Raw genomic sequence first — 57,671 nt, 5'->3', positions numbered from 1 at the left:
GGTTTCACCGATAAAGCCAAATTTTCACTTATGTGTTACCACACAAGGCGACTACTAACTAATCGAACCCACGTCCAGAAACATCGCCACTTAAGCGTCTACGAGCGTAGTCGATATATTCGCAAGTTCGCTACAGCTTCTGCCTATCGACGGGCGTCCGTGTAGCTAGTCTGATTGATCTCTTCCTTTGTCCTCAGACGGTGGACTCCGGCGTAGCCTACTAAGAGTGAGTCCCTTACCCTACCACATAGGCGATGGAGGGAGGAACAGCTAAAGTGCTATTACGCAGCTAAAGCTAAGTTATTGTTAGTTTTGCCAGTTATATTGGCTTTGACGTTTTAACGTAGACGATCCCTACGGCTCGCGACCTAAGCTCGAACTATCCCTGTCGAATCCGTAACGTCCCCATGATAGAAAGGGAAGAACGGGAAAGAATAAGTTCAGCGTGTAAGTCACTTATTCAATTGTTCTTACAGCCGCAATATCCTTGCGACATCTATTAGTATAACAAATCCTGAGATAATTGCAAATGCCATATTCCGGAAATCGGTAGTATCACATTCCTTTTTGACGCTGAGCCAATTCTCTTTGAATTGATCGGTTCGCTTCTTTCCGCTTCAAATCTTCACGTTTATCATACTTCTTCTTACCACGTGCCAGCCCGATCAGAAGTTTTGCCACACCATTTTTGATATATAACTTTAAAGGAACGATTGAATAACCCGCTTCTTTGGAATCACCGATCAGTTTATTGATTTGCTTCTTGTGAAGTAGTAACTTACGCGTCCTAAGCGGTTCATGATTAAATCGATTCCCCTGCTCATATGGACTGATATGCATATTGTGTATAAAGATTTCCCCATTCTGAACACGTGCAAAGGAATCCTTCAAGTTCACGCGGCCTCCGCGAATCGCTTTGATTTCTGTCCCTTGCAGCACAAGCCCCGCTTCATATGTTTCTTCTACGGCATAGTCATGCCTCGCCTTTTTATTTTGGGCAATAAGCTTGCCTTCTCCCTTTGGCATTAGAATCCCCCTAGTCATTTCCAATGGTTTACTCACTATTATCTCATATTCCATAGAAAAATTGTATTGTTATACTTGGAAAAGAAAAGGAGCAAAGGATATCCCATTGCTCCTCGCCTCTTACTTCTTCTTTTTACGCTTGCTCCGGGGAGCATTTTCAAAGTGTTTCTTATTCGATTTTTTCTTCTTGTTGTTTTTCTGTGGGCGGGTCGACCATTCTCCATCCTTTTTACCGGATGAAGATCGGTTCGATTTCCCACGTTCCGATTTTCCTTTATCAGAACGTATGGAGCGGACACGGTCTTCCCGTTCCTTACGGTTATTCTTCATGCCCACGATTTCAAAATCGATGGCACGCTCATCTTTATTGACGCTAACGACACGTACCGTGATTTCATCACCAATTCTAAATACATTCGCAGTTCTTTCACCAATCATGGCAAGATGACGTTCATCAAATCGGTAGTAGTCATCTGTCATATAACTCACATGGACCAGACCTTCGATGGTATTCGGCAATTCGACAAACAGTCCGAAATTCGTAACGGAGCTGATGATACCGTCGTATTCTTCTCCCACCTTGTCTTCCATGTACTCTGCTTTTTTCAGCTCATCGGTTTCACGCTCTGCATCCACTGCCCTGCGCTCGCGGCTTGATGTATGTTCAGCGATGTGGCCCATTTGAGCCCCCCATTTTTCACGGGTTGCCTGATCAAGTTTCCCTTCAATCAGATAGGTTCTGATCAAACGATGGACGATCAAGTCAGGATAACGACGGATTGGTGACGTAAAGTGTGTATAGTACTCTGTCGCCAGGCCGAAGTGACCAAGGCTTTCAGGATCATATTTCGCCTGTTGCATGGAACGGAGCATCATTGTTGAAACGACCATCTCCTCCGGTTCCCCCTGAACGTCTTCGACAATTTCCTGAAGGGCACGAGGATGGATGGAATTAGCCGTTCCTTTTACGATCAGACCAAAGTTAGTGATAAACTCAAAAAAGCGCTGAAGCTTATCTTCTTTCGGATCTTCATGGATACGATAAATGAATGGTACTTCCATCCAGTGGAAATGCTCAGCCACTGTTTCATTTGCGACAAGCATGAACTCTTCTATCAACTTTTCCGCTACAGAACGTTCACGGAGCACCACTTCAGTCGGTGTACCTTCTTCATCGACAAGTACTTTCGCCTCTTTGAAGTCAAAATCGATGGCTCCTCGTTTCATCCGTTTGGTACGCAGAACCTGTGCCAGGTCTTCCATTTCTTCAAACATCGGCACCAAGGGCTCATATTTCTTGCGAAGTTCTTCGTCTTTATCTACCAGAATCTTGTTCACATCCGAATAGGTCATTCGTTCTGTTGTCTTAATGACACTTTGGAAAATTTCGTGTTTCACGACATCGCCATCTGGTGAAATTTCCATATCACATGATAACGTTAAACGATCCACCTTTGGATTAAGTGAACAAATTCCGTTGGATAAACGATGCGGGATCATCGGAATAACCCGGTCTACAAGATATACTGACGTTCCTCTGTCAAAAGCTTCCTGATCGATCGGGGAGCTCTCTTTTACATAGTACGTGACGTCTGCAATATGTACTCCAAGCCTGTAATTTCCATTGTCCAGTTTTGTCACCGTTACGGCATCATCCAGATCCTTTGCGTCAGCACCGTCAATTGTGACGATGGTCTGGTCACGAAGGTCTTTCCGGTTCGGAATTTCCGATTCGTCGATTTCACTTGGCACGTTATTCGCCTGATCCATAACCTCTTCAGGAAATTCAACATCAATCCCATGCTTGTGGATAATTGAAAGAATATCCACTCCCGGATCATTTTTATGACCGAGAATTTCAATGACTTCCCCTTCAGCACTCTTACGTCCCTCAGGATAAGAGGTCAGTTTCACGACGACCTTATGGCCTTCGGCTGCCCCCATTTGAGCAGACTTCGGGATGAAGATATCACTTGCAAACTTCTTATCATCCGGGATGACAAATCCGAAATGTTTGCTTTCCGTAAACGTCCCAACCATTTGATCGACACCGCGTTCAACGATTCGGACGACGGTCCCTTCTCTTCGTGAACCTGAAGAAGAGGTTGAAACCCTTACTAATACAATGTCGCCATGCATAGCGTTATTCGTTTCATTAGGAGGGATGAAGATATCATCCATTCCGGATTCTTCCGGTATCACAAACGCAAATCCTTTTGCATGAGCGGCTATTTTCCCTCTTACCAGATTCATTTTTTCAGGCAGACCGTAGCGATTACTCCTGGTGCGCACGACCAGCCCTTTCTCTTCCATTACGACAAGTGCTTTTACAAACTCCTTGAAGTTCGTGGATCCTTCAATTCCGAATGCTTCTTCAAGCTCCTGTACCGTTAATGGCTTGTATGCTTCTTCCTTCATATAGGAAAGGAGCCTATCCACATGCACTTTAATATTTTCGTCCATGACAATCCCTCCTGATCATCGAATTCATCTTCATCAAACCGTCCAATCCAATTTCTCCAAGAAATCGTAGACGTCTTCATGAAGCTGTTCTTTTTCTTTATCTAATGTAATGACATGACCGGACTCTTCGTACCACTTGATCGCTTTCTCATCTGACTCCACGTTGTCATAGATGATGTTCGCAGAATCTGTATTGATCATATGATCATGTCTTGCCTGTACCACAAACGTCGGTGAATAGATCATATCCACATTTTCCCGCACGTCTGCAATCAATTCCTGCAGGGCCTTTAATGTATTCATCGGTGTCTTCTTAAACTCTTCTATTTCTTTTTCAATTTGGTCTTCCGGTTTTCCTTCAAATTTCTTAAATTCACGGGCGTAATCCACTACCCCTTGATACATCACTTCTTCACTTTTTATATACATCGGCGCACACATAGGGACAATACCCTTTACAGGTACAGTGTAACCTAATTTAAGAGAAAATACCCCTCCGAGGGAAAGGCCGGCAACTGCAATCTCTTCATATCCCTTGCTCTTTAAATGCTCATAGCCTTCCATGACATCCTGCCACCAATCAACCGGTCCGGTGTGGACCAATTCTTCAGGTGGAACGCCATGTCCTTTATAGTGAGGTGCATGTGATGAATAGCCTTTCTTTTCTAAGAAGCGTCCAAGCATTCGAACGTCAGCCGAGTTCCCTGTAAATCCGTGAAGCAGCAAAACTGCACGAGAACCTGCTTCGAATGTAAATGGTTTTGGTAATACAGTTTTCATCTTTAGTGACTCCTTTTATCTCATTTTAAACAAACGTTTGATTAACAGGCAGAAACCTTGTTTTAACAAGCTCTATCCTATTAAACAGTTGTTTAAATCATTTTCGTATGTAATCAGATTTTTAGTGGTTTTTTTAAAAACAAACGTTCGATTAAACAATCGTTTAGTCCACTCTTCTTCTCTATTTTTAGCAAACATTGGTCGGACAATCCAATATTTCGTATTAAAAATAAGTGTAATTTTTGTTTCAAAGCTCTGTTTGTAAGTTTGCCGTTGATAAAGCGAGTGCTGGTTGGTTGATTTCCGCTCCAGGTGCTCGCTTTCCGCGGGGCGTGAGTTGAGCGCCTTCCGCTCCAATCAACTTTCAAGGATATGAAAATATATATTAGAACTGAGTAGTATATTGATTTAAAAATCAATCCTAATTTAATTCTTATCTTCTTAAGAATTTTATCTGTTTAAATAAAAAAACCTGACCTTAATGATCAGGTTTTCAGTCCGTATTAGATAGCTACGATGGCAATGGTTAGTACGAAGAATAGTACCGATAATACGATTGTGATTCTGTGCAGTACTAAATCGATACCACGAGCTTTTTGTTTTCCGAAAAGTTGTTCTGCACCACCAGAGATGGCCCCTGAAAGTCCAGCACTTTTACCTGATTGAAGTAATACAAGAGCAATAAGTGCAATTGATACAATAATAAGTAAAGTGACGAGTATTGTGTGCATGAGTCCCACCTCCTGATACGAACATAACATTACTTTTAGTTTACCATAGGAAAGATGGAGTGGACAAGGTAATATTATTTGAATTGTGGAAAGAGTTGGTACAGGATACGATTGCTCCTCTGGATTGGGGTGGGGTGACCGTTTCGATTTTGTGGTTAAATGACAATCAGCTGGATGCTGTGTTGTTCTGAAGTGGCATTTTGTGATTTTCCTTGTAACCAGCCGGATTCTCGTGACGGGATTTCCCCTGTCCTGCAAACCAGAAAACAGCCCCGTCTAAAGACGGGGCTGCCTCTCTTCAATCTCTTCTATTAGCGATTGACGTTATAGAATGTTTTCGCTCCAAGATATTGTGCTGTGTGAGCCAATTGATCTTCGATGCGAAGAAGTTGGTTGTATTTCGCTACACGGTCTGTGCGTGATGGAGCACCTGTTTTGATTTGACCAGCGTTCGTTGCTACAGCGATGTCAGCGATTGTGCTGTCTTCTGTTTCACCAGAACGGTGAGAGATGACTGCTGTGTAACCAGCGCGTTTCGCCATTTCGATGGCGTCGAAGGTTTCAGTCAGTGTACCGATTTGGTTCACTTTGATCAGGATCGAGTTACCGATACCCTGTTCGATTCCTTGTGAAAGCTTCGTTGTGTTTGTAACAAATAAGTCATCCCCTACTAATTGAACCTTTTTACCGATGCGGTCAGTCAGTAGTTTGAAGCCATCCCAGTCGTTTTCGTCAAGACCGTCTTCGATTGAGATGATTGGGTATTTGTTGCACATTTCTTCGTACCAATCAACCATTTCAGCAGAAGTACGAACTACGCCTTCTCCTGAAAGATGGTATTTACCGTCTTCTTTGTTATAAATTTCAGAAGCTGCTACATCCATTGCAAGAAGAACTTCTTCTCCAGGCTTGTATCCAGCTTTTTCGATTGCTTCAATGATTGTTGAAAGTGCTTCTTCATTGGACTTAAGATTTGGAGCGAATCCACCTTCATCACCAACTGCCGTGTTATAGCCTTTTGATTTAAGAACTGATTTCAGGCTGTGGAAAATTTCAGCACCCATACGAAGACCTTCTTTGAATGTAGGAGCTCCTACAGGCATTACCATGAATTCCTGGATGTCTACGTTGTTGTCAGCGTGCTCTCCACCGTTCACAATGTTCATCATAGGTACTGGAAGCTGCTTCGCGTTGAATCCACCAAGGTATTGGTATAATTCCACTCCGAAGAAGTCAGCAGCAGCACGGGCAACAGCCATGGATACACCAAGGATTGCGTTGGCACCTAATTTCCCTTTGTTCTCTGTACCGTCAAGAGCAATCATCGCTTGGTCGATGGCTACTTGTTCCGTGATGTCATAACCGATAAGTTCTTCAGCGATTTCGTTGTTAACGTTATCGACTGCTTGTTGTACCCCTTTACCGAGGTAGCGGTCTTTTTCTCCGTCACGAAGTTCAACGGCTTCGTATTCACCAGTTGAAGCTCCTGATGGAACTAGAGCGCGTCCGAACGCACCTGATTGTGTGTAAACTTCTACTTCGATTGTTGGGTTACCGCGTGAATCCAATACTTCACGTGCATATACGTCTGTAATAAATGGCATTTAGAATCTCTCCTTATTTTTTAATTAATGATGTTCCAGTCATTTCGTCTGGTTGGTTTACATTTAATAGATCTAACATTGTTGGGGCAAGGTCTCCAAGGATTCCACCGTCACGAAGCTCTACTCCTTCTTTTGTCACGATGACAGGAACCGGATTCGTTGTATGTGCCGTCATTGGCTTGCCTTCTTCTGTCAGTACTTCATCTGCATTCCCATGGTCTGCTGTGATGATGGCTGTACCGCCTTTTTCAGTAATGAGATCGATGATCTTACCTAGACATTCATCCACTGTTTCAATCGCTTTTATCGTCGGTTCAAGCATGCCGGAATGGCCAACCATATCCGGATTGGCAAAATTCAGGATGATCGCATCCTGACGATCTTCGCGAATCTCTTCGAGTAAGGCATCTGTAACTTCATACGCGCTCATCTCAGGCTTCAAGTCATACGTTGCCACTTTGGGAGAATCGATCAGGATTCGTTTCTCTCCCGGGAACTCATCTTCACGTCCACCACTCATAAAGAACGTGACATGAGGATATTTCTCAGTTTCCGCAATTCGTAATTGTTTCAGTCCGTTTTGTGAAAGAATTTCACCCAGTGTGTTATCAAGGTTTGTCGGTTTGAATGCAACAAATCCATTAACGGTTTCACTGAACTTGGTTAAGCAGACAAAGTGAAGGCCTTTCGGGGATTTGTCCCCTCGTTCAAATGATCGGAAATCTGCATTGGCAAATGTATTCGAGATTTGGATGGCACGGTCCGGACGGAAGTTGTAGAAGATAACAGCATCTTGGTCTTTAATCGTTGCAACCGGCTCTCCATCTTCTTTCGTGATCACAGAAGGAAGCACGAATTCGTCGTAGATTCCATTTTCATATGAATCGTTTACAAGTTCAATGGGATCATGATAGCTTGGGCCTTCACCATACACCATGGCACGGTAGGATTTCTCTACACGTTCCCAACGCTTATCCCGGTCCATTGAATAGTAACGACCTGATATCGTTGCAAATTGTCCTACGCCAATTTCTTTCATTTTCGCTTGTGCATCTTCAATATACTTCTTCGCCGTTTGAGGGCCGACGTCTCGACCATCAAGGAAGGCGTGGACATAGACATCTTTCATACCTTCTCTGGCCGCTAAACCAAGAAGGGCATAAAGATGCTCGATATGACTGTGCACTCCGCCATCCGAAAGTAGTCCAAAGATATGAAGATTCGTTCCTTTTTCCTTCGCGTGATTGATAGCATCGAGGAAAGTGGTATTCTGTTCGAATTCACCTTCCCGGATGGCTAAATTCACACGGGTCAAACTTTGGTACACGATACGTCCTGCACCGATATTCAAGTGACCAACTTCAGAGTTCCCCATCTGACCTTCAGGAAGCCCCACCGCTTCGCCACTAGCTGTCAGTTGATTATGAGGGTACTGGTTCCACAGGCGGTCAAAGTTCGGTTTGTTCGCCTGTGCGACAGCGTTCCCTTCTTTCGTGTTACGGCAAGCAAAACCATCTAAGATGATCAATGCTACTGGTGACTTACTCATTGTTACTTGCACCTTCTAACAATTGCAGGAAGCTTTGTGGTTCAAGGCTCGCTCCACCTACAAGGGCACCATCGATATCGGATTGAGCCATGTATTCCTTGATGTTGGCCGGCTTTACACTACCGCCGTATTGAATTCTCACTGCGTCTGCTGCGCCTTGAGAAAATTCTCCTGCAACAACTTGACGGATATGAGCACATACTTCGTTGGCATCTTCAGCCGTGGACGATTTACCTGTGCCGATTGCCCAGATTGGTTCGTACGCAATAACCGTTTGGTTCACTTGATCTTCTGAAAGTCCAGCAAGGGCTTTTTTCACTTGATTTCCTACAAGGTCTTTTGTTTCGTTATTTTCACGTTGCTCCAGTGTTTCACCTACACAAACAATCGGTGTTAATCCGTGTTTGAAAGCAGCAAGCGTCTTTTGGTTCACTGACTCGTCTGTTTCATTGAACATTTCACGACGTTCAGAGTGTCCAAGGATGACATATTGTACACCTAAGTCAGCAAGGGCGACAGGACTAACCTCTCCTGTGAACGCTCCGTTCTCTTCAAAGTGCATGTTTTGAGCACCAATTGCCACTTTTGTATCCTTTGTTAAGTTCACCAGGCTTTCTAAGAATAGGGCTGGTGAACAAATAACAGAATCAACCACTTCTTGATCAGGCACAAGTCCTTTTACTTCCTCAGTAAAGGATTTAGCTTCTCCAAGCGTTTTATTCATTTTCCAGTTACCTGCAATAATCGGTTTACGCATTGTACTCATCCTTTCTGTTTTTCAAATCGTTTCAGCAAAATTGTTGGTCTTTGATGAAGAGATTATTTATCGTTAAGAGCTACTACTCCAGGAAGTTCTTTTCCTTCCATGAATTCGAGTGATGCTCCACCACCTGTAGAAATATGACTCATCTTGTCAGCATAACCGAATTTCTCAACGGCTGCTGCAGAGTCACCGCCACCGATAACAGAATATGTATCTGTTGCATCAGCTAACGCCTCCGCTACGGCTTTCGTTCCATTTGCAAATGTTTCTAATTCGAATACTCCCATCGGTCCGTTCCAGATGACAAGCTTAGAGCTTTTAATCGTGTCCTGGAATAACGCTCTGGTTTTTGGCCCGATATCAAGTGCTTCCCAATCAGAAGGAATCGAATCGATACCCACTTCCTTCGTATTTGCATCATTTGAGAAGTCATCAGCAACGACTACATCAACAGGCATAAGAAATTTAACACCTTTATCTTCTGCTTTTTTCATGAATTGCTTAGCCAAATCAATTTTGTCTTCTTCAAGAAGGGATTTCCCTACCTCATGACCTTGGGCTTTCACAAATGTGTAAGCAAGTCCTCCGCCGATGATCAGGTTATCCACTTTATCTAATAGGTTGTCAATGACACCAATTTTGTCTTTTACTTTTGCTCCACCCACGATTGCTGTAAATGGGCGTTCAGGGTTTGATAGAGCTTTTCCTAATACGTCAAGCTCTTTCTCCATCAGAAGGCCTGCAACAGCTGGAAGATGCTTGGCAACTCCTTCAGTAGAAGCATGCGCACGGTGAGCAGCACCAAATGCATCGTTCACATAAAGGTCTGCAAGAGCTGCAAATTCTTTCGCAAGCTCAGGGTCATTCTTTGTTTCCCCTGGATAGAAGCGAACGTTTTCCAGCACAAGGACATCACCTTCAGACATGTTGCTGATCTTCGATTGAACAGCTTCACCATAAGCTTTATCTGCTTTGGCTACATCTTTCCCGAGAAGCTCGGAAAGTCTTTCAGCCACAGGCGTTAATCGCAGTTCTTCCACCACTTCACCTTTCGGACGGCCTAAGTGACTAGCCAGAATGACTTTCGCTCCGCCATCCACTAAGTATTTAATAGTAGGAAGAGCAGCTTGAATGCGGGTTTCATCTGTGATCTTGCCTTCAGACATCGGTACGTTGAAGTCTACACGGCAAAATACGCGTTTCCCTCTTACATCGACATCTTTAATCGACTTTTTGTTCATCGTAAAGGCCTCCTTCAGTTTTCAATTTCTACATCTTTTTCAAAAAAATAGAAACAACAATAAGAAAAGGGAGAGGGGAATCTTCCCCGCTCCCCTTTATCTCATCTTCATTATAGATGGTGGGACAAAATTTATCCATCAATCACCATGCAAATGATGTCAATTTACAAAACTTTATGAATTAAAGTCCTTTAGAAGCGATATAACCAGCAAGATCTACTACACGGTTAGAGTATCCGCTCTCGTTGTCATACCAAGAAATGACTTTCACCATGTTGTCTTCCAGAACCATCGTAGAAAGGGCATCGATTGTAGAAGAAGCCGGGCTGCCGTTGTAGTCAGTTGATACTAAAGGCTCTTCGCTGTAAGCAAGAATTCCTTTAAGATCGCCTTCAGCCGCTTCTTTAAGAGCTGCATTTACATCTTCAGCCGTTACGTTCTTATCAAGTTCAGCAACTAAATCTACTAGAGAAACGTTTGGAGTCGGAACACGAACAGCTCCACCGTTCAGTTTCCCTTTAAGCTCAGGAAGAACAAGAGATACAGCTTTCGCAGCACCTGTCGTTGTTGGAATCATGTTCTCAGCAGCTGCACGTGCACGACGGTAATCTTTATGCGGTAAGTCTAAGATTTGTTGGTCGTTTGTGTAAGAGTGGATAGTAGTCATCATTCCACGTTTGATTCCGAATTTATCGTTAAGAACTTTAGCGAATGGCGCTAAGCAGTTTGTAGTACAAGATGCGTTAGAGATAACATCGTGGCTAGCCGCGTCATATTTGTCTTCGTTAACACCCATAACCACTGTGATGTCTTCATCAGATGCAGGAGCAGAAATGATGACTTTCTTCGCACCAGCTTCAATGTGTTTCGCTGCGTCTGCACGCTTCGTGAAGCGTCCGGTAGATTCAACAACGATATCTACACCAAGATCTCCCCAAGCAAGTTGAGCAGGATCGCGCTCAGCTAATACTTTTACTTTTTTACCGCCGACTACAAGGTAGTCACCGTCAACAGTTACTTTCTCTTGAAGAGTTCCGTGAACTGTATCATATTGTAAAAGGTGCGCAAGCATGTTTGCATCAGTTAAGTCATTAACCGCTACTACCTCTACGTCGTTATTTTTAAGTGCTGCACGGAATACATTACGTCCGATACGTCCAAATCCGTTAATACCAATTTTTGTTACCATGAATAATTTCCTCCTTTAGATAGTTAAGGATGATTTTTTTATATTTCAAAAGGGCTTACCCTTTTAAAAGCTCTCTCGCAGCTCCTTCATCCGTGATGAGCACGGTTTTCGGTGGAGCACTCTTCATATACGCCCGGATCGCTTTCGCCTTCGAGCTGCCGCCTGCGACGGCGATGACATTTTCGATGTGACTTAAATCTTCTAACTGCAGGCCGATCGTCGGCACCTTATGTACCACTTCACCCGCTTCGTCGAAATAATATCCAAACGCTTCCCCGACAGCATGACCACCTGTAATTTTCTCAAAATCCTCATCAGTGGTCTTTCGTCTTTCAGCCATTGTGATAGCATCTCCAATTCCATGGAGAACCATGTTAGCGGATTTGATCAGATTCAGAACCTCTTTGATCATCGGTTCTTTCATAAAGGATTTGTATACTTCTTTACTAACCTGATCAGGCACATATAAAACACGATGACGCGTTCCGGTATGCTCAGCCATCTTGGCACATATAGTGTTGGCCTGGTTCTTAACATCTTCCCCGATTCCACCTCGAGCAGGAACAAACAAGGTTTCATCAGAGAAAGCAGGTGTCAGCCTTTCTGCTACGGCTGCCATCGTCGAACCTCCAGTCACAGCGATGATAGTATTTCCCTTAAGTCGGCGTTTCATACTAGAAGCTGACGCACGCCCTAATTCTTCTTTTACCCAAGGAGACTCATCACTATTCCCAGGAACAATTACAATTTCATGAAGATTAAGTAACGATTTTAATTCCTGTTCCATTACGTTGATTCCGGATATCTCCCTCATCATTCTTTCAAGGTTCTCTAAAAGCTGAATACCTTCCTCTGTCATGATCATGCCAGAGGTTTTGATATCAATAAGATCTTGATTATTCAGGAACTCCACTTCACTTCTCAGTACGCGTTCTGTCAGGCCCATATTCTGGGCCAGGCTTCTGCGTCCGACAGGCTGCATGAACCGGATGGAACGTAGAATTTGATGCCTCTTTTGCATAACTTCAAGCAGGTCAGGTAATAATCGCTTTTGTATGTCAATTAAAGATTCCATAGATAAAAGCTCCTTCAAATGAAGTTTGTGGATATGTTGGACCTTAAAAGTCCCATATAGACATATTATGTCCCACTACCTCCAAAAAAAATTCATCCCTGCTTTCAAGATTTATTTTATCAGGGTATGAATCGTAATTCAACTAGAAACTATCGGGTTTTTTCATGTAAACGCTTGCTTAGCGTAAAATAATCAATTTGCCCATACTGAAGGATTTCCCCGTCCAGTTCTACGACCGGGATCATGAGTCCAAAACGTTCTGTCAGATCATCACTTTCATCGATGTCGATTTCGTTTATATTGAATTCCAATTCTTCCTGGAGAAGCTTTAAGGTGATTTTTGCATCTTCGCATAATCCGCATTGGGTTCGTGTATAGAATGTGACAGGGTTCATGTACGTACCTCACTTTATACTAGGTTGGTTTGGGTCCGGTGCCAGGCACTTTTTCGCTGCCTGGTACCAGGCACCGGACTCACTGTTGGTGCCTGGCACCAGCCGAATCGAGCTATTCATACCTTTTCCTCATCGTAGAAGATGTGATGCCCATTTGATCGCGGTATTTGGCAATGGTCCTTCGGGAAACCTCATACCCTTTATCCAATAGTAGATTCACAATTTTCTGGTCTGAGAGAGGCTTTTTCTTATCTTCTTCCTCAATCAGCTTTTGGAGCTCATTTTTCACCGTTCTGGCAGAAGCTGCCTCTGAATCCTCGAGTCTGACCGATTTAATCGCCGAGGTAAAGAAGTACTTCAATTCGAAGATCCCATAAGGGGTTTGCATATATTTACCCTTAACGGCACGGCTGATGGTCGATTCATGAACATCGATTTCATCGGCCACCTGCTTTAATGTCAGTGGCTGAATCGCTGATGGACCTTTTAAGAAGAATGCTTTTTGCTTCTCAGCAAGCATCCTCCCCACTTTCAGGATCGTTTGCTTTCGCTGGCGTAAGCTTTGGAGCAGCCACTGGAAATCCTGCTCCTTTTCCTGAAGGTAGGACTGAACTTCTTTATCGGGGTGAGCTTTTTGGAAATCTGTGTATTCTTCATTATAAGTGACGTTAACGGTTGTCCCATCATATAACGACACGGCCACGGTATGCCCGTCGACCACGTTCACCACCAGCTCAGGAATAATGTATTCAGCGATATGCTGTGAATATTCCGATCCGGGTCTTGGATTGCAATGCCGGATAAAATCCGCTGCCTTCTGAATGTCTTTTAGCTCAACAGCAAGTTCCTTGGCGATTGCCTTCCACTTCTTTTCAGCAAAAGCTTGAAAATGGTTCTCTATAATCATTGTAGCGAGAAGGGGAACATCTTCTTTCCTCTGAAGCTGAAGGGATAGACACTCCTTCAGGGATCTCGCTCCTATGCCAGCTGGTTCCAATTCCTGAATCCTATTAATATAGTTTTCTAGTTGCTCCAATTCCAAACCATGTTTTTCAGTGAAGGATTCTTCGTCTACTCTCAAATACCCATTGTCATCCAAGCTGTATATCAATTCTTCCATAACTTTTTTATCTAAAGAAGTAAGCGATTTCAAATTCAATTGAACAGATAATACATCCATAAGAGTTCTCTTGGGTACGGACACATACTCATACCAATCCACCGTATTTTCTTGATTGCCGGCCTGTCGTTTATACGTAAAAGGTTCTCGTTGATGGAGGGGGTCTTTTTTTGGCGGTTCTATTTGTATAAGGGGGTTCTCTAATTGCTTGGCTTCAAGATAAGCATTCAGTTCCATCGTAGAATATTGGAGGATGGTGATCGCTTGAGAAAGCTGTTGCGTCATTTGAAGTTTCAGTTGTTGATTTTGAAATAATCCTGCTTTCAAATTCATGATTACTAACCTCCCATTTCTTTATTCTACATTAAAATGGGTGGTTCGTTAATGGGAATTTACTGGTTAACATAGGATCTATTAGTGACTCGTTTGGGGAATTCTGTCATCACAATGGCTGTTTTAGGTTATAATTGCATACTTCCTTTATTGCCTCCACAAGTAATGGAAAAAGAGGATTATTCTAAATAAAGTCTGGATCATTTATATTATTATTGTTAATGACAACATCCGCATGCAATTGAGGTACATGTTCCTCTAAATAGAGCTTTGAAGCTGCATGATACCTTTTAACGAACATTCTTTCAGCTTCTTCATAGCTTCCAAAAATTCCTTCTTCCCGTTTAGCACCTCTTTGTTTCGCTAATTCAAAGTCAGTATGAACGAAGATTTTAAAATCATACAGGTTACTTAAGTCCTTCTTGAATAGAAAGGTTCCATCTACAATTAAAACCATATCCTTGGTTGCTACTTTTATTTCTGTATTAACATACTCATCTTTCACTAAATCCAAAGACATGGTTTGGCATTGAAGATTTCCATTCGGTCCCAGAGGAATTAAAAGCCTTTTCTTAAAAGACTCGTAATCATGGGCATCCTCATAATAGCCAATCGCTGATTCCTTCCCCTTTCTGTATCGGATGTTTCTTGGGTTATGAAAATTATCTATACTTGTTCTAATAACCTTCTTTTTTCTGCAGAGAAGTTCCTTCTCAAGCTCATTTGCAAAAGTTGTTTTTCCAGATGCTGTTACTCCACTAACTCCAACACGGATGGGATGATTTATTTTTAAACTCAATATCCTATTTGCTACATCAGCAATGAGATTACTCCTTAACATATATGCTCCTCCCAATGTTCCTCTTTTTTTCAGCTATATATAAGTTCCTTATTCATGGTATAACAAAGATTGTGGTTATGATTACATATTCCCTATTTGCTCATGCTCTGACATGGAGTGTTTGCTGCAGGGTGAGGGGAACGGCTCCGCTTTCCACGGACGTTCGGCCGAGCCTCCTCAGCTTTGCTTCCAGGGTCCCGGAACGCCCGTTTTCAGTAGGATTCTACGCAGTTCCCCTCACCCTTTAAAGAAGCAATTGGGAGTCAGAGCTAAACGGTTCATATTTACTATTATCCAAGTAAGCAATCCTGACATATTTTTGTTCACTTATCTATTGTGCTGACCAAACACCAGGTCATACCCAACTTGGAATAAATGTTTACTCCTTTTAGAATGATAAATAACTCCTAACCTTCGGGAAATGGATCGTTGTCCTTGTGAATACATCCTTCTCCGATTCAATTGATAGGTCATGACCCAATTTATTGGCCAATCTCCGGGCAAGATAAAGTCCCATTCCAGTTGACTTAGTGTAGTTTCTGCCGGTTTCTCCTGTAAAGCCCTTTTCAAATATGCGGTGCATGTCTTCGGCATTAATTCCAATTCCGTTATCTTCAATAAGAATTCTCTTTTCCTTGGAATCTTCCTCGAAACGAATAGAAATTATGCCGGTAGCATCAGTATATTTTAATGAGTTCGCTATGATTTGATCGATGACAAAACCGAGCCATTTACTGTCACTTTGAACGTTTTGCTCTGCATCCTCCATGTTTAAACGGATCCCTTTATTAATAAAGAGTTTTGCATATTTTTTTATGCTGTTTTTAATGATTTTATTAACCTGAACTTCCCTAATAAAATAGTCCTTTGAAAATGAATCAATACGTGAATAAAAAAGTGCCTGCTCAACATAATCATCAATCTTATTCAGTTCATCTTCAAATTTATCTGCCAAATACTCCATGGATTTCCCTTCGCTATTTTCTATAAGAAGCCTGCTTGCTGCAATCGGAAGCTTCACTTCATGAATCCATGACATGATGAATTCTTGTTGCTCCCTCTTTTCTTCATATTGATTCTGAAGCTGCTTTTGATAATTAACGAGGATCTTTTGAAACAAATTCAAAAATAGTCTTTGCTCCAGCTTTTGTGCATCGGGCAAAATGGCCAGCACTTCTTCATGGTTACTTTCTACCAAAATTTTAAATTCACTGTGAAACTTTTTTCTATAAAAGAATCCTACAATGATATAAAGCAGGAGAAGAAGGAAATTGCTGATGTTGATATACAGCATCAATGAAAAACCTGAAACCTGATCATTGTGGAAGACGAGCACAAGAGAAATGAATACCATCACACAAAGATAAAACGTAAAGAAATACCGCTTATCTTTTAAATAATCTAAAAAACTCATTGGACGATATACCCTTCACCTTTTTTGGTTTTAATGAAATGATCTTTACCTAAATCGGCCAGCTTTTTCCTCAAACGAGTAATATTCACCGTCAATGTGTTGTCATCAACAAAGCTTTCATCTTTCCATAGAGTCCTCATCAGCTTCGTCCTGCTAACGACGGATCCTTTATTCTGTAAGAGCATTTTTAAAATGGTGAATTCTGTTTTGGTCAATTCGCTTTCATTGCCGTCAAAAGAAAGCTCCCAATCCTTCATATTCAAAACTACACCAGAATGCTCCAGAATGTTTGGTTCTATATTTATATAGGAATACGAACGGCGCAGTAGAGCATTGACTTTAGCCATTAAAACATCTGTATCAAAAGGCTTTTGAATATAATCATCCCCGCCCATGTTCATGGCCATAATCATGTCTATAGTGGTGCTTCGGGAAGAGATGAATATGATAGGTACACTTGAAATTTCTCTAATTTTATGGCACCAGTAGAATCCATCAAAGGCAGGCAGGTTAATATCCAATAGTAGCAATTGTGGATTTTCGTTAGCAAATTGCTGAAACACATGATGGAAGTCTTCAGTTTTGATTACATCAAATCCCCACTTCAAGATTGTTTCTTCCAGCAGATCTCTAATTGTTTTCTCATCTTCTACTATCATGATTTTCAATATGTCTTCCTCCAAAATCTAAAATGATCAATTGATAATTGCTTATTCTCTTTCCTATACTATATAAAATGATGGCCAGGTATATAATCATGACAAAAATGTAAGGTTAAAACACCGATCTGTAAGGTAGAAGTCTATTGATATCTCATACAATGAAAACTATAAGAAATCATTAAAGCTTCAAATGGAGGAAAATATATGAGTACAATTTTACAAGCCATTCAATTGAAAAAAATATACGGTGCAAAAGGTAATTTATTTACTGCGTTAGAAGAAATTGACCTGGAGGTATCAAAAGGTGAATTCGTCGGCATCATGGGGCCTTCCGGAGCAGGGAAATCCACACTTTTAAATATACTGGCAACCATCGACCAGCCAACTTCCGGCGACATATTCATTGATGGGGAAAGCATTCTTAATATGCAGGAAGATGCAGAATCCTCCTTCCGAAGAGATAAGCTTGGCTTTATCTTTCAGGATTATAACCTATTAGATTCCCTTACGGTGAAGGAAAATATTTTGCTGCCTTTGGCCCTGGCAAAACTAAATATAAATGATTTGGAGTCTAGAGTTCAACAAGTAACAGGAAAGTTTGGTATTCAGTCCATATTAGAAAAATATCCCTATCAAATTTCAGGTGGTCAAAAGCAACGGACAGCAGCTGCTCGTGCAATTGTGACCAATCCCAGCCTGGTTTTAGCCGATGAGCCTACAGGTGCTTTGGATTCTAAATCTGCAACGGATTTATTGGAAGCCTTAAGAGAATTGAGTGAGCAAGATGAAGCCACCATCTTAATGGTAACGCACGATGCTTTTGCAGCAAGTTACTGCAAGCGTGTTCTGTTTATCAAAGACGGCAAGCTTTTCACAGAACTGGTGAGGGGAAAAGGTTCCAGAAAAGAATTCTTTAATAAGATATTGGATGTATTGTCTGCCATTGGGGGTGGAATACGTGACTCTATTTAGTTTAGCAAAAAAGAACATAAAAGGAAATTTCAGCAGTTATCTCGTTTACTTTATTTCTCTTGTCTTCAGTATGGTCATTTACTTTACTTTTGTTTCCCTTCAGTACAGCGAGAAAATACAGGAAAATATTTTGCTCTCCGATACAATGAACTTTATGTTCATGGCAGCCTCATTTGTCTTAATCGTTTTTGCTGCTGTCTTCATTCTCTACTCCAACTCTTTCTTTATGAGAAAGCGGAAGAAAGAAGTCGGACTCTATTCTATGTTGGGGCTAAAAAAGAAGACCATAGGAAGACTGTTGTTTTATGAAAATTTAATTATGGGAATCCTTGCTCTAGCTGTAGGAATACTTTTTGGAACCATTTTATCAAAATTATTTTCAATGATCTTGATTCATCTTATGGGATCCACATCTGAGATAGATTTCGGAATGTCAATCGAAGCGATCGCTCAGACAGCCATTGTATTCATGGTGATTATCCTGTTTACTTCTATTCAGGGATATCGCTTGATTTACCGATTCAAGTTAATAGAGTTATTCAACGCAGCTAAAAAAGGAGAGCAAATTCCAAAATCCTCTCTTCTTTCAAGTACTATCGGCATCCTTTTGCTTGTGATCAGTTACTGGCTGATTTTGAGACCTTTTCCAGAAGAATTGACCAACGAATATATACAATTAAATTACGGTACGGCTTTGATCATTCTTATCCTTGGAACTCACTTATTCTTCCGCTTCGTGACCGTTTCATTATTAAAAATGACGCAAAAAAATAAAAGCTACTACTATAAAGGTACAAATTTGATAGAAACAGCTCAATTAATTTTCCGTCTTAAAGGAAATGCACGCACGTTTACACTCATTGCGATTTTGAGCGCGGCAACCATCAGCTTCTTCGGAGCTACTTACGGAGGGTACTATGGCAATGAACGGCAAGCAAAAGAAGATGTTCCATTTAGTTATTCCCATCTCTCCCACGGGGACACTTTTGATAAAAAGGTTGAAGCAATCGTTAAAGAAGATCGAAACCATCCAGTTGTTGCCCAACTGACCATTCCTGTGGTGGAAGCGAAAGGTAAACTTTCCTTCAACCTGGATTACCTCACAGATCCCATGAAAATCATTTCAGAAGAAACGTTTAATTCTGTATCATCAGCACTAGATCGCAAAGATACTGTTTCACTTAGTGGAAATGAAGCGGCTGTGATTAAACCACGTTTAACGAAGTTTACGGATCATGATTTTCAGGGTGAAACAATTGCTCTGGAGCCTGATTTCGGCGGAATGCTAAAAATGGTCGACATGGTTGAAGGCCATGTTCTCCCCTTTGAATTTCCTGATTTTTTCATAGTGGTAAGCAATGGGAAATTTAAACAATTATCCAGTGTATCAACTCCCCTTGTCTATAAAGCATATGAAGTGGTGGATGAACAAACCACGGCTAAAACGTCGAAGGAATTAAGTATCTTGGTTGGCGAAGATTTTCAGGTATCACCAACCTATTACGTTGAGTATAAAGAGGGAAAAGAAGGAAATGCCCTCAACCTATTTATCATGGGATTTTTAGGATTGGTATTCCTTGCTGCGACAGGAAGTATCATCTATTTCAAACAGCTGACCGAAGCCAATGAAGTAAAATCCGAGTACGAAATATTGCGAAAGATTGGTGTTGGCAAAAAAGAACTCTCAAAATCGATACAAAAACAAACACTGTTCATCTTTGGCTTACCTCTATTAGTTGGATTAGTACACGGAGCAGCAATCCTACATTTTACAAGCAACTTTCTGTCAAACCTGATAGGAGCTAAAATGTTTGTCCCGATGCTGACCGCTACGCTTGCTTTTATCGGTATTTATTTCCTTTATTATGTTTTGACCGTAAAAACATATAACAGCATTGTGAATAAATAATAAAATTCATCTCCACCTTTTGGAGGTGTTTTTTATTATTGTTTTTGTGAAAATCTAACAGTGTGAGAACGACAGAAGGATTCAAAAGTTACTATATGATTAACACCAGGGCACACCTGTCAATGAAAAAACAAGTACAATCTGGTAAGTACATAGTGAACAGCTAAATTTCTAGAATTCTATGAATAAACCATTGAACCAGTTTGGCGTTGCATGGTTGAAACAATTAAAAAGCAATCAAACAACATAAAAAAGACCCTATGCCCGTTGATAAACTCAACAAACACAAGGTCTTTGGTACGCCCTCGGAGGGAATCGAACCCCCATTTTAAGAACCGGAATCTTACGTGCTATCCGTTGCACCACGAGGGCACGAAATAAATAACCGTCACGAATATATATTATAAGCCAGATATCTCTTGTTTGCAATAGATATTATGGTTTATGTCTATTTTGATCACCTATTAATATCTTTTAAAGGGTGCGGAGAATATTTCTATGCATGTTAATTCTATCAGGGGTTACTTTACTCATTATCTATCCATATACAGAACCACAGAGTGGATTGAAGCGGAAGGCACTTGACTCCTGCGGGAAAAGCGGGAAAGTTGAGACCCCACAGGGCAAAAGCCCGAGGAGGCTCAACTCACGCCCCGCGGAAAGCAAGTGCCTGCAGTGGAAAGGAACGATCTTGTTTTCACACTTCACCCATCTTAAGATCGTTCACTATTTTTAGTGGATTAATCTCCTACTGAATCCATAAACTTTACAAACACCCTCCCGTTTAAAAAAGGAATCAATGGGTATCATGTAGAAAGGATTTATATACAGGGTGATAAAGGAAGCGTTTAGTTTGACCTTTATTGACCATGGGTGTATGATTACAGTACAAAGTGAATAAGAAACTCTAAAAAATAAAAAAGATTTTCTAAGGAGGAACGAGGATGAATTTAATTCCTACAGTAATTGAACAAACAAACCGCGGTGAACGTGCGTATGACATTTATTCACGTTTATTGAAAGACCGTGTCATCATGCTTGGAAGCGGGATCGACGACAACGTGGCGAACTCCATTGTCGCACAGCTTCTTTTCCTTGAATCGGAAAACCCGGAGAAAGATATTTCGATCTACATAAACTCTCCCGGCGGAAGCATCACGGCAGGTATGGCGATCTACGATACGATTCAATACATTAAACCTGATGTGCAAACGATCTGTATCGGTATGGCTGCTTCAATGGGTGCGTTCCTTCTTGCAGCAGGTGCAAAAGGTAAGCGCTTAGCCCTTCCAAACGCTGAAGTGATGATCCATCAGCCACTTGGTGGAGCACAAGGTCAGGCAACGGAAATCGAAATCGCAGCTAAGCGTATTCTATTCCTTCGTGAAAAACTGAATCAAATCCTGGCTGATCGCACTGGTCAACCTCTTGAAGTGATTTCAAAAGACACGGATCGCGATAACTTCATGACAGCTGAAAGAGCCCTTGAATATGGATTGATCGATCGCATCATCACTCGCAACGATATGAATAATAAGTAATACGACAGAAACCCCCTCACGGAATGGACCGTTAAGGGGGTTTTTATTTTAGTCTGTCACCCGTTTTTCCTCAACCGGAACTAAGATTTCACCGTCCACCCCTTTTTTCAACAACAGATGTAAAATGGTTTTGGACAGCTTACTGGGGTGATATGGTTTAACTAAATAATCATTGGCTCCAAGCGTTAGTCCTTTTTCTTTTTCATCTAACGCTGAAGAAATGATGATTGGTATTTGCGCAAGTTGTTGGTCCGATTTAATTTTCTCAAGGACATCCCACCCCGACATACTTCCTTCAAGCATAATATCCAGAACGACAGCATCGGGTTTCTCTTCCTGCATTTTGGTTAAAGCTTCCCTTCCCGACGGGGTATGCTGCACCTTGAAACCACTGTCGGAAAGCTCGGCTTTGAGTAAAGATGCAAGATTAATATCATCTTCAATGACGATAATATTCATCCCTTCCCCGCAATGTTCATCCTCTTTATAGGTTTCGATGGTCACCATCGGCAAACAGATGGTAAACACACTTCCTTTACCTTCTTCAGATGAAACACTGATCTCCCCATCATGGGTTTCAATGATTTCCTTCACGATGGTCAGACCCAATCCGGTACCTCCGATTCTTCTCTGATCCGTATTATCGACCCGATAAAATTTGGTGAACAGGTTTGGAATCGCGTCCTGTGGTATGCCAAGACCTTCATCACGGATATCGATGAGAATGCTTTCTTCTCCTTCACGGAATAGGATGGTGATGGTACCCCCATCGGGAGAATATTTGATGGCATTGCTGATCAGATTGGTGAATGCCTGTGACAATTTATCTCGATCCCCAAGGACGATCGTACAATCCGTCTCCCTTGCGATATTGAAAGAGTGATAGGGCGCGTTGACCTTTTGGGTATCGATCACCTGCTGAATGACCGGGACGACATCCTCAAATTTCCTCTCGAAGGTTTGCCGTCCAGACTCCATGCGTTGGACGTCAAGGAAATCGTTGATAAGGGATGTTAACCGCTTTGCTTCTTGATAAATTGTCGTTAAGTATTTCTTTGTTCTTTCCGGCTTTAACTCCTTGGTCAGCATCAGCTCCGTAAAACCAAGCACACTAGAAAGAGGGGTGCGAAGTTCATGACTGACGGTGCTGACAAACTCCGATTTCATTTGATCGACTTCGAATTCTTTCGTGATATTCCGGTGCACAAAGATCGTGCCTATCTGCTCTTCTCCACGATAGAGAGATTCAGAATACACCTGAAATACTTCTTTGCTATCCACCAGGTGATAGGTAAGAAGATGTTTGCCTGTCTTCCCATCCTTCACAATGGTTTCATAATACTCATCCAGTTTTTCTTTATTTTCGACCCGATCCATCAGTGCCTGTTTCCATGTTTGATAGCATGTCTGTTGAAGCTCGTCAATCTCACCCTCGATCAAAGCGGATAATTTCGTATTCATTAATAAGTTGTTGCCATCCATATCAATGAGTTGTATCCCCTCTTGAATGTTATTTAAAATGTCCTGTGTTAATTGACGGTTGGTCTCGGACTCTTCAAAAATGGTGATTTTCTGCAAGGAGATGGAGATTTGTTTCCCCAAGCCCATATATTCTTCCCGTTCCTGTTTGGTGAAATCCTGCCCGAATCGGCTGAATACCATGATGGCCTCCACCTGTTGATCAACGGAAAGGATCGGCAGGAACAAATCATACGAATATAAGGTCTCTTCATAGTACCCTTTTTCTGAAGGGGTCATTTCCCGTTTAAGGGAAAATGGTTCTCTAGAATCAAACAACCTTTGATGGATCCCATTATTAATATACGTTAAGAACTGCATCACCCCTTTTTCGGATATACCGAAGGAGGCACTCGACTTTTGATCATTCATAAGGACAATCATACCGCGGGTGGCGTCCATTACATGACTCATACTTTTAACAATGCTTTCTAAAACTTCCTGTTTGTTTAAGGAACTCGATATCCCGCGAATGAATTCATTTCTGCGCTCCAGCTGTGATTCACGATTCTTCGTGATGCTAAGCAGATGCTCAAGCTCCGATTGCTGGGATTCCAACTCATCCTGCTGGGCGACCAACTCCTCATTCTGGGCAAGTAGATGCTCTTCTTTCTCCTGGATTTTATAAATCATCTTTTCAAATGCCCTGGACATCTTACCAATTTCATCTTTACGTTTGTTTTCAAAAGACCATTGCTGGTATGATTCGTTTTCTGCAATCTGTTCTGCAGCTGATGCCACCTGATTGAGGGGCTGGCCGATTTGTTTTGCTATCATTCGCATCATTCGCATCAGCACAAGGAGCATGAGAAAAATAAAGATGACAAAGGCTGTTTGACTTAAAGACTCTTTCCGTTTCAACTCATCATAAGCATTTCGCTTACTCTGTTCAATGGAGTCCACATACATATTGAGTTGTGTTTGAAAGGTTTCAATTGTAGCTGTTGCACCATCAGCCGATACATCTTTCACGGCCTCGCTATCCCCTTTTTCGAAATAGCTGATGACATTCGGGACCATTTCCTTAAAATAAAGAGTCGAAAATTCCTCAACGTCTCTTAGGAAAAGTTGATCTTCAGATTCTGTTTGTAATTCCCTTAACTTCGTCACCGTGTCAGCGACTTTTTTCTCTTGATCAAAAATACTTTCTTTGAATTCCTGCCTTCCAAATGCAAGATATCCCCTCGCATCAAAGAATGCCTTTTGAAAGTCTCTATCTAATTGTTCGGCAACGTCTTCTTTTCGATTCAGTTGATCCCTTTGTACCTGATACTCATTTGTAAGAGATTGATCATATACGAGCAAACAAGCTGCCCCAATGAAAAAGATGACAATAAAGCCGCTCATCAAGCCGATGAATTGATTGCGTAAACTCGTTTGAAAAAATTCATTCATTCTCTTCATTCAATATATCCTCAATCCTTTGTACGAGTTCTGCAGGACTGTACGGTTTAGCGATGAAATAATCGGCTCCTGATTTCAATACGAGGTCCTTATCCGTCTGCTGGCTCTTTGCAGACACCATCATAATTTTCACCGTACTCTTATCAGGAGATTTCCTTACTTTCTCAATCACTTCTAGTCCTGTGTATAAAGGCATCATGTAGTCGAGGAGAATGAGATCATAGTCATTCTCCATTATGTGCTCGATCGCTTCCTTCCCGTCGGCTGCCTCGTCAAGCTCATGTCCCTCGTCTTCAAGTGTATCCACCATCAACATCCGGAGCACTTCTTCATCTTCCGCAATTAATATTTTCGCCATGTTTTATTCCCCTTCTTTCTCAAAAGCTTCTTTCATTTCATAGTAAGACTGCTTCAATCGTTCATGAGCATTCCAGATGAAAATGGGGATAACCTTTCTTCCGACTTTCTTATCCGTAGGCTGTGCCATGGAACCTATCGATCAATGGTTTGCCATCCTCCACTGCAATGTCTATTAATATGTCAATAACCTGGTCGATCAAGCCTTCATATAGAAACCTATATTCGCATACACCATTCAGATCGGTTATGTAGACTGCACTATACTTGTCAGTGGATGAAGGGATAGTCCTTAACATCACCCATTACCATCATCAGCTGACCAGCACAACAGTAAAATAATAAAGCTCCCGGGAGTACAATTTATCTCATCCTCTTTAGCATTTGACCTAAACGGGCCTCGAGCTCAAGTAATTTAAACGGTTTCGTCATATAGTCATCCGCTCCGAGCTGCAGGGATCGTGAAATGTCCCGCTCACTTTTCCGGGAGGTAAGCATGAGCACTTTGTAACGATCGGAATCACTCCTTGAGCGAAGCTGCTCCAGTACTTCCAGGCCGTCCATCTTCGGCATCACCCCGTCTAAAATCACCAGACAAGGATTTTCCTCATGCCAATCCGATCCAATAAAAGCAGCCCCATCTTTAAAGGTGTGAATATCATACTGAGTATGCTGCTCACTTGGCAGCTTCGACACGATATCCCTCATCACCGTCCGAATGATCGGATCATCATCGACAATGGCAATCTTCAACATTTTATGCGGAGTATGCTCCCTTGCCTTTCCATCTAACTTCACGAGGTTTCTGCCACTGCTTTTTGCCTCATAAAGGGCATGATCAGCAAGCGTTAGCCACGTATTAAATGGCTTCGTCGGATCAGCGATTTCTGCAACTCCTGCAGAGAAAGTACATGAAAAGTCCGGATCTGCCTGAAACACCAGTTGACTGAATCTTTTACGTATATCATCGACCAACGTACACGCTTCTTTTATAGATGTATGAGGGAACAGGATGATAAACTCTTCCCCTCCAAAGCGAAAGACCGTGTCCTGAATCCTCGTTTCGGATTTCAGATGGGAAGCAAATTCTTTCAGCACCCGATCTCCCATCAAATGCCCGTATCGGTCGTTCACTCCTTTGAAATGGTCCAGATCAAGGACGGCCACACAATACGAATCCCCTCTGCGTGTCCAGTCGCTTTGTACTTGGGCATATGCCTGACTCAAGTATTTACGGTTATAAACCCGTGTCAATTCATCGATTAATACAAGCTCTTCCATTTGCTTCTTTCGTTCCATCTGTCGTTTCACCCGTACAATGAACTCATCAAGTTCAAAGGGCTTGGCGATAAAATCATCCGCCCCCATCTGATAACTCTTCATCCGGACTTTCTTACTATTCTCCACGCTCACCATAATTGTGGGAATGAACTGCTGTTTCAGCTTCTTCTTAAAAAAATCCAGAACCTCAAATCCATTCGTCCCGTCCATATATATATCGATAATGGCACAATCCGGCTTCACATCATAGTACGACATGACGGCCTTATCGGGATTGGCGATCGGAACGACGTACCATCCGATCTTCTCCAACTCCTCCTTCATATACATAAGGAAAGATGTGTCATCATCAATGAGCAACACAACGGGTTCTTCCCCATCCCTGCTTTGCTTGCCGGGAAACAGCTCAGATGATTCCTCCTCATAATAGTGATAACAGTACTGGATGATATCAAACAGTTCTTCCTTTACTTCTGAAATCGTCCACGTCCGCTCGTCTTTTTCTTTATGCTTATCCATCAACTCACGAGCCCTGTTACCGATTTTATGTAAACCCAGTACCGAGGCTGACCCCGCCATGGAATGGATGAAACGGTAAACCTCTTCATGAGGGATAGAGGCGGCTGCCTCCCACTCTTCTAATTTTTTTCGAATATTATTAAAGAAATGCTTTGTGTATTTTTCCATTCGGCATCGTCTTCCTTTATCGTAAACTTCTCTTAATATTATAGAAATGCTTCCATTACATTTTTATGTAATGTATTTTTTTCAAACTCATTTTATTATACTCTCGTATTCTCTTGTTTAATAGGTGAGGGATGGAAATGATATGTGTCTTTTTCTCCATTTTCTGTGAACTTCCCGAAAAGTACAATGTAACAAAAAATCGGGAATACATCCATTTTAGATGTGAATTAAATGGAAAAAAGTTCAAAAGACTTGGGGCCTCGAGGGGCTGTCCGTTATAGCTCGAAAGTTGAGATCTCCTAGGCTAACCGCCTGCACAGAAAAAAGCCAGCATCCAGTCTACTACTTTTTTATTCTAACGAAAGCAAAAAAACCTGCGAAAACAGCTTTTTTAAACTAAAGGTCAACCAACTAAAAAAACCGATGACCACTCCCTGGTCATCGGTTTTTTGTAAAGTTCATGTTATGCTTCTTTTTGAACGAATCCTTCGAGGGCGACAAGGGCTTCTTCTTCATCGCTTCCGTCTGCTACCAATGTGATGGCAGAGCCGGTGGAGATGGCTAAGCTCATTAGGCCCATAATACTTTTTGCGTTGACCTTTTTCCCATCCTTTTCCAAGAAGATTTCAGATGAGAAACGGTTTGCCTCCTGAACGAATAATGCCGCTGGTCGCGCTTGCAGACCTGTCTTTAATTTCACTTCTACTTGTTTTTCCACCATAATCATTTCTCTCCCCTTTGTCTTTAATTAGGTATTCAGCTTTTCTCCCGCTCTTAACTTGTCTGCCAGCTGATCAATTTTCCGTAAGCGGTGATTAATCCCTGATTTACTAATGGTGCCGCCAGACACCATTTCCCCAAGTTCTTTCAAAGTGACATCTTGATAGCTCACTCGCAGCTCGGCTATTTCTCTTAATTTATCGGGTAAAACCTGTAATCCTACATGCTTTTCGATGAATTTGATGTTTTCAACCTGTCTCAGGGCTGCACCGATGGTTTTATTCAAATTAGCCGTCTCGCAGTTCACAAGACGATTAACGGAATTCCTCATATCCCGGACAATGCGCACATCTTCAAATCGAAGCAGTGCGTTATGAGCCCCTATGATATTCAGGAACTCCGTGATTTTTTCCGCTTCCTTTAAATACGTTATGAAGCCTTTCTTCCTTTCAAGGGTTTTACTGTTTAACCCGAAGGAATTCATCAGCTCCGACAACGCCTCGTTGTGTTCAGAATATAGAGAAAAGATTTCCAGATGATACGATGATGTTTCCGGATTATTAACCGAACCACCTGCCAGGAACGCCCCCCGTAAATACGAGCGTCTGCAGCATTTTTTCTTAATCAGATCTTCCGATATATTATGGATAAAGGTGAAATGTTCACCCAGAATTCTCAAATCCTCGAGGATCATCTTTGTATCTTCTTTGATTCGTACAATGTAGACATTGTTTTTCTTAAGCCGCATCTTCTTTCTCACCAGAAGCTCTACCGGGGTGTCGTACCCTTTTTTGATCAAAGTATATATTCTTCTGGCAATGGCGGCATTTTCGGTTTGAATATTGACGACGAGCATTTGATTCGAGAAGGATAATGAACCATTCATTCGAATCAATGCGGACAACTCTGCATTTGCACAGCAATCTTTCACTTCAATATTGGTTAGTTCTTTTTTCGTTTCGGACGCAAACGACATCCCCATCACCTCCTAGCAAGCGCTTGCACAACCTTTCACACAAGAAATTTTTGCTGTTGTATCAGTTGCTTGTTTCTTTCAGATAAGAATATATAATATCTGCGACCTTTTCTGTGTTATGACGGACGAGATGATTGTCATAGGAAAGTATCTCTTCTGCGATCACTTCCAAGCCCATGGACTTTAATTTATCCACATCGAAATGAACGGGGCTCGCCTGCTCTTCATTATATCGTTCCTGCACCTCTTTTGGCACCTGTTTCTTGTTCACCAGGATATAATCAATGCTTGGAGTTTCTAAATGATCGTATAACGCCTTAACGTGGTCGCTTGCTGAATAATCCAGGGTTTCCCCTGCCTGGGTCATGATATTGCAGATATACATCTTCTTGGCTTCAGCCCTGCATACGGCTTCTCCAATACCAGGAACTAGAAGATTCGGTAATATACTAGTATATAGGCTTCCCGGCCCCATCACAATCAAATCGGCTTCCTTAATAGCACGCAGGGTTTCGCTTAACGCTTTGGTGCTGTCGGGCTTAAGGAAGACACGCTTGATCTTCTTCCCTGCTTTCGGAATGGCAGATTCACCCGTAACAATCGTTCCATCCTCCATTTCAGCCTTCAGGATGACACTTTGATTCGCAGATGGAAGCACCTTGCCCTTCACATTCAACACCCTGCTCATTTCCTGTATGGCATGGACAAAGTCCCCTGTAATAGAGGCGAGGGCCGCGATGATCAGGTTTCCCAAGGCATGACCGGAAAGCTCATTCGTCGTTTCAAAGCGGTGCTGAAACATTTGTTCAACCAGTGGCTCTACTTCTGAAAGAGCAGCCAGGACATTCCGTATATCCCCGGGGGGAGGTATATCCAGGCTGTCCCGCAAACGACCGGAACTGCCGCCGTCATCTGCAACGGTGACAATGGCCGATATATCAATCGGGTGTCGTTTCAATCCACGGAGAAGGACCGGCAGGCCGGTTCCTCCTCCGATCACGACGACCTTGGGTGTATGTGTCATGTTGTTAGACCCTTTCTCTTCTGAATGTCCCGATGAGAAATTTTTGTTTGATAGTCTTTTTCAAAATGATGTCCAAGATACTCTGCTAACGCAACCGAACGATGCTGTCCGCCTGTACATCCAATCGCGACGACGAGCTGACTCTTTCCTTCCCGCTTGTATTGGGGAAGCATGAACGCAAGTAAATCGGTCACTTTTTCGATGAATTTATTCGTTTCATTCCATTTTAATACGTAGGTTGATACCTCTTCATCCAATCCCGTTTTCGGTCTCATATGATCGATATAATGGGGATTGGGGAGAAAGCGTACATCAAACACCAGATCGGCATCGATGGGAATCCCGTGCTTAAAACCGAATGATACGACATTCACTGTAAAGATGGTCTTTTTGTTCACCGAGAATTCCGTTAGAATCTTTTCTCGAAGCTCTCTTGGCTTCATGGTTGACGTCGTATAAATTAACTGCGCTCGCCCCTTCAATTCTTCCAGGAGCTCCCTTTCCTGACGTATCCCCTCAAGAGGCAAACCTGAAGGCGCCAACGGGTGGGAACGACGTGTTTCCTTATATCGTCTGACCAGGGATGAATCATCTGCATCGAGATAGAGAATCTGTGGTGATACCCATGAGGTTTCCGCCAGTTCGTCTAATGCTTTGAAAAGATGATCGAAGAATTCTCTTCCCCTGAGGTCCATTACTAAGGCGACCTTATTCATTTTATTACCGGACTCTTTCATCAGTTCCAAAAATTTTGGCAGAAGAGTGGGCGGCAGATTGTCCACACAGAAAAACCCTAAATCCTCAAAGCTCTGAATGGCAACGGTTTTGCCAGCCCCGGACATCCCTGTAATGATTACCAATTGAACATCGTTTGTCGAACCTGTACTCATACTCTTCCCCCACTTTTATCGTAATGTTCTATATTAAAAAGTTCGTTGTTTAACTCGGATCCAGTCGATAAGATAATAATTTAAAATCAGGAGTATAGGTAAACGTCCCATAAATCGTATTCTTCCCGTGTAATAGGTAGTCCAGAATATGATAATCTCCTTCAGCCATCGGCAAATTCTTGATGTCTTCAATCGGATGCCATTTGATCTTTCCTTCTTCTGATTCCTGAAGATTGACCCCATCCGCCTCTGTTGCAAAGAAGGAGAACATCATCCACTCCGATACGATTTGATCGCCATCTTTAATGATAAATGTAAAGACGCCTTTCAGATCAGGATTTTTCAAGTAAATACCCGTTTCCTCACGATACTCGCGGATGACCGCATCCCTGATCGATTCTCCGGACTCCATCTTTCCACCCGGGGCGACCCACCAGTTCCGTCTTGGCTTTTGGAGAAGGAGCACCTTGTCTCCATCCAGATATAAACAATTTGTGACACGTTGCACTGCCTTCACCTCAATCTTGATGTTTGGGAGCGATGTATGTACCAGTCCCACAGTCAATCTCATTCCTTATATTATACTATGATTGCAGACAAGCTACAATGTCTTGGCATTCGTCTTGAAGTTGTCGATTGAAATCGAAAGATAATGGGACAGGTTTAGACATGTGTAAGGGGGTATTCAGAATAGGTACAGGCACATCGGAGTCACTATAACAGGAAAGAATGCAAAAAAATAGACACAGGCGATTCCTGTGTCATCTACGGGATTTATTACTTAAAAGGGGGTCAATTTCTTATTATCTATATTACCCGAAAATTGTTTCACTAGTGTTACAACAGATTTAAAACGGTATTACGGAATTGTTAAGGTTTTGAAGGTGGTTGGGAAATCCCCTCGAATCTTCTCGATTCATGTCAAAGTCCATGTTAAAAGTCATAGTTCTTCACAATTTGGTCTGCGATTAATTCATACCCTTTCCCATTAGGATGAAGGGAATCATGAAAATAGTTTTCCTTTGACTTCCCTTTGAATAATGGATTTATTGATACGTATTTCACATTGTCATGTTTATTTGCTTCTTTCATCATCGACTTATTCCAATCGTCCACGTACGCTTCGATTTTATCGCTGTCTTTGTCCGGATATGGATTATATAAACCCAACACAATGATATCCGCTTCTTTGTTCGCTGTTCCGACAATATTCAGGATCTTATCCAGATGGTCGAGGTAGTCCTTTTTCGCATCCATGATTTCATCATGATGTAAAGGGAACAGGTCTCCACCATTGTTCTTGATTAAATCATTGGTTCCAATGTTGATGATATATATATCTGCTTCACTTAAGTCCCCTGCTACTTCGGGCTTTACAATTTGACTTAGTAACTGATCCGATTGCTGCCCGGGTACTCCGAGGTTCTGGAAGTGATACGACGTCTTTGGATGTTCTTGATTTACTTTCTCTTCTAAACGACCGATATACCCAGCTTCCTTTTTATCCCCGTAACCATAGGTAAGGGAATCCCCTAATGCCATGACGCGCTTTTTTGAAGAAGATTCTGTTCCATCAGCAATAAAGCTGAAGTAGACAATAGGAATAAGGGCAAATAGTACGATGACCGCTGCTAGTTTTAACTTTTTCATTGTTGATCCGACCTTCCAAAATAACTGAGATGACTTTCATAATAGTCGTTATTCCCTCTTGGAAAGGTTATAATCCTGTTTTTTTTTGGAAGTGATCTGAAGGTCGAATCAATGTTCATTCTTTGTGGAAGTGCGTAAATGTTTAAGGATAGGAGATTGTGGATGAGCACTATACATCCATTCTACCTTTTTTCATCAAAAAGGATAAATACCTTAAGTATTCTTTTGCCCATTCACAGTATCCCGTCCAAAATGACATATCCTACAGAGGTCCGTCCCCCATTTATTTCTTCTGAATGCCAAATCGTGCATTCAGCTGACCTTTAATCATTTTCTGTTTTGCTTCTTTTCTCTCTTTTCTGGTGAGTTCATGTTTGATTTCTTTTGTTGTGACCCCTTCTTCACGCTGATCGGCGATGTCCATTAAACGTTCCACATCGGAAAAGGAGTACTTCCGATAACCCCGGTTGGAGCGCTGGGGGAATATCAGATTCTTCTCTTCATAGTAACGAATTTTCCTTTCGGTCAAACCGGTTAATTCACTCACGACTCCGATCGATATCACTTTTTTATCCTTATAGGAAGGTTCGTTGTCCACTATGTCCTCATCCTCCTAAACAGGGAATACCTTGATTATACAGGTCTTCTTTCATTCTTTGGACTATTATGTCAGAAAACCTGACAAAGAATTCTAAATTGATAGAAAACTTAACAAGGTAGATGATTTTCTGTGGAGATCCCCTTATACTACCCTTAAGAATCTAAAAGGAGTGAACACACATGCCCTTTTTACGTGAAGCCGTTGAACGACAGAGGCAGCAGTTTATTCGTCGGTTAGTAGAAGCTGGTGTTTACAAACCATGTGATGAAGGATTGAAGAAGTTGACGTTGTCAGAATTAGTGTATGTGTTTAATAAGCATAAGAAGAATTGACTTCAATTATTTCAGAACCATCGATTCCTTGTTTATAGGCACCCATCAGCTCTGTCCATAAACAAAAAAGCCTTACGAAAGAATCTATTCGCAAGGCCTTTTTTTCATTATCCGTTCTTGACTTTTTCTTTCAGCTCTTCGATATAGTGTTGAGCTGTTTGAGCAGCGATACTGCCGTCTCCGGTTGCTGTTACGATTTGGCGAAGTTGTTTTTCACGAACATCCCCGGCAGCAAAGATTCCGGGAACCTTTGTTTCCATTTGTTCATTCGTTTCAATGTACCCTTCAGAGTTCAGGATTCCAAGGTTTGCAAATGGCTTGGTTAATGGAAGCATTCCGATATAGATGAAGACACCATCCGCCTGGAAGTTGGCTTCTTCTCCGTTTTCAGTGGATACAAGGGTCACACTGCCGACCTTACCATCTTTGTCATTGATTTCTTTCACTGTATGGTTCCAGATGAAATCAACTTTCTCATTATCAAATGCACGTTCCTGCAGGATCTTTTGAGCACGAAGCTCGTCACGTCGGTGAACGATCGTCACTTTGTTCGCAAATCTTGTAAGATAGACCCCTTCTTCTACGGCAGAGTCTCCTCCACCGACAACAACAAGATCTTTTCCTTTAAAGAATGCCCCGTCACATACGGCACAATAAGATACTCCCCGGCCACCGAGTTCCTTTTCCCCAGGAACACCGATTTTCTTGTATTCTGCACCTGTTGTGATGATCACAGCACGGGCCTTGAACTCTTTTGATCCGGTTTTGACGATTTTGAAATCGTCCCCGTCCACGATTTCCTTGATGTCTCCGTATGCGTATTCCGCACCGAATTTCTTGGCATGGTCGAACATTTTATTAGAAAGGTCAGGTCCAAGAATATGGTCGAAGCCAGGATAGTTCTCCACTTCTTCCGTATTCGCCATTTGTCCGCCCGGCACTCCTCTTTCAAGCATAAGCGTTGAAAGGCTTGCACGTGACGTATAAACAGCTGCAGTCATTCCTGCAGGGCCTGCACCTGCAATGATTACATCATAAATTTTTTCTTCAGACATAATGACATTCTCCTTCCGAAACAGTCGTTCATTAAGATACTATTGCTGGAGGTTTTAATGGCGCTTGAGCCTTCCATACATAGTATTAACTTCCTACACCTATCCTATAAAAATTATGGTCGTATCGTCCAAAAATATGCTCAGGGAAGGTAACTTTCAACGACGGCAATATATTTTGTCAGGGTACTTGCGGATAAATTGAAACGGTCACACAATTGTTTTTTCGTCACCTTTTCATTCCGCAGTCGGTGCCAGACGAATTCCGTAGCCGCTGCGAATGCTTTTGCATTCTTGAAGGTTTCCCGCTCTTTGATCCCCCGGTAGGCAATCGTGAACCATGTAAGAAATAATCCGGATTCCACGCTCGTGATCGGGCGATGACCTCCATAGAGGTGAAGAGCGACCTGATGCATATTCTGAATCTCCTGATTCACTTTGATCGAACTTTTCCCGTTACTATTCAGCACCTGAGCCAAATAAACCTTTTCGACAATCGACAAATCCTCTACATCACAGAAATCCGCATGAGTGAGGATTGCCCTTTGATTCGCCGAGATGGACGTCAGAAAGAGGCCGAATAATTTCTCTTCGGTATAGTCACTTTGAAGCTTTTTCAATATGGACGTGACGTGATTTTCAAAGCCTTCTGCCTGCTTTTCGTCGTTCCACGGTTCGAGGCCTTCTTTTTCAGGATTGATCTCAAGTACCTTTTTCCACGCATTCCTGGCCGTATTCTCATGCCCTGTTTCATAAGCAGAGTAAGACAACCAATAATAGAAGCTTCCATCGCCTTCGAAGCCAATCTTCTGAAGAGACTTCAACCAATCATATGCCCGCTCCGAACGCCCTACAAGGGCAAACGTGGCCCCCAGCTTGTAACGATGTTCATGGAGCAGGGGACGGACCTTCTCAAGACCCTGGATCAATTCCTCCAACTCGTCATGGCGCTTTTGGTAAAAATAAAAAACAGCCGTATTGCACAGGGCATGTAGATTCCCCGGATTCTTCTCAAGTACCTCTTCCAAGGTGGCGGATGCTTTATCCACTTCCCCCAGATAGAAGTAGGCAAGAGCCAGATTATTGTAGGCGGACCAGAATTCAGGATAGTCCCGGATGACCTCTTGTAAGGTATCCACTGCCTTCTGGAAGTGACCGGATTCGAGGAGTTCCCTTGCTTTTTCCTGTTGGACGATGAGCTCATCATGCTCATACAGATCATCCACAATCAAATCGGAATCAAGTTCAAGAAGCTCCAATAGATCTTCGGCATCCTCGACGAACTCACCATATTCTTCTTTATCCAAATATGTCGAGACCTGTTCATATGCCTCTTTAAATAAACCAAGGTGAGCATAGTTATTGGCCAAGAAATAATGGCATTCTGACATATGGGGATCAAGGTCCTCTAGTATGTTATGCAATAAATCATTGGAACGCTTGTATTCGCCAAGCTCTGTATACACAATCGATAATTGACAGGCAATCATCGGTTCAATCGGTTCTAATTGAGATGCTCTATTTAAATATTTTAACGATTTTTTTAGCTCGCGACGTTGATAAGCTTTCATCCCTTTGTTGTAGTAATACTCGCCAGTTGGGACAAAAGACAACACTTTCGCTTCTTCACTACCTAATTTTGACCCTTTTCTCATCAAAGTCCTCCGAAACGTTCATAGTATAACTACAGTAGTATATCATACAATACCCCTGTACTAAACTACCATATTTTGAGGGACGGACCTTCGCCAATGGGCGAAGGTCCGTCCCTCAGTAAGTTATTTATGATGACGTTCCACGAGTACACTCAAGACACTTTCGAGTGGGAGCTTTTGTTCTCTTAAAAGGACGAGGATGTGATAAAACAGGTCTGCCACTTCCCACTTCAACTCTTCACTGTCCCTGTTTTTCGCTGCAATGATTACTTCTGATGCTTCTTCTCCTACTTTTTTAAGGATTTTGTCCACCCCTTCTTCGAATAAGTAGGTAGTGTATGCTCCTACCGGACGCTCAATTTCCCTGTTTTCAATGAGTTTCTCAAGGGTAATGAGGATATTTTCAGTGGAGGATCGCTCTTCACCAAATACATTTTCGTGAAAGCAGCTTTCTTCACCTTTATGGCAGGCCGGACCTTTTTTATCGGCCAGGACAAGAAGGGCATCTTTATCACAATCCCACGAGATGTTTTTTACACGTTGTGTATTTCCGCTTGTTTCCCCTTTGTGCCACAGCTCTTGACGTGATCGGGAATAAAACCAGGTTTCCCCGGTCTCGACGGTTTTCCTGAGAGACGTTTCATTCATATATGCTAAGGTTAATACATCTTTCGTCTCAGCGTCCTGTACAATGACAGGCACGAGCCCCTTTTCATCGTAATTCACGGATGCGATCCAATCAGTGTTTGTCATCGAACGTGGACCTCCTCTTTTCGTAAGTAGCTTTTTACTTCTTCTACACTCGTTTCTTTATAGTGAAAAATGGATGCTGCCAATGCAGCATCGGCTTTGCCTTCCGTAAACACCTCTTTGAAGTGTCCGGCATTCCCAGCCCCACCGGATGCAATCACAGGAATCGATACCGCTTCGCTGACTGTCTTTGTAAGAGCCAGGTTGAAGCCTTTTTTCTCTCCATCCCTATCCATGCTCGTCAGTAAGATTTCCCCGGCGCCTAGGGATTCCACTTTTTTTGCCCATTCCACAGCATGTAGGTCTTTCAGTTTTCTGCCTCCATGGGTGTATACCTTCCAACCCTTACTGTCTTCATCATATTTGGCATCTATCGCGACTACGATACATTGAGATCCGAAGTAATCGGCCCCTTCCCGGACAAGCTCAGGTCGCAGTACAGCTGCTGTGTTCAGGGATACCTTGTCCGCCCCTGCGCGCAGGATGGCTTTCATATCCTCCACTGAATTGATCCCTCCGCCGACTGTAAAGGGAATCGCCAATTCCGCAGCCACACGTTGAACGACTTCCACCATGGTTTTGCGGCCTTCGTGAGATGCTGAAATGTCCAGAAATACAAGCTCATCCGCGCCCTGCTCGTCATACACTTTCGCGAGCTCGACAGGATCCCCCGCATCACGGAGTTCCACAAACTGAATCCCTTTCACCACTCGTCCATCTTTCACATCCAAGCAGGGAACGATCCGTTTCGTTAACATGACTTCACCTCATTTACTGCCTCACTCACCGTAAACTTCCCTGTGTAAATCGATTTACCGCAAATGGCACCGGATACACCCCGGCTTTCGTATTGCTTTAAAGTCCTCAGGTCTTCAAGTGAGCTAATGCCTCCAGACGCAATCACTGATTTTCCCGTTTGTTCAGCCAGCTCCGCAACCGCATAAACATTCGGACCAGATAGCATTCCGTCTGTGGCAATATCGGTGAAGATGAATGTTTCAGCACCGGCTTCAGCCAGTTCCAGCCCAAGGTCGACCGCTTTAAGGGCTGAGGTTTCCAACCATCCGTGAGTAGCCACATAGCCGTCCTTTGCGTCTAATCCGATGGCGATCCTATCACCGTATTCAGAAAGCCAGCCCTTCACCAACTCTTTGTTGGAAACAGCGATGCTCCCAATGATGACGCGATCGACTCCACGGTTTAAATAGTGCTCAATATCCTCTTTCGTACGGATTCCGCCGCCAATTTGTACCTTTGCATCGAGTTTTTCTGCAACAGCAATGACGAATTCATCATTGATCCGTGAGCCTTCCCTTGCCCCATCAAGGTCAACCATATGAATCCACTCAGCCCCTTCATCGACGAATTTCTTCGCCATCTCAAAAGGGGAGTCACCGTATATCGTTTCCTGATTATAATCCCCTTGTACCAGGCGGACACATTTTCCACCACGCATATCAATGGCAGGATAGATTGTAAAACTCATGAGACCGCCTCCTTCACCCGCTTTGTAAAGTTTTCTAGCAGCTTCATTCCAAGATCCCCGCTTTTTTCAGGGTGAAACTGCATTCCGTATATATTTTCCCGGCTCACGACGGCCGGGATTTCGACACCTGCATAATCGGAGCTTGCCGCAATCACGTCTTTGGATCCTTCGTGTACATAATAAGAATGAACAAAGTACACATAGCCTTCCGTCAACCCTTCTAAAATGGGGGAATTCTTCTGGAAACGAAGAAGATTCCAGCCCATATGAGGGACTTTAAAAGCATTTCCCTGACGGTCTACTTTCGGGATATGGAGCACCTCACCGGGGAGGAGGGCCAATCCTTTTGTTGATCCATTTTCCTTACTTTCTTCAAACAGCAACTGCATTCCTAAACAAATGCCAAGGAGCGGTCTGCCGCTTTCAGCAAACGTTAGGATGGTTTCTTTCAAATGGGTGGTTTCAAGGAGATTCATGGCGTCCTTAAATGCTCCAACCCCTGGTAAAATCAGCCCATCCGCTGTCAATAATTCGTCTTGGACATCACTTATGAAATAAGGGACACTCAAGCGCTCCAATGCTTTACTGACACTGAACAGATTCCCCATCCCGTAGTCCACAATTCCGATCATGTATTATAACATTCCCTTCGTCGATGGTACCCCTTTTACCCGGGGATCAATCGTGGTCGCTTCATCTAATGCACGGCCAAGGGCCTTGAAGATCGCTTCAATGATATGGTGAGTGTTATGACCGTAATGAACGATGACATGAAGGTTCATCCGTGCTTCAAGAGCAAGCTTCCAAAGGAATTCGTGAACAAGCTCCGTATCGAAGGTTCCGACTTTCTGACTTGGAAGTTCTGCACGGAATTCAAGATGAGGACGGTTACTCAGGTCCACCACTACCTGGGCAAGAGCTTCATCCATCGGTACCATGGCGGACCCGTAACGCTTGATGCCCTTCTTGTCTCCAAGTGCTTCCAATAATGCCTGACCCAAGCAAATTCCGATATCCTCTGACGTGTGATGGTCATCGACCTCGGTATCTCCGCTTGCTTCAATAGTACAATCGAATTGTCCATGCTTTGTGAACAGATCCATCATATGACTTATGAACGGAACCCCAGTCTCCATTTTCGAATTTCCTTCCCCATCGATTCCAAAACTCAAACGAATATCTGTCTCATTCGTCTTTCGCACAATATCTGCACTTCTCACCATGATGTCCTCCTTTTTGGGAGGGACGGACCTCCCCTTTGGAGGTCCGTCCCTCTTCCCTATTTCTCTTTATCGAATCGAATTTCCACGGCCCTTGCATGGGCTTCAAGGCCCTCTAATCGTGCAAGCTTGGCGATTTTTTGATAGTTTTGCTCCAGTGCTGTTTCACTATAGGATATAACGCTTGTCTTTTTCATAAATTCATCTACATTCAAAGGACTTGAGAAACGGGCTGTGCCGTTCGTCGGAAGGACGTGATTCGGTCCTGCAAAGTAATCCCCGACAGGCTCGGAGCTGTAACGACCTAGAAAAATCGCACCCGCATGACGGATTTTCGCCATCGTTTCAAAGGGCTTCTCCGTCAGGATTTCTAAATGCTCTGCTGCAAGCTTATTAACTACCTCGATCCCTTCTTCCATATTCCCCGTCACATAGATTGCTCCATAATGGGTGATCGATTGACGGGCGATCTCTTCACGGGGAAGGGAGGTTAGTTGATGTTCAACCTGAGTGGACACTTCTTCAGCAAGCGTCGAGGAATTTGTCACCAGGACGGCAGACGCAAACACATCATGCTCTGCCTGTGAAAGAAGGTCAGCGGCGATTTCATCGGCACGCTGATGTTCGTCTGCAAGAATCACAATTTCACTCGGACCGGCGATCATATCAATATCCACGTCACCGAACACTTCCCGTTTTGCCAAGGCGACATATAAGTTCCCCGGTCCCGTTATTTTATCCACAGGCAAGATGGTTTCCGTTCCATACGCCAGTGCGGCTATGGCTTGGGCACCACCGATTTTGAAGATGTCCTCTACCCCGGCCACCTTCGCGGCCACAAGTACCCCTGGAGATAACTTCCCATCCTTACCAGGAGGTGAAACCATTGTAATTCTCTTTACTCCAGCCACTTTTGCCGGAAGTACATTCATCAATACGGACGATGGGTAAGCCGCTGTCCCACCCGGAACGTACACACCTACCGAATCAAGCGGCGTAAGCTTTTGACCGAGCATCGTTCCAGTTGTGTCTGTTGTGAACCAAGAGGACCTTTTTTGCTGTGCATGAAAGTCTCGAATATTAGCTGCCGCTTCCTCAATGATCGAGACCATCTCCGGATCAAGAGATGAGTAAGCCTCCTCTATCTCACTCTCAGAAACTTTAGAGTTCTCTAATCGGACACCATCGAATTTCTCCGTGTAGGCATGGACGGCTTTTTCTCCACCTTTCTGCACTGAAGAGATAATCTCTTGAACCGCTTTGCGCTGCTCCTCCGTGCCATTATCGACAGAACGCCTGATCGTCGCCCCGCTTATATCCCTAATAATCTTCACACAATTCACCAACCTTTATAGGGACGGACCTGAAATAAGGACCTGCCTCCCTTATGTAATCTCTATACAAGGGGACGGACCTCGATTTCCACCAATTATCCGCCCCAAAAACTCCATAAATGCTTGTAAACACTCATATGTGGACCTTTTTATTAAAGGTCCGTCCCTCCTACCCGATGATGCGTGTGAGGCGGGTGACGAGGTCTTCGATTTTTTCGTCTTTCATCCGGTAGCTGACGGGGTTGACGATGAGGCGTGAAGTGATGCCGACGATGGTTTCGTATTCTACCAGGCCGTTTTCTTTCAAGGTCCGGCCAGTAGAAACAATATCGACAATGCGGTCAGCAAGTCCGATTAAAGGCGCCAATTCGATGGAACCATTTAATTTAATGATTTCCACCTGCTCACCCTGTTCACGGAAATAGGATGAAGCGACATTCGGGTACTTGGTTGCTATCTTCGGAGCCACATCACTCATTTTCGTATTCGGAAGTCCAGCCACTGCCAAGTAGCATCCACTGATCCGTAAATCTAGCAGTTCATAGACGTCCCGCTCTTCTTCAAGCATGACATCCTTCCCGGCTATACCTAAATCAGCGACCCCATGCTCTACATATGTCGGGACATCCATCGGCTTAGCGAGGATGAAACGCAAGTCCTCCTCAGGGACTTCGATGATGAGCTTTCTCGAGTCATCGAACTCAGGCGGGAGGTTATAATCTGCCTTCCTCAATAGTTCCACAGCTTCTTCGAAGATCCTGCCTTTTGGCATGGCAATGGTTAACGCACTCATGATGTTTCACCGCCTTTTCGGTCCTGACCAATTACGAAGTGGACATGACTGAACCCCTTTGTAAACTCATCCACATCTCCTACGCCCTTCCAATTCTGCAGCACAACCCCGACCCCTTCATTTCTCAGGTCACGGGCCAGACTGATGGCCTCCTTCCTGCGCTCATCACTAAACAGTACACACTGTTGATGAGTCGGGAATAATGTAACCTGCATTGCTTCCAATACGTAGTCAAGACGCAGTCCGAAGCCCGTCGCCCCGGAATTTTTCCCGAACTTTTCGAGGAGCTTATTGTAGCGCCCGCCATTCCCGATGGCAAAACCGACATTTTCCCCGTACACTTCAAATAAAATGCCGGAATAATAGCTCATATGACTGACAAGGCTCAAGTCGAATTTCACATATTGTTCCACTTCATAATCTTTTAATATACTCCACAAGTCTTTCAGCTGCTCGATTGCCTGAAGTCCTTTTTCTCCTTCAATAAGGGTATGGGCTTCACCGAGTACAGCATCTGATCCGCGTAATTGCAGGAACTTGAAAAGACGCTCTTTATCAATGGAAGATAGGGCCAATTCATTGACATGCTGCCGGTAGCCGACATAGTTCTTCTCATATAAGTATCTTCTTAACGTGTCGGCACGTTCTTCCGTTCCGACGATTTGAGTGAACAACTCCTGAACAAATCCGATATGACCGATGGAAATCTTAAAATGTTCCAAGCCCGCTTCTTTTAATACCGATACCATCAGAGCGATAACTTCTCCATCAGCACTGACGGAATCGTCGCCTATGCATTCAATCCCTACCTGTTCAAATTCTGCTGGACGTCCACCTTCCCGCTGTTGGGCCCTGAATACGGAGTTTGAGTAAGCAAGTCTCAGGGGCGCTTCATCCTTTAATAATTTGGACGCAGCAATTCGCGCGATCGGAGCGGTCATATCGGGTCTTAATACAAGAGTATGTCCCTGTTGATCCAGCAGTTTGAATAGCTGCTGATCAAGGATCGCTGACGCTTCCCCGACGGTTTCATAATATTCAAGGCTTGGGGTTTCAATAAACCTGTAGCCCCACAATTTCATAGCTTGTTCCATTTTCTTCTTCGTTTTATCCTTGATTTCATATAAATCAGGGAATGTATCTCTCATTCCCAATGGTTTCTCGAACATAAACAAATTAGTCATAAGAACCACCTTTGGCATATTCATTCATCTATTTTCCCCCGAATGAGGGATTACTACTAATTCTCAATTATTCAGAAATCCTTTAGTTCGCTAATGTGCTAATAAAATAAAGTTATTAGTAGTGTAGCGTTTCTTTTTTTATTCGTCAACCTTTAGATTTATGGATTTTTTTGAAGCTAATCTTTATTAAAGTTAGTGCTCCAACACTGTTCAAATAGTATACTGCTTGATTGGAATGGGATGCTGCGGGGTCTCATCCAGGCCGTTTTTCCGCAGGAGTCTCACAAATCCCATTCCAATCTTTTTGAGGCAGCGATGAACAGTGCCCTTCCGTCGGCTATTTTCAATTACAACTAACACTGCTCCTTTAACACGCACATTCAAGTCCCTCAACATCCATACAAAAAAAGGCAAAGACAGAATCCACTCTATCATTGCCTTTTCCCTTATTCTTCTCTATTCAACCCATAGATGGCATCTTCCCGCCATCGTTCGGCCAATTCCTCTTTCGTATAGACGACTTTCATCGGGTTCCCCCCGACGAAGGCCCCGGCAGGCACATCTTTATGTACAAGAGTTCCCGCTGAGACGATGGCCCCGTCTCCGATTTTCACGCCGGGTAAAACCGTCGTGTTGGCACCGATCATCACTTCAGATCCAATCTCAACGTCACCTAATCGGTATTCCTTGATCAAGTATTCATGGGCTAGGATCGTCGTGTTATACCCGATGACCGTGTTTCGTCCTACGGAAATCTTCTCAGGAAACATCACATCAAGCATCACCATCAAGGCGAACGAAGTGTGTTCTCCGATGTTCATCCGTAAAAATGTCTTATACAGCCAATTCTTCATTCCTAAAAATGGTGTGTACCGGGCGAGCTGGATGACGATGAAATTTTTAACGACCTTCCCGAATGGAACGGTTTTATACACATGCCAGAGGGAATTTGCTCCTTCAACAGGATAACGGGTCGTACGTCTCATGCAGTCGGAGCTCCCACAATTGCTAACAAATCTTTCATGGTATCAAGCATGAAATCCGGTTCGTAATGGGCTAGATGCTCTCTTCCCTTTGCACTCCATGCGACTCCCGCCGACAGAACGCCTGCATTTTTTCCAGCTAAAATATCGTGATGATTGTCTCCAATCATGATGGATTCATCCGGTGAAGATCCCAATGCCACCAAAGCTTTTTCGATTGGTTCGGGATGAGGCTTCGCGTTTTCCACCTCATCAAGTGTGATGATAACATCAAAGAACTGACGAAGATTCATCAGGTCCAATCCTTTCAACACTACATCACGGACCTTCGTTGAGACGATGGCTAATTTGTATCCATTTTCGTAAAGCGTCTTCACGGTTTCATAGACGCCCTCAAATTCTGTCACAAGGGAATCATGATGTTCATGATTGTGTTTACGGTAGTGAGCACACATCTCTTCCATTTTTTCAGGGTTCAAACCACTGAACGACTCTTCAAGGGGCGGACCCATAAATGGATGAACATCTTTTTCTTCATATTGCCCTGGATAATAGTGATTCAATGTATGCAAGAAGGATGAAATGATCAGATCATTCGTATTAATCAGCGTTCCATCCAAATCAAATAGAATTGTTGTAATCCTGCTCATAATGCAGCTCCTTTTCTTTCTTAGCATCGACTTTGTTCCAGAAATATGCCACTGCCATAGTCAACAGTATGGCCGTCACCAGTCTGATCAAGAGCAATGGCAGCACAGGTATACCCAACGGGAGGAAGATTAAGGTATCCTCCACCACGGCATGGCATGCTACTAAAAAGATGAAGGCAATCGTGACATCTTTCTTGCTGACACCGTCCTCCTTGACCGCCTGGATCATTACTCCCGCCCCGTAGGCAAGACCGATGACGAGTCCTGCCACCATCGTCGTCGAGGTATTCTCATTCATACCAAGAGCACGTGTAGCAGGGGACATCCAGCGCGAGAACAAGTCCATCCATTTTAAGTCTTTCATTACCTGGATAATCATCATCAGGGGAATGACGATGAGAGCCAATTGGAGGACACCGAATCCTGCCTTTTCAAGCCCCATCAAGATGATTTCTCCCCAACCACTCGGTTCCGCCTGCTGAGGGGGCATCATTCCATACTGTGCAATATCCGAACCGCCGTTCCATACGAGATTGATGACCACGGCAGATAATAGAGCGAGTCCTATCCTGACAGCTACAATCAGCCAGATCTTCACACCAACTTTTGAAGCGACCGTCGATTCAATGAACAGATTATGGGAGAAAGAAAGCATCACTGCGATAATGAATACTTCCTTCACCGTTAAATCAAGTGACAGGATCCCTCCGATTCCCGCATAAAGATTAAGGAAATTCCCAAGGACAAGGGGAATCGCTGCATCCCCTGAAAGACCGAGCAGCCTCATGAACGGCGAAATCTTCTCCATGATCCACGGTAGGACCGGGGTGTATTGCAGCAAAAAGACAATCAGCGTAATGGGAAAAATGACTTTCCCCAACGACCACGTCGTTTTCAAACCTGTGACTCCGCCATTTCTCAAAGATGACATCCACATACTCCTTACTCCCTTTCTGTTAAGCGTTCACAGTATCCGTTTTCTCATCATACGCCTTTTGAGCAAGACCCGCTTTTCTTCTGTAAAAGAACACAGCGATCGCGGCGATGATCAGGACGATGGATATTACTTGGGCGAATCGTAAAGATCCGAGCATCAGACTATCCGTACGAAGACCTTCTACAAAAAAACGACCAATTGAATACCAGACCACATACGCAAGGAACAATTCTCCTCTGCGCAGCCAGCCGGCTTTTCTTCTCAGCACAAGCAGCAGTATCAGTCCCGCAAAGCTCCAGAGAGATTCATATAGGAAGGTAGGATGATAATAGGCACCATCAATGTACATTTGATTAATGATGAAATCAGGCAACATCAAGTTCTCAAGAAATGTACGGGAGACCTCTCCACCATGGGCTTCCTGATTTACAAAGTTTCCCCAGCGTCCGATTGCCTGACCCAGAATGATACTGGGCGCAGCAATATCCGTCAGCTTCCAGAAGGACAGACCCTTCACTTTGGCGAACACAACGGTCGTCAGGACCGATCCAATCAAAGCACCATGGATGGCAATCCCGCCATTCCATACTTTGATGATGTCCCCGGGGTGATCAGCATAGTAATTGTCCCATTCAAAGATAACGTAATAAGCCCTGGCACAAATAATGGCGATGGGAATCGCCCATACGAGCAAATCGATGAATGTATCGGGATGAAGTCCTAAACGCTTGCTCTCACGAATAACTAAATAAAGCCCCAAAGCAATTCCAAGTCCGATGATGACACCATACCAGTGCACCTGGATCGGACCGAGTGAAATGGCTATAGGGTCAATTGGCGTAATATTCTCGTTCATTTTGTCTCTCCTTTTTCGTCAAGGTACCAAATAAAGGTTCAGTCGATCTATGCTATTTATGTAAAGCTTAAATGTCCTCATTCTCCCCGTCTTCAATCACATCCGCCAAACGGTTCGTGAATTGCTCGGCGGCATTTACGCCCATGCGCTTCAGTCGGAAATTCATGGCGGCTACTTCGATGATGACAGCAAGATTTCGTCCCGGCCGTACCGGTACTGTATATTTCGTAATATCCGTATCAATGATTCTCATTTTCTCCTCTTCAAGTCCGAGGCGGTCGTACTGTTTCGTTTTATCCCACAATTCAAGATTGATACATAAAGTGATGCGCTTGTAACTTCGCACAGCACCGGCACCAAACAAGGTCATCACATTAATGATCCCCAACCCGCGGATTTCCAGGAGATGCTCAATTAACTCAGGTGAGCTTCCAATCAACGTATCCATATCTTCCTGGCGGATTTCCACACAATCATCAGCCACAAGACGGTGCCCTCTTTTCACAAGCTCAAGGGCGGTTTCACTTTTCCCCACTCCGCTTTTTCCCGTAATCAGTACACCAACACCATAGATATCCACCAACACCCCGTGGATCGCCGTTGTAGGAGCTAACTTGCTTTCCAAATAATTGGTCAGTCTGGAAGAAAATCGTGTTGTTTTCATGGATGAACGCATGACAGGAACGTCATATCGATTCGCGGCTTCCACAAGCTCATCCGGTATCTCCAGGTCTCTGGAAATAATGATTCCAGGAGTAATATCAGTACAGAGTGCTTCCATTCTGCGCTTGCGTTCTGCTTCATCCAGCAACTCAAGAAAAGATAACTCGGTTTTCCCTAATAACTGAATGCGTTCCGCAGGATAGTAGTTGAAATAGCCGGCCATTTCCAAACCCGGGCGGGAAATATCACTCGTGGTAATCGGTCTATGTAAACCTTCTTCTCCGCCGACAAGGTCCAACTTAAACTTCTCGACGATATCTTTCGTGCGAACTTTTGCCACTGTAGCTCCTCCTTCACGTTACACTCGCTTCATATTTATAAGCGTACTCTAACCTATTTTAGCAATAATGGAGAAAAGCGCAAGGCAGCTTACTCATCCACAAAGACTGGTTTGATGTTGGGATAGGAAATCATCTTTTCGAAGGATGCTTTATAACATAATACCTGCCAAGATTCTGTCAACCAATATGTACACCTTCAAAAAAAGAGTGTACGAAAACACCAAAAAAGGCTAGCCAGCTACGCTTCTAAAAATGCTTTGATAATCGACATAATCTCTTTGTGGGTGGATATGGAATCAAGGACTTGAAAGTCATGTTCAAGGCTGTGGTTGACCCCTTTTATGAGGGATACCCCCGAAATAGATACCCCCTTTTTTTAACCACACAAAAAACTCCGGCTCGTGAAAGCCGGAGTCCTTTTAATTACTTTTATTTCTCTTTCATCGGCTCGAGCACCGCTTTTTGGATCACCAAATTGGCAAGTGACAAAATAATAGATGCCAGAAAAGCCATACCAAATCCTGACAGCTCAAAACTGCTTCCCATCAGACCGTCCGTCAATAATAGCGTAATCGCATTGATGACGAATAGAAACAGTCCCAGTGATAAAATCGTGACCGGCAAAGTCAGGATGATCAAAATGGGTTTCACGAGCACATTCAGAATCGACAGGATAAAGCTCGCACCGATGGCCGCTGTGATCCCCGACACTTCAAACCCGTCGAAAAAGCCGGCTAATGCAATAAAGATTACGGCATTGATTAAAATTCCAATAATCCATCTCATTATCTGATGGCTTCCTCCTCATGTGGCAGCACGAATGCCAGTAAACCGTATATGACGACTAGAGGAAAGAATCCCGTCGGAATGAGCAGGATGATGAAGATCACCCTCAGGATTGTAGCATCGATCCCCATATAACGGGCCAATCCTCCAATCACTCCAGCCAGCTTTCTGTTTGACCTTGATCGTGCTAATTGTTTTTTCATTGTTATTCCTTCTTTCTCATCTTATGCGTTGTCCTTATTAACATTCTTCTGTTCATACTTTTTTATGAGGACAGATCCCGCTTTTGTTTCCGCAAAAAGATGGAGCTTATCTCCCGAGTCCGTTTTGCGACTGAAACGGATCGATTTCTGCACCACTTCATTTTTTTCCTCTAATACATCAATACCCTGCAGCTCCACCTTGAAACTACCGAAGTTCGATTTTGCCTCCCCGGAAATATTGATGTTTTCAGGAACAAATAAATCGATGTTGCCCGTTACCGTTTTAGCATGAAGGGTATCGGACTTCTCCCCGGTCAAAGAACAAATAATGTTTCCATTTAGAGATTGAACATCTGAATAAGCGATATCCCCCTCCACATGGACCTTACCGTTTATCGATTCCGCTTCCACATGGTCCGCTTTGGCGTTTAATATGGAAATGGCACCATTGGACGTTTCGACTTCCGCTTTCTTCGAGGTCAGACGGTCAATATGGATCTTCCCGTTTGCTGCTTTCGCACGAAGATCCTGTACGTCTAAATCTTCGGCTTTTAATCCCCCATTGAATAGACGCACAGATATCCTTTTATACTGGTGCTTTGGAATGTAAAGCTTAGAGTCTACCTTCATCCACTTTAATTGCGTCGAATAATAGAGTGTATCCCCGTCGACTGCGAAGGATGTATTCTCCATGAACTGTTTTCTCGCTTCTTCGTGGTTTTCCGTACGATAAACCTTTGCCTCGCATTCCACACGGACTTCCTCACCGTCCCATGGTATAAGCTCCACTTTTCCATTGGCTACATCGATATCAATTTTCTCAAAATTCGTATTTGGCTGTTGGTAAACATGAGACAATTCCACCGATTGATTCCATTGAAAGTCAAAGTCGAAATTCTTGATTTTGTTAAACGCAGAATTCATGAAGTCAAGAAGCTTATCCTTCGGGTTTCCCGTATGGTGCTCCTTCTCATCCTTTTTATCATCTTGAAAAATGGATACAAAATCATCCAGGAAATCCTTCTCTTTTGCCTGTGATGAATTCGGCTTTTTATCAAGTGCTTCCAGCAATGCCACTGCTTCCTGTGCAGAAATCGTCCCATTTTCCAACATATCCAAAATGCGTTTGCGTTCTTCATTCATACTCTTTCATCCCCTTTATTGATTATAAAAGTACTTTGATGCCCTTATACACATTCCAAATGACCACACCAACACTAAGTAATATAGCTAAACCAATCATGATGACTGTAAATATCGGTAATCCTGCTCCACTGGCGAAAACCCCCATATCCAAAAACAAGCCTGCAATCAAAAGGGGAACAGCAATGACCGGTAATAAGTGAGATAAAAAGGCTGCTTTTGCGTCCTTTTTCACATGTGGATGATCTGATACAAAATATACGATTAAAGGAAAAAGGAAGCCAGCAAAAAATATACTAAAATAGCATAGAGCTGATAATACCTTATTGGTCTCCATCTTCATCATCTCCTCTACTATTATTTACGATACGTTGGGCAAAAAGTTTCAATACATTTGTTATAATCATATTTTCTCATATGAGAAGCGTGCTTAGACTCCATCTGGAGGCTGAGTTTGGGTAGGTATGGAGAGGTGTTTTGTATATTTTAGATGATACAATCTTAAATACTCTTAATGAAGTGAGTGGTAGTTGATTTCCGCTGCAGGTGCTCGCTTTCCGTGGGGCGTGAGTTGAGCATCCTCGGGCTTTGCCCTGCGGGGTCTCAACTTGTCTAGCTCCGGCGGCTAGCCCCTCGAGGTCATAAGCTAAATGGACCAAGAAGGCAAAGAACGCCTTCTTAGCCCATTCATCTTATGCTTGTCGGGACTGAACGAGCCGCCTCCGCTTTTCTGCATTACCCGCTATTCCCGAGGGAGTCGAGCACCTTCCGCTTCAATCAATTTTCCAAGCTTGTTCTTTGAACCTGAAACTCAGTCATAAACCATCCTTAAACAAGAGTGGTCTTAACACTCTCCCCTCCTTGCTAAAATAGAGATGAAGTTAAAACTCACTGCCTTATTCGTTTTTCGAAAAAAGAGAGATGCTCAATGCATCTCTCTTTTTGCTTTTTGATTAATTTGTGACTTCTTCTTTTTCACGGATTTTCTTTTTCATACGTTCACGGTCCCGTTCGAGTACAGGTTTTAGGTATTTACCTGTGTAGGAACCTTGTACTTCGGCCACTTTTTCAGGAGTACCGCTTGCGATGATCTTGCCGCCTTTGTCTCCACCCTCCGGACCAAGGTCCACAAGATAGTCGGCTGCCTTGATGACATCAAGATTGTGTTCGATGACAAGGACTGTGTCCCCGTTTTCAACCAGACGTTGAAGGACGACGAGGAGTCGTGCGATGTCATCGACGTGAAGTCCTGTCGTTGGCTCATCCAGAATATAGAGAGAACGGCCCGTCGAACGGCGGTGCAACTCTGATGCGAGCTTTACACGCTGGGCTTCTCCACCTGATAAGGTGGTGGCAGGCTGCCCTAACGTAATGTACCCAAGGCCCACATCATAGATGGTCTGCAGTTTCCGATTGATCTTAGGGATATTTTCAAAGAATTTCACTGCGTCTTCGACTGTCATCTCCAAGACGTCTGAAATATTTTTATCTTTGTACTTAACTTCAAGGGTTTCACGATTGTATCGTTTCCCGTGACATACTTCACATGGAACGTATACATCCGGCAGGAAGTGCATTTCTATCTTTATGATTCCATCCCCTCGACATGCTTCACAGCGACCGCCTTTTACGTTGAAGCTGAAACGACCTTTTTTATAGCCGCGGACTTTCGCTTCATTGGTCGTTGCAAACACATCACGGATATCATCGAACACCCCGGTGTATGTAGCCGGATTAGATCTAGGCGTACGGCCGATCGGTGATTGATCAATATCAATGACTTTATCCAGATGTTCAATCCCCTTCACTTCTTTATGCTCTCCAGGCTTCGACTTCGCATTATGAAGCTTTTGAGCCAGTGACTTGTGGAGGATTTCATTAATGAGCGTACTTTTTCCTGATCCCGATACGCCGGTCACAGCTGTAAAGATCCCCAAAGGAAGCTTGACCTTGACGTTGTTCAGATTATTTTCCTTTGCTCCCACAATCTCCAGATACCGGCCGTCAGGTTTGCGTCTTTCCTGCGGAAGAGGGATGAATTTCTTCCCTGACAGATATTGACCGGTCAATGAGTTCGAATCATCCATCACCTCTTGGGGCGTACCTGCTGAAACGACCTCGCCACCGTGGACCCCCGCTCCTGGACCAATATCAATCAGATAGTCTGCCGCCATCATTGTATCTTCATCATGCTCCACGACGATCAACGTATTTCCAATTTCCCTCATATTCTTTAACGTATCAATAAGGCGGTCATTATCCCGTTGGTGCAACCCGATGGACGGTTCATCAAGAATATAGAGAACACCTGTCAGACGGGAACCGATTTGAGTGGCCAGACGTATCCGTTGTGCCTCCCCACCTGAAAGGGTTCCTGCTGCACGGCTAAGGGTCAAATATTCAAGTCCTACATTGACAAGGAAGCCCAGTCGTTCACGGATTTCCCTCAGAATAAGATTGGCAATCTTCATATCTTTTTCAGACAGTTGGAGTCTGTGGAAGAACTGATCCGCTTCTTCAATCGAAAAAGCCGTTACTTCCCCAATATGAAGGGAATCCACTTTCACTGCGAGGCTCTCCTCTTTTAAACGATGGCCGTCACATGTTGGGCAGTCCTGCTGAGCCATGTACTTTTCCATCTGTTCCCGGATATAATCCGAGCTCGTTTCACGGTAGCGACGCTCCACATTCGGGATGACCCCTTCGAAACGAAGATAGTTTTCCCGGACCTGGCCGAAATCGTTTTCGTACCGGAAGTATATTTCGTCTTTCCCCGAGCCATAAAGAACCTTATCCATTTGATGTTTTGGAAGATCCTTCACGGGAATATCCATGGGAATTTCATAATGGTCACAGACGGCCTTCAGAAGAGAGGGATAATATTGAGAGCTTGTCGGTTCCCAAGGGGCAATCGCATGCTCATTGAGGGTCCTGTCCCAGTTAGGGATCACCAGTTCCTTATCCACCTCAAGTTTTGTCCCGAGACCATCACAACTTACACATGCACCATACGGACTATTGAAGGAAAACATCCGCGGCTCCAGCTCAGTGATGGAAAACCCGCAGTACGGACATGCATGATGTTCACTGAAAAGAAGTTCGTCTTCTCCGATGACATCGATGATCACCTGTCCATCCGCCAGTCTAAGCGCCGTTTCCAGTGAATCCGAGAGACGCGCTGCCACCCCTTCTTTCACAACGATCCGGTCGATGATCACTTCAATGGAGTGCTTCTTATTCTTTTCTAATGAAATCTCTTCACCAAGGTCCTGCACTTCCCCGTTAATACGAACCCTAACAAACCCCTGCTTCTTGATATCTTCAAGGGTCTTCACATGAGTTCCTTTACGTCCTGACACGACCGGTGCCAGTACTTGAAGCTTCGTTCTTTCCGGATACTCAAGAATCCGGTCCACCATCTGTTCGATCGTTTGGGAAGTAATTTCAATCCCATGATTCGGGCAGATCGGTTTTCCGACCCTGGCAAATAATAGTCGGAGGTAATCGTAAATTTCCGTTACCGTACCAACAGTTGAACGGGGATTGCGGCTCGTTGTCTTTTGATCGATGGAAATGGCAGGGGATAATCCTTCAATGGCATCCACATCAGGTTTATCCATCTGACCCAGAAATTGTCGGGCATAGGCAGAAAGGGATTCGACATAGCGTCTCTGCCCCTCTGCATAGATGGTATCGAAGGCTAGGGATGATTTCCCCGACCCTGAAAGCCCCGTTAAAACAACCAGCTTATCCCGGGGGATTTTAATATCTATATTTTTTAAATTATGAGCTCTAGCTCCTTGTACGATTATTTGATCCTGCGCCATAATTCGTTCATCCTTCCGCCTTCAGCTCAAGAATGGTATCACGAAGCTGTGCGGCACGCTCGAAGTCAAGTGCCTTGGCTGCTTCCTTCATTTCCACTTCCAGGCTAGCAATAAGTTTTTGTCGCTCCGGTTTAGACAGCTTCGAAACGTTTGTCTGCTCTCCCTCATAAACCCCTGCTTCTTCAGCGGCATGTGTCGCCCTGATGACATCCCGGATCTCTTTTTGTATTGTCGTCGGGGTCACACCGTGTTTTTCGTTGTATTCCTGTTGTATCGTACGACGACGCTCGGTTTCATCGAGTGCTTTTTGCATAGAGTCTGTAATTTTATCTGCGTACATAATGACTCTTCCGTTACTGTTACGTGCGGCACGGCCGATCGTTTGGATCAGGGAACGTTCTGAACGTAAGAAACCTTCTTTGTCTGCATCCAATATGGTGACAAGTGACACTTCGGGAATATCCAGTCCTTCGCGCAGTAAGTTGATACCGACTAACACGTCATATTTTCCCAAACGCAGATCCCGGATAATTTCGATACGCTCCAACGTCTTAATCTCTGAGTGGAGGTATTGGACTTTGATGCCTATTTCTTTCAGATAAGCAGAAAGATCCTCTGACATTTTCTTCGTTAATGTGGTAACAAGAACCCTCTCGTTCTTTTCAATCCGTTCATTGATTTCACCCAGAAGGTCATCGATTTGTCCCTCGATGGGACGTACCTCGATGATTGGATCCAGCAGTCCGGTCGGTCGGATGATCTGCTCGACCATTTCAGGAGTATGCTCCAACTCGTATGGTCCTGGAGTTGCAGAAACATAGAGAAGCTGCTGTGTTTTCTTCTCGAATTCTTCGAAGCGAAGAGGGCGATTGTCCATGGCCGAAGGCAGACGGAACCCATGGTCGACAAGGACTTTCTTACGGGCCTGATCCCCGTTGAACATCCCCCGGATCTGGGGCAATGTCACATGGGACTCGTCAATCACGATCAGAAAGTCATCCGGAAAATAATCCAGAAGCGTATAGGGAGTCGATCCCGATGGCCGTAATGTCAGATGACGGGAATAGTTCTCGATCCCTGAGCAGAAGCCCATCTCCCTCATCATTTCCAGGTCATAGCGTGTCCGTTGCTCCAGACGCTGGGCTTCGAGAAGCTTGTTCTCTTCCTTCATGATCGCCAGCTGTTCTTCCAGTTCCTTCTCAATATTCTTGATGGCAACCTGTAATTTTTCCTCACGGGTTACGAAGTGGGATGCAGGGAAGATGGCGATATGTTCACGGTCCCCCATGATTTCGCCAGTCAATGCATCCACTTCACGTATCCGGTCGATTTCGTCTCCAAAAAATTCTACACGCATACAGTGTTCATCCCGGGAAGCAGGGAAAATTTCCACAACATCTCCACGTACACGGAAGGTTCCGCGTTGGAAGTCGATGTCATTTCGCTCGTATTGGATATCCACAAGCTTCCGAAGCAATTGATTCCGTTCAATCTCCATCCCGGTTCTGAGGGAAAGAACGAGCTCTCGATACTCTTCCGGATTACCTAAACCATAAATACAAGAGACGCTGGCAATGATGATGACATCCTTCCGTTCAAACAGGGAAGATGTCGCAGAGTGTCTCAATTTATCGATTTCATCATTAATGCTGGCATCCTTTTCAATGAAAGTATCGGTTTGTGGAACATATGCTTCCGGCTGATAGTAATCATAGTAACTTACAAAATATTCAACGGCGTTATCAGGGAAAAACTCCTTAAACTCGCTATAAAGCTGACCCGCCAATGTTTTATTATGGGCAATGATGAGGGTCGGTTTTTCAACCTGCTTGATTACATTGGAAACAGTGAAGGTCTTCCCTGTCCCTGTTGCCCCAAGTAAGGTTTGATGACGCTTCCCTTCATTTAAACCCTGTACCAGTTTCTCAATGGCCAGGGGCTGATCCCCCTCTGGTTTATATTTAGATTTGAGCTCAAATTGATCTTTCACCGTGAAACCTCCTATTATAAAGGACTGCTACCTTGTATTTACCTACTTATACCCATCTTAAACACTGCACATTCTTCTATACACATTCTACCACATTTCCTTCTCAATTAACCAACAATAAGCGAACAAAAGTTCGTTTTTCTTCCCTGAGGGACGGACCTACCCTTCATTTCTCTCCACATTGTGGATAAGTTTACTATCTATTAGGAATCAGGGAAGAATGGTCGTTTTTCGACAATGGAAAAGTGGATAAACAACTTTATCGACAGAATTCGAGCATTTCTATACACAGTCTGTGTATAACCCTGTGCATAAGTCGATAATCATTGTGGAAAATCACTAAACTTATGCACATTTCGCCAATTTTTTTGTGAACAAACCGTATGTACCCGGTTTCAAACTGTGAATAACCATTAGAATTCGTATGTTATTCACATAATTCACTCTTTATCCACAATTCAATCATTTCCCCTCTACTCTTCACCGTAAATATTCATCTAGGCATATACTCAATAATTGATTGACTATTCAGTCTATTATTCTATAAGCTTTTTACTATATTCTACTAAAATACATAGTAACAGGAGGAATGTATGAAAAAATCAAAATGGTTGAAAGTTGCAGGTAGCCTTAGTTTAACAGGGTTCCTATTAGGTTCTGCCACATCCCCGGTGTCTCCTTCAAGTTCTTCATATGGCATTGTCCGGGCCGCAATGGTGGATCCCCTCGCATTACAGGAATCGTTTCAAGAGGCCGCAAATGAATTTAACGTACCCGTGGAAATCCTTCTTTCAGTCGGTTATAACATGTCCTTATTGGAGCACCATGACGGTAAGCCAAGTGCTTCCGGTGGATACGGACTTATGCATCTGACCGATGTCAACGTTGATACGATGGAAAGCCCACAAAGCCCGGATGAACCTCTTCACATGTTCCTATCAGGAAAGGAAGATCGTCTGCAACCCATGAAGGAGGGGATGACAGCTGAACGAGTATCAGAGCTATCCCTCACAGATCCGAACCTTCATACTTTAAATGCTGCAGCGGAATTAATTTCCCTCCCACCAGAGGACCTGAAAAAAGATAAAAATCAGAACATCCGGGGAGCTGCAGCACTTCTCGAAAAATATGCGAAACAAACGGTGGGACAAACTCCATCGAACCTCAAAGATTGGTATGGCGCCGTCGCGAAATACAGTGGTTCTTCAGACGAGACAGGAGCCAGGGATTTTGCTGATCGAGTGTACGAAACAATTAACAATGGGGTTAAGAAACAAACCGAAGACGGCTATTCCATCGATCTGGCTCCAAAACCAATCAATCCCAATAAAGAAACCATCAACCCACTGCAATTAAAAACAGACAACGGAGAAATCCAAGCCGATTGTCCGAAACGGCTCGCCTGCCATTTCGTACCAGCAGCCTACAAAAAAATCGATCATGATGGAACCGTTTATGAGTGGTCCTACGGTAACTACGATAAAGCTAACCGGCCACATGATAACCAGGAGATCAAGTATATCGTCCTCCACGACACGGAAATCAGCTATGATTTAACGAAAACGGTCTTTCAGCGGGAAACGACCCAGGCTTCCGCCCACTATGTCATTCGTTCTTCAGATGGGGATATCACTCAAATGATTGATAACAAAGATGTTGCCTGGCATGCCGGTAACTGGTATTTCAATTCAAAGAGCATCGGGATCGAGCATGAAGGAATCGCCATTGAAGGGGCCGCCTGGTATAACGAACAGTTGTATCATGCTTCTGCACGATTGGTAAAGCACCTTTCGGGGGAGTACAATATCCCCCTGGACCGGGATCACATCATCGCCCATGATGAAGTACCGGGAACATCCGCGGCAAGACAGCCCTCCATGCACTGGGATCCAGGCCCATTCTGGGATTGGGCACATTATATGAAGATTTTGGGTGCACCACTCGAGTCAGGCAGGAAACAAAAAGATCTCGTTCAAATCAGTCCAAATTTCAATACGAACATGCCGATTGTTCAGACGCCAACAGGGGAACCTGTACCAAAACAATCAACAAACTTTGTTTATTTGTATACGGATCCCAGCTTCGATGCACCCCTTATCAAGGATGCGGCACTTCCGAATGCCCACCCTTTAGATGCATCAAATTGGGGAAATAAAGCTGTAACCGGGCAGACCTTTTATAAAGCAGAAGATGAGGGAGACTGGACAGCGATTTGGTATGGAGCACAAAAAGCGTGGTTCTATAACCCGAAAGGGAAGAATACTACAAAGGGGTCAGGGATCGTCATCACACCGAAAGAAGGAAAAACAGACATTCCTGTGTATGGAGTGGCTTATCCCGAAGCAGAAGCATTTCCAGAAGGCATTCCAGTAAGGGGTATGGATGAACTTCAATATTCCATTACTCCTGGACAAAAATATGTCGCCACGGAGAAAGTGAAAGGAAGCTATTATAGTGCCCCTGTTTATACGTACAATCCCGAAACGACTCATAAGATTGTATGGGGAGATGACGAATATTATCTTATTCATCTGAATCACCGTCTTGCCTTTGTGAATGCAGATGATGTGGATGTTGTGGATGAACCAGGAAGTAAACATCACCATAGAAAATAATAAAGAAGGCCCTCCCCTTTTTAAAAAGGGGGTATCGACCCCCAAAAGTTAGAGTAGACAACTAACTTTTGGGGGTGTTTTTATGGCTAAATATAGTGAGGAATTTAAACTAAAACTTGTCACCGAGTATCTGGATGGCCATCTTGGATATAAAT

53 protein-coding genes, 1 tRNA gene and 1 other RNA gene are annotated in these 57,671 nt (G+C 43.5%); 6 read left to right on the top strand and 49 right to left on the bottom strand.

The window, feature by feature from the left end; all coding sequences use genetic code 11:
- Positions 1-59: 59 nt before the first annotated feature.
- The 5 genes from ssrA to secG form a co-directional block, all read right to left on the bottom strand.
- Positions 60-399: a transfer-messenger RNA gene (gene ssrA / locus BAA9072_RS07740) on the bottom strand.
- A 156-nt stretch (positions 400-555) separates the two neighbouring features.
- The gene (smpB, locus tag BAA9072_RS07735) at positions 556-1,026 is read right to left on the bottom strand and encodes an SsrA-binding protein SmpB (RefSeq protein ID WP_201714110.1); all 471 of its coding nucleotides are present in this window, start codon (positions 1,024-1,026) and stop codon (positions 556-558) included.
- Positions 1,027-1,146: 120 nt separating this feature from the next.
- Positions 1,147-3,489, bottom strand: a complete 2,343-nt coding sequence (rnr, locus tag BAA9072_RS07730; RefSeq protein WP_201714109.1) for a ribonuclease R — start codon at positions 3,487-3,489, stop codon at positions 1,147-1,149.
- A 33-nt stretch (positions 3,490-3,522) separates the two neighbouring features.
- Complete coding sequence (locus BAA9072_RS07725; RefSeq protein ID WP_201714108.1) at positions 3,523-4,269, bottom strand: alpha/beta hydrolase; 747 nt, start codon at positions 4,267-4,269, stop codon at positions 3,523-3,525.
- 503 nt (positions 4,270-4,772) lie between these two features.
- On the bottom strand, positions 4,773-5,000 hold the full coding sequence (secG, locus tag BAA9072_RS07720) for a preprotein translocase subunit SecG (protein WP_060672588.1): 228 nt from the start codon (positions 4,998-5,000) through the stop codon (positions 4,773-4,775).
- Positions 5,001-5,059: 59 nt separating this feature from the next.
- On the opposite strand from secG, the gene BAA9072_RS24440 reads away from it, so the two are divergent.
- Complete coding sequence (locus BAA9072_RS24440) at positions 5,060-5,191, top strand: hypothetical protein (protein WP_269139927.1); 132 nt, start codon at positions 5,060-5,062, stop codon at positions 5,189-5,191.
- A gap of 120 nt (positions 5,192-5,311) precedes the next feature.
- On the opposite strand, the gene eno is transcribed toward BAA9072_RS24440, so the two are convergent.
- From eno to BAA9072_RS07665, 11 genes are all read right to left on the bottom strand, one after another.
- Entirely contained in the window at positions 5,312-6,604 is a 1,293-nt protein-coding gene (gene eno, locus BAA9072_RS07715; protein ID WP_201714107.1) for a phosphopyruvate hydratase, read from the bottom strand.
- A gap of 13 nt (positions 6,605-6,617) precedes the next feature.
- Positions 6,618-8,153: a 2,3-bisphosphoglycerate-independent phosphoglycerate mutase gene (gene gpmI / locus BAA9072_RS07710; protein ID WP_201714106.1), complete on the bottom strand. Its 1,536-nt coding sequence runs from the start codon at positions 8,151-8,153 to the stop codon at positions 6,618-6,620.
- The gene (gene tpiA, locus BAA9072_RS07705) at positions 8,146-8,910 is read right to left on the bottom strand and encodes a triose-phosphate isomerase (RefSeq protein WP_201714105.1); all 765 of its coding nucleotides are present in this window, start codon (positions 8,908-8,910) and stop codon (positions 8,146-8,148) included. Before tpiA ends, gpmI begins: the two co-directional genes overlap by 8 nt.
- A gap of 62 nt (positions 8,911-8,972) precedes the next feature.
- Positions 8,973-10,157, bottom strand: coding sequence for a phosphoglycerate kinase (locus BAA9072_RS07700; protein ID WP_201714104.1), 1,185 nt, complete (start codon positions 10,155-10,157; stop codon positions 8,973-8,975).
- A gap of 181 nt (positions 10,158-10,338) precedes the next feature.
- Positions 10,339-11,346: a type I glyceraldehyde-3-phosphate dehydrogenase gene (gene gap, locus BAA9072_RS07695; protein WP_201714103.1), complete on the bottom strand. Its 1,008-nt coding sequence runs from the start codon at positions 11,344-11,346 to the stop codon at positions 10,339-10,341.
- Between the two features lie 55 nt (positions 11,347-11,401).
- Complete coding sequence (locus BAA9072_RS07690) at positions 11,402-12,421, bottom strand: sugar-binding transcriptional regulator (RefSeq protein ID WP_201714102.1); 1,020 nt, start codon at positions 12,419-12,421, stop codon at positions 11,402-11,404.
- 149 nt (positions 12,422-12,570) lie between these two features.
- The gene (locus BAA9072_RS07685; RefSeq protein ID WP_201714101.1) at positions 12,571-12,816 is read right to left on the bottom strand and encodes a glutaredoxin family protein; all 246 of its coding nucleotides are present in this window, start codon (positions 12,814-12,816) and stop codon (positions 12,571-12,573) included.
- A gap of 112 nt (positions 12,817-12,928) precedes the next feature.
- Positions 12,929-14,269, bottom strand: a complete 1,341-nt coding sequence (gene rpoN, locus BAA9072_RS07680; protein ID WP_201714100.1) for an RNA polymerase factor sigma-54 — start codon at positions 14,267-14,269, stop codon at positions 12,929-12,931.
- A 184-nt stretch (positions 14,270-14,453) separates the two neighbouring features.
- Positions 14,454-15,110: a nucleoside/nucleotide kinase family protein gene (locus BAA9072_RS07675; protein WP_201714099.1), complete on the bottom strand. Its 657-nt coding sequence runs from the start codon at positions 15,108-15,110 to the stop codon at positions 14,454-14,456.
- Positions 15,111-15,498: 388 nt separating this feature from the next.
- Positions 15,499-16,524, bottom strand: a complete 1,026-nt coding sequence (locus BAA9072_RS07670) for a sensor histidine kinase (RefSeq protein ID WP_201714098.1) — start codon at positions 16,522-16,524, stop codon at positions 15,499-15,501.
- Positions 16,521-17,192, bottom strand: coding sequence for a response regulator transcription factor (locus BAA9072_RS07665; protein ID WP_201714097.1), 672 nt, complete (start codon positions 17,190-17,192; stop codon positions 16,521-16,523). The genes BAA9072_RS07670 and BAA9072_RS07665 overlap by 4 nt, the downstream gene beginning before the upstream one ends.
- Before the next feature lie 198 nt (positions 17,193-17,390).
- Here BAA9072_RS07665 and BAA9072_RS07660 point away from each other — a divergent pair, with 198 nt between their 5' ends.
- Entirely contained in the window at positions 17,391-18,158 is a 768-nt protein-coding gene (locus BAA9072_RS07660; protein WP_201714096.1) for an ABC transporter ATP-binding protein, read from the top strand.
- On the top strand, positions 18,145-20,067 hold the full coding sequence (locus BAA9072_RS07655) for an ABC transporter permease (RefSeq protein ID WP_201714095.1): 1,923 nt from the start codon (positions 18,145-18,147) through the stop codon (positions 20,065-20,067). Before BAA9072_RS07660 ends, BAA9072_RS07655 begins: the two co-directional genes overlap by 14 nt.
- A gap of 300 nt (positions 20,068-20,367) precedes the next feature.
- Here the strand turns inward: BAA9072_RS07655 and BAA9072_RS07650 are convergent.
- Positions 20,368-20,439 (bottom strand) — tRNA-Arg (locus BAA9072_RS07650).
- Between the two features lie 572 nt (positions 20,440-21,011).
- On the opposite strand from BAA9072_RS07650, the gene clpP reads away from it, so the two are divergent.
- Positions 21,012-21,608, top strand: coding sequence for an ATP-dependent Clp endopeptidase proteolytic subunit ClpP (gene clpP / locus BAA9072_RS07645; RefSeq protein ID WP_098352025.1), 597 nt, complete (start codon positions 21,012-21,014; stop codon positions 21,606-21,608).
- Positions 21,609-21,656: 48 nt separating this feature from the next.
- Here the strand turns inward: clpP and BAA9072_RS07640 are convergent, their stop codons facing one another.
- The 11 genes from BAA9072_RS07640 to BAA9072_RS07590 form a co-directional block, all read right to left on the bottom strand.
- Positions 21,657-24,530 carry an ATP-binding protein gene (locus BAA9072_RS07640; RefSeq protein ID WP_201714094.1) on the bottom strand — a complete coding sequence of 958 codons (2,874 nt, stop codon included), beginning with the start codon at positions 24,528-24,530 and terminating at the stop codon, positions 21,657-21,659.
- Positions 24,514-24,888, bottom strand: a complete 375-nt coding sequence (locus tag BAA9072_RS07635) for a response regulator transcription factor (RefSeq protein ID WP_201714093.1) — start codon at positions 24,886-24,888, stop codon at positions 24,514-24,516. The genes BAA9072_RS07640 and BAA9072_RS07635 overlap by 17 nt, the downstream gene beginning before the upstream one ends.
- 109 nt (positions 24,889-24,997) lie before the next feature.
- Positions 24,998-25,189 carry a hypothetical protein gene (locus tag BAA9072_RS07630; RefSeq protein WP_201714092.1) on the bottom strand — a complete coding sequence of 64 codons (192 nt, stop codon included), beginning with the start codon at positions 25,187-25,189 and terminating at the stop codon, positions 24,998-25,000.
- A 61-nt stretch (positions 25,190-25,250) separates the two neighbouring features.
- Positions 25,251-26,855: a GGDEF domain-containing response regulator gene (locus BAA9072_RS07625; protein WP_201714091.1), complete on the bottom strand. Its 1,605-nt coding sequence runs from the start codon at positions 26,853-26,855 to the stop codon at positions 25,251-25,253.
- A 463-nt stretch (positions 26,856-27,318) separates the two neighbouring features.
- Positions 27,319-27,576: an HPr family phosphocarrier protein gene (locus tag BAA9072_RS07620; RefSeq protein WP_060672665.1), complete on the bottom strand. Its 258-nt coding sequence runs from the start codon at positions 27,574-27,576 to the stop codon at positions 27,319-27,321.
- Positions 27,577-27,603: 27 nt separating this feature from the next.
- Positions 27,604-28,551: a DNA-binding protein WhiA gene (gene whiA / locus BAA9072_RS07615; RefSeq protein WP_201714090.1), complete on the bottom strand. Its 948-nt coding sequence runs from the start codon at positions 28,549-28,551 to the stop codon at positions 27,604-27,606.
- Positions 28,552-28,612: 61 nt separating this feature from the next.
- Positions 28,613-29,575 (bottom strand): gluconeogenesis factor YvcK family protein, encoded by a 963-nt coding sequence (locus BAA9072_RS07610; protein ID WP_201714089.1) that lies wholly within the window; start codon positions 29,573-29,575, stop codon positions 28,613-28,615.
- Positions 29,572-30,465, bottom strand: coding sequence for an RNase adapter RapZ (gene rapZ, locus BAA9072_RS07605; RefSeq protein WP_201714088.1), 894 nt, complete (start codon positions 30,463-30,465; stop codon positions 29,572-29,574). Before rapZ ends, BAA9072_RS07610 begins: the two co-directional genes overlap by 4 nt.
- Positions 30,466-30,514: 49 nt before the next feature.
- Positions 30,515-30,973, bottom strand: coding sequence for an 8-oxo-dGTP diphosphatase (locus tag BAA9072_RS07600; RefSeq protein WP_098352016.1), 459 nt, complete (start codon positions 30,971-30,973; stop codon positions 30,515-30,517).
- A gap of 425 nt (positions 30,974-31,398) precedes the next feature.
- Positions 31,399-32,115, bottom strand: coding sequence for a GDSL-type esterase/lipase family protein (locus BAA9072_RS07595; protein WP_201714087.1), 717 nt, complete (start codon positions 32,113-32,115; stop codon positions 31,399-31,401).
- 283 nt (positions 32,116-32,398) lie between these two features.
- Entirely contained in the window at positions 32,399-32,713 is a 315-nt protein-coding gene (locus BAA9072_RS07590) for a MerR family transcriptional regulator (RefSeq protein ID WP_201714086.1), read from the bottom strand.
- A 182-nt stretch (positions 32,714-32,895) separates the two neighbouring features.
- On the opposite strand from BAA9072_RS07590, the gene BAA9072_RS07585 reads away from it, so the two are divergent.
- Positions 32,896-33,048, top strand: coding sequence for a Fur-regulated basic protein FbpA (locus BAA9072_RS07585; RefSeq protein WP_082386330.1), 153 nt, complete (start codon positions 32,896-32,898; stop codon positions 33,046-33,048).
- Between the two features lie 107 nt (positions 33,049-33,155).
- On the opposite strand, the gene trxB is transcribed toward BAA9072_RS07585, so the two are convergent.
- The 21 genes from trxB to uvrB form a co-directional block, all read right to left on the bottom strand.
- Positions 33,156-34,103: a thioredoxin-disulfide reductase gene (trxB, locus tag BAA9072_RS07580; protein ID WP_201714085.1), complete on the bottom strand. Its 948-nt coding sequence runs from the start codon at positions 34,101-34,103 to the stop codon at positions 33,156-33,158.
- 140 nt (positions 34,104-34,243) lie between these two features.
- Positions 34,244-35,755: a tetratricopeptide repeat protein gene (locus BAA9072_RS07575; RefSeq protein WP_201714084.1), complete on the bottom strand. Its 1,512-nt coding sequence runs from the start codon at positions 35,753-35,755 to the stop codon at positions 34,244-34,246.
- Positions 35,756-35,878: 123 nt separating this feature from the next.
- Positions 35,879-36,508 carry a bifunctional phosphoribosyl-AMP cyclohydrolase/phosphoribosyl-ATP diphosphatase HisIE gene (gene hisIE, locus BAA9072_RS07570; RefSeq protein WP_201714083.1) on the bottom strand — a complete coding sequence of 210 codons (630 nt, stop codon included), beginning with the start codon at positions 36,506-36,508 and terminating at the stop codon, positions 35,879-35,881.
- A complete protein-coding gene (hisF, locus tag BAA9072_RS07565; protein ID WP_201714082.1) occupies positions 36,505-37,263 on the bottom strand; it encodes an imidazole glycerol phosphate synthase subunit HisF in 759 nt (252 codons plus the stop codon). The genes hisIE and hisF overlap by 4 nt, the downstream gene beginning before the upstream one ends.
- The gene (gene hisA, locus BAA9072_RS07560; protein ID WP_201714081.1) at positions 37,257-37,991 is read right to left on the bottom strand and encodes a 1-(5-phosphoribosyl)-5-[(5-phosphoribosylamino)methylideneamino]imidazole-4-carboxamide isomerase; all 735 of its coding nucleotides are present in this window, start codon (positions 37,989-37,991) and stop codon (positions 37,257-37,259) included. Before hisA ends, hisF begins: the two co-directional genes overlap by 7 nt.
- Complete coding sequence (hisH, locus tag BAA9072_RS07555; protein ID WP_201714080.1) at positions 37,988-38,623, bottom strand: imidazole glycerol phosphate synthase subunit HisH; 636 nt, start codon at positions 38,621-38,623, stop codon at positions 37,988-37,990. The genes hisA and hisH overlap by 4 nt, the downstream gene beginning before the upstream one ends.
- Before the next feature lie 3 nt (positions 38,624-38,626).
- On the bottom strand, positions 38,627-39,214 hold the full coding sequence (gene hisB / locus BAA9072_RS07550) for an imidazoleglycerol-phosphate dehydratase HisB (protein ID WP_230980793.1): 588 nt from the start codon (positions 39,212-39,214) through the stop codon (positions 38,627-38,629).
- A 56-nt stretch (positions 39,215-39,270) separates the two neighbouring features.
- On the bottom strand, positions 39,271-40,545 hold the full coding sequence (gene hisD, locus BAA9072_RS07545; protein ID WP_201714079.1) for a histidinol dehydrogenase: 1,275 nt from the start codon (positions 40,543-40,545) through the stop codon (positions 39,271-39,273).
- A 169-nt stretch (positions 40,546-40,714) separates the two neighbouring features.
- Positions 40,715-41,338, bottom strand: coding sequence for an ATP phosphoribosyltransferase (gene hisG, locus BAA9072_RS07540; RefSeq protein WP_230980792.1), 624 nt, complete (start codon positions 41,336-41,338; stop codon positions 40,715-40,717).
- Positions 41,335-42,522: an ATP phosphoribosyltransferase regulatory subunit gene (locus tag BAA9072_RS07535; RefSeq protein WP_201714078.1), complete on the bottom strand. Its 1,188-nt coding sequence runs from the start codon at positions 42,520-42,522 to the stop codon at positions 41,335-41,337. The genes hisG and BAA9072_RS07535 overlap by 4 nt, the downstream gene beginning before the upstream one ends.
- Before the next feature lie 446 nt (positions 42,523-42,968).
- Positions 42,969-43,508: an acyltransferase gene (locus BAA9072_RS07530; protein WP_201714077.1), complete on the bottom strand. Its 540-nt coding sequence runs from the start codon at positions 43,506-43,508 to the stop codon at positions 42,969-42,971.
- Entirely contained in the window at positions 43,505-44,155 is a 651-nt protein-coding gene (gene ppaX, locus BAA9072_RS07525) for a pyrophosphatase PpaX (RefSeq protein WP_201714076.1), read from the bottom strand. Before ppaX ends, BAA9072_RS07530 begins: the two co-directional genes overlap by 4 nt.
- The gene (locus tag BAA9072_RS07520; RefSeq protein WP_201714075.1) at positions 44,127-45,092 is read right to left on the bottom strand and encodes a nucleoside recognition domain-containing protein; all 966 of its coding nucleotides are present in this window, start codon (positions 45,090-45,092) and stop codon (positions 44,127-44,129) included. The genes ppaX and BAA9072_RS07520 overlap by 29 nt, the downstream gene beginning before the upstream one ends.
- A gap of 19 nt (positions 45,093-45,111) precedes the next feature.
- Positions 45,112-45,948 (bottom strand): prolipoprotein diacylglyceryl transferase, encoded by an 837-nt coding sequence (gene lgt, locus BAA9072_RS07515; protein ID WP_201714074.1) that lies wholly within the window; start codon positions 45,946-45,948, stop codon positions 45,112-45,114.
- 67 nt (positions 45,949-46,015) lie between these two features.
- Positions 46,016-46,951, bottom strand: coding sequence for an HPr(Ser) kinase/phosphatase (gene hprK, locus BAA9072_RS07510; RefSeq protein ID WP_079532270.1), 936 nt, complete (start codon positions 46,949-46,951; stop codon positions 46,016-46,018).
- Positions 46,952-47,381: 430 nt separating this feature from the next.
- Positions 47,382-47,738: a phage holin family protein gene (locus BAA9072_RS07505; protein WP_201714073.1), complete on the bottom strand. Its 357-nt coding sequence runs from the start codon at positions 47,736-47,738 to the stop codon at positions 47,382-47,384.
- Positions 47,738-47,941, bottom strand: coding sequence for a PspC domain-containing protein (locus BAA9072_RS07500; RefSeq protein WP_201714072.1), 204 nt, complete (start codon positions 47,939-47,941; stop codon positions 47,738-47,740). Before BAA9072_RS07500 ends, BAA9072_RS07505 begins: the two co-directional genes overlap by 1 nt.
- A gap of 21 nt (positions 47,942-47,962) precedes the next feature.
- Positions 47,963-49,084, bottom strand: a complete 1,122-nt coding sequence (locus BAA9072_RS07495) for a DUF4097 family beta strand repeat-containing protein (RefSeq protein ID WP_201714071.1) — start codon at positions 49,082-49,084, stop codon at positions 47,963-47,965.
- A 22-nt stretch (positions 49,085-49,106) separates the two neighbouring features.
- Positions 49,107-49,421, bottom strand: coding sequence for a DUF4870 domain-containing protein (locus tag BAA9072_RS07490; RefSeq protein WP_201714070.1), 315 nt, complete (start codon positions 49,419-49,421; stop codon positions 49,107-49,109).
- Between the two features lie 616 nt (positions 49,422-50,037).
- Entirely contained in the window at positions 50,038-52,911 is a 2,874-nt protein-coding gene (gene uvrA, locus BAA9072_RS07485) for an excinuclease ABC subunit UvrA (protein ID WP_201714069.1), read from the bottom strand.
- Positions 52,912-52,918: 7 nt separating this feature from the next.
- Positions 52,919-54,901 (bottom strand): excinuclease ABC subunit UvrB, encoded by a 1,983-nt coding sequence (gene uvrB / locus BAA9072_RS07480; RefSeq protein WP_201714068.1) that lies wholly within the window; start codon positions 54,899-54,901, stop codon positions 52,919-52,921.
- Between the two features lie 593 nt (positions 54,902-55,494).
- Between uvrB and BAA9072_RS07475 the strand changes: the two genes are divergently transcribed.
- Positions 55,495-57,516, top strand: a complete 2,022-nt coding sequence (locus tag BAA9072_RS07475) for an N-acetylmuramoyl-L-alanine amidase (protein WP_201714067.1) — start codon at positions 55,495-55,497, stop codon at positions 57,514-57,516.
- Positions 57,517-57,671 lie beyond the last annotated feature (155 nt).

The sequence above is a fragment of the Rossellomorea arthrocnemi genome (assembly GCF_904424705.1).
In the GTDB taxonomy this organism is placed as follows: domain Bacteria; phylum Bacillota; class Bacilli; order Bacillales; family Bacillaceae_B; genus Rossellomorea; species Rossellomorea arthrocnemi.
The sequence above is the reverse complement of the archived record's forward strand: the minus strand, read 5'-3'. Positions and strand labels throughout refer to the sequence as shown.

Coding starts and splice junctions, on each gene's coding strand:
- smpB (WP_201714110.1), bottom strand. CDS start 1,026: ATGCCAAAGGGAGAAGGCAAGCTTATTGCCCAAAATAAAAAGGCGAGG.
- rnr (WP_201714109.1), bottom strand. CDS start 3,489: ATGGACGAAAATATTAAAGTGCATGTGGATAGGCTCCTTTCCTATATG.
- BAA9072_RS07725 (WP_201714108.1), bottom strand. CDS start 4,269: ATGAAAACTGTATTACCAAAACCATTTACATTCGAAGCAGGTTCTCGT.
- secG (WP_060672588.1), bottom strand. CDS start 5,000: ATGCACACAATACTCGTCACTTTACTTATTATTGTATCAATTGCACTT.
- eno (WP_201714107.1), bottom strand. CDS start 6,604: ATGCCATTTATTACAGACGTATATGCACGTGAAGTATTGGATTCACGC.
- gpmI (WP_201714106.1), bottom strand. CDS start 8,153: ATGAGTAAGTCACCAGTAGCATTGATCATCTTAGATGGTTTTGCTTGC.
- tpiA (WP_201714105.1), bottom strand. CDS start 8,910: ATGCGTAAACCGATTATTGCAGGTAACTGGAAAATGAATAAAACGCTT.
- BAA9072_RS07700 (WP_201714104.1), bottom strand. CDS start 10,157: ATGAACAAAAAGTCGATTAAAGATGTCGATGTAAGAGGGAAACGCGTA.
- gap (WP_201714103.1), bottom strand. CDS start 11,346: ATGGTAACAAAAATTGGTATTAACGGATTTGGACGTATCGGACGTAAT.
- BAA9072_RS07690 (WP_201714102.1), bottom strand. CDS start 12,421: ATGGAATCTTTAATTGACATACAAAAGCGATTATTACCTGACCTGCTT.
- BAA9072_RS07685 (WP_201714101.1), bottom strand. CDS start 12,816: ATGAACCCTGTCACATTCTATACACGAACCCAATGCGGATTATGCGAA.
- rpoN (WP_201714100.1), bottom strand. CDS start 14,269: ATGAATTTGAAAGCAGGATTATTTCAAAATCAACAACTGAAACTTCAA.
- BAA9072_RS07675 (WP_201714099.1), bottom strand. CDS start 15,110: ATGTTAAGGAGTAATCTCATTGCTGATGTAGCAAATAGGATATTGAGT.
- BAA9072_RS07670 (WP_201714098.1), bottom strand. CDS start 16,524: ATGAGTTTTTTAGATTATTTAAAAGATAAGCGGTATTTCTTTACGTTT.
- BAA9072_RS07660 (WP_201714096.1), top strand. CDS start 17,391: ATGAGTACAATTTTACAAGCCATTCAATTGAAAAAAATATACGGTGCA.
- clpP (WP_098352025.1), top strand. CDS start 21,012: ATGAATTTAATTCCTACAGTAATTGAACAAACAAACCGCGGTGAACGT.
- BAA9072_RS07640 (WP_201714094.1), bottom strand. CDS start 24,530: ATGAAGAGAATGAATGAATTTTTTCAAACGAGTTTACGCAATCAATTC.
- BAA9072_RS07635 (WP_201714093.1), bottom strand. CDS start 24,888: ATGGCGAAAATATTAATTGCGGAAGATGAAGAAGTGCTCCGGATGTTG.
- BAA9072_RS07625 (WP_201714091.1), bottom strand. CDS start 26,855: ATGGAAAAATACACAAAGCATTTCTTTAATAATATTCGAAAAAAATTA.
- BAA9072_RS07620 (WP_060672665.1), bottom strand. CDS start 27,576: ATGGTGGAAAAACAAGTAGAAGTGAAATTAAAGACAGGTCTGCAAGCG.
- whiA (WP_201714090.1), bottom strand. CDS start 28,551: ATGTCGTTTGCGTCCGAAACGAAAAAAGAACTAACCAATATTGAAGTG.
- BAA9072_RS07610 (WP_201714089.1), bottom strand. CDS start 29,575: ATGACACATACACCCAAGGTCGTCGTGATCGGAGGAGGAACCGGCCTG.
- rapZ (WP_201714088.1), bottom strand. CDS start 30,465: ATGAGTACAGGTTCGACAAACGATGTTCAATTGGTAATCATTACAGGG.
- BAA9072_RS07595 (WP_201714087.1), bottom strand. CDS start 32,115: ATGAAAAAGTTAAAACTAGCAGCGGTCATCGTACTATTTGCCCTTATT.
- BAA9072_RS07585 (WP_082386330.1), top strand. CDS start 32,896: ATGCCCTTTTTACGTGAAGCCGTTGAACGACAGAGGCAGCAGTTTATT.
- trxB (WP_201714085.1), bottom strand. CDS start 34,103: ATGTCTGAAGAAAAAATTTATGATGTAATCATTGCAGGTGCAGGCCCT.
- BAA9072_RS07575 (WP_201714084.1), bottom strand. CDS start 35,755: ATGAGAAAAGGGTCAAAATTAGGTAGTGAAGAAGCGAAAGTGTTGTCT.
- hisIE (WP_201714083.1), bottom strand. CDS start 36,508: ATGACAAACACTGATTGGATCGCATCCGTGAATTACGATGAAAAGGGG.
- hisF (WP_201714082.1), bottom strand. CDS start 37,263: ATGTTAACGAAACGGATCGTTCCCTGCTTGGATGTGAAAGATGGACGA.
- hisA (WP_201714081.1), bottom strand. CDS start 37,991: ATGAGTTTTACAATCTATCCTGCCATTGATATGCGTGGTGGAAAATGT.
- hisH (WP_201714080.1), bottom strand. CDS start 38,623: ATGATCGGAATTGTGGACTACGGGATGGGGAATCTGTTCAGTGTCAGT.
- hisB (WP_230980793.1), bottom strand. CDS start 39,214: ATGGTGAGAAGTGCAGATATTGTGCGAAAGACGAATGAGACAGATATT.
- hisG (WP_230980792.1), bottom strand. CDS start 41,338: ATGAGTGCGTTAACCATTGCCATGCCAAAAGGCAGGATCTTCGAAGAA.
- BAA9072_RS07535 (WP_201714078.1), bottom strand. CDS start 42,522: ATGACTAATTTGTTTATGTTCGAGAAACCATTGGGAATGAGAGATACA.
- BAA9072_RS07530 (WP_201714077.1), bottom strand. CDS start 43,508: ATGAGACGTACGACCCGTTATCCTGTTGAAGGAGCAAATTCCCTCTGG.
- ppaX (WP_201714076.1), bottom strand. CDS start 44,155: ATGAGCAGGATTACAACAATTCTATTTGATTTGGATGGAACGCTGATT.
- BAA9072_RS07520 (WP_201714075.1), bottom strand. CDS start 45,092: ATGTGGATGTCATCTTTGAGAAATGGCGGAGTCACAGGTTTGAAAACG.
- lgt (WP_201714074.1), bottom strand. CDS start 45,948: ATGAACGAGAATATTACGCCAATTGACCCTATAGCCATTTCACTCGGT.
- BAA9072_RS07505 (WP_201714073.1), bottom strand. CDS start 47,738: ATGAGATGGATTATTGGAATTTTAATCAATGCCGTAATCTTTATTGCA.
- BAA9072_RS07500 (WP_201714072.1), bottom strand. CDS start 47,941: ATGAAAAAACAATTAGCACGATCAAGGTCAAACAGAAAGCTGGCTGGA.
- BAA9072_RS07495 (WP_201714071.1), bottom strand. CDS start 49,084: ATGAATGAAGAACGCAAACGCATTTTGGATATGTTGGAAAATGGGACG.
- BAA9072_RS07490 (WP_201714070.1), bottom strand. CDS start 49,421: ATGGAGACCAATAAGGTATTATCAGCTCTATGCTATTTTAGTATATTT.
- uvrA (WP_201714069.1), bottom strand. CDS start 52,911: ATGGCGCAGGATCAAATAATCGTACAAGGAGCTAGAGCTCATAATTTA.
- BAA9072_RS07475 (WP_201714067.1), top strand. CDS start 55,495: ATGAAAAAATCAAAATGGTTGAAAGTTGCAGGTAGCCTTAGTTTAACA.